Origin of the sequence: Coprococcus sp. ART55/1, from assembly GCF_000210595.1 — a bacterium.
In the GTDB taxonomy this organism is placed as follows: Bacteria; Bacillota; Clostridia; order Lachnospirales; family Lachnospiraceae; genus Coprococcus; species Coprococcus aceti.
Window position 1 is genome coordinate 1,150,097 of the sequence record NC_021018.1, and the last position, 45,336, is coordinate 1,195,432.

A 45,336-nucleotide genomic window follows, 5' to 3' on the forward strand; every position below is an offset into this window, starting at 1 on the left:
TCGCATCGTGCCTGCCTTTCAGCATGCAGTTCACATGCCGGGCATCATAAATATCCAATTCGTCTGGAATTTTATTTGTGTAAAAGATTATGTTACATGATGGGACACTGTCATTGATTTTGCGGGCGAGCTTCACACCGTTTTTGCCGCCAGGAAATGACAGTTCTGATATAAAGATATCACAGTCGAACTTCTGATCATCGAGATCTAACATTACCAAATCAAGGTTATATGAAATAATCGTCACATCATCATAACCAATACACTTGTTTTGCAGATAATCACGTACTTTTGAGACATGGTCTGCCTTGTTTTTCAGATTTCTTTCTGTATTTCTGGAATTTTCCTTAAGATTTCTAAGCTGCGAATTTAATAGAAATACTGTCCTTGCTGTCTCGGCAGGGTTTACGTCACACACACCTATCTTCATATTTGAATTTCTCTCCCCTCGATTTATGCGGATCTCCGCCTCATTACCCTCTGACTGTAGCGAAATATGGGAGGTTATTCAATTATTACCATACTTTAAAAAGTCTAAAGTAATATATAATTCAGCCATTGAAAAAAGCACTCCTGTCATCGCGTTGTCTATATTACATTTTTCAATGTCCAGTGTTCATCGTGTTGGTCTTTTTCATTTCATTCCGTCACCGAATGTATTTTTTGTCCAATTTCTACACAAAAATCCAACTTATTTTGTTGAATAGCGACGATTTATAGTATATATTCATATGTAGCCGGTTACAAAGCTTATATTTTCAAATAATACGAGGGGGAGGATACACATATGAACTACCGCACCAGACCAGCTGAGCATATCTGCTCACTTGAAGATCTGTTTATAAACTATCTCGGGCTTGATATACCCATAGTTCCGCAGACTTCTTCTTATTCCAATAAGCACACTTTCAGCCAGTTATTTTTTACACAGAATACGAATCAATGCGATGACATTGACAAAATTCTGTCTTTTTCTGTGTTCAAGGACTCCTCACTTGAAAAATTGAAAGCGGCAGCGTTATCGCCAAGGCAGCCTATGTATTACCTCATCCATCCAAATGAGAGTTACCCGACAGGCCTTAAGCTGGGAGTGTTCTTTTCCAACCTGGCAAACAAGAACTACAGCGGAAATGAGCAGCCTCCTGCGATCAGAGAAATACTGAAGTCAATAGATTATGACAAGCTGTGTTCTCACTTAGCTGTCCTTATAGAAAATAAATGTAATGAGAAGCAGGAATTTATCACGGAACTCCAATCATATCTGAGTAACGTGATGGCCTGTGACAGTGAACTAACCAGTTACTGCTCTCTGTTCAGATGCGCATCACCTTCAGAATATCTTACGACCTTCCTTTTATATGCATTGTTTGACGATGTCAACTTTCCGGCATATGCCTCCGAGGTCGCTCTGTCCAGAAAAAATACGCAGTCAGGTAAGACGGCTCCTGCAATTGACCTGAACAACCCACATTTTCAGAAGCTAATGAATGATACACGGCGTACTGACAGACTTCAGGCATTTGCAACATATACACTCATAGTGCTTTACTCTGTACAGATGCTGGGGGCTGTATTTTCGACAGTGCTGATGGACAGCTATGACGAAACCAGTTTCAAATGGAACATGTTTATCATATCCATGCTGTGTGCTTCCATCATACTCACATCTCTCAGGTTCATTCCATTCTCACTGCACAGAAAATACTCTGAGCTCAGCCTCATACTAGAGCATTCTGTCCTGGACGAGAAGAACAATACCTACAGCATCACCTGGAAACATTTTCAGAACTGTTCAAAGTCCTTCAATGCCATACAGAGAAACAGACGAATCATCATAACTCTGTTCTGTATACTGGGAGGCTGCTATGTCGTACTGTCATTTGTGGTGAACTCCTTTCCACTGCTGGTGGCTCTCGTCAGCCTTTCATTTGGTGCAGTGCTGATGATCGACAGCATACTATACGACCACATAGCCTATAAAAAATATGATATGTATTTTATGGATGAATCTACTAAACGCATTCCTTCATCCGCGTACGGGGCAGCCCGCATGTGCGCATGGGATTACGACCCCAAAATGGATTCCTTCAGACATACCATGTATAACAGACTAACCAATTACAGTGAAGACTGCATAAGATATATTTATGATCAGGTGTCTGATACGGCAAGATACAGTTGGGCTACCCTGACAGCTTTCATCATAACGCTGTCGTCCATCGGCGTTGTAGCCGAGATTCTCCAGCTTGTCAGACCTGATCTGGAATATTTTCGCATGCCGACTGCGACAATGCTCTATTCCGTCTCGATGATACTCATTCTCATAAGCGGAATACTCAACATTCTTATATTGCTGAGAGCAAGAGCCCACTTTCAGAAAATGGCAGAATTTTCATTCTATGCAGGCAATCCTGATGCGGAAAACTCTGACTCCACCCAATTGTTCAGACATCATCTATACGCTGGTAGCATATCTGAGCTTGCAATTGCCCGCGGAATATACAATTACAATTTCAGCATGTATGAACAAGGCATCTGCACATCGGATATACAGCCGCCTGATGACAGATATCATCCGACCTTCATAGTAAATCAGAAGCAGCACCTGATCACGGATGTTGCGCTGTGCATATTTGTCGCCTACTTCAGTCTGGCTGTATGGCACACAAACAGCCTGCCCAACCTTATATATCTCCCGGCACTGGTTGTTATCTATATACTGTGGGCATTTGCAATATATCCTTTTCTGAAATACAAAAAGATAAAAACCAGTATCCGCAAGCTGTAAAAAAGAGGGCATATCACATCTGATATGTCCTCTTTTGTTCGTAACTATTCTGTTTTACGTGCAGTGAACTGCCTGATAAGCACTGCAGCTAACACAAGCGGTATTCCGATAAAAAGCAGCTTTGTAATTCTCATTCCAAGTGCACCCACGATCAGGCTTATTGCAAATATGCCGAGCTGGTCTCCTATGCCATACGCAAGTGTTGATGCAGCCGATGCCCTTCCTCTGACCTCTGGCTTCACGCTTTCCATCACCATGAGATTGATGAGTTCTTCTGCCGAGAAATAAAATCCATGCATACATCCCCACAGCACGCCGAGCAGCAATGCCGAGTGAGTGTGTCCGGCTCCAAATGTGAATGCCATACCGAACACGAAGCTGCAGGCAATCCCAAGCCTCACGATCTTTGTGCGCTGCACCATGTCGGCAAGAACTCCTGTGACAACATTTATAATAAGTGATATGACCGGCTGGACAAGCAGCACTGTATTTACATCCTGTTCTCCCATCCCCGAAAATGCACACAATGGTTCATTGTAGTATGTTATTCCCGCGGTCGCCAGTCCCACTGCGCTTATTCCTATGAGCAGCCCCTTCGTATCCGGCTGTTTCCACAGAGTTCCTAGTGTTCTGATAAAATGTATATGCTTATCATTCTCCTTGTCTGAGCTGCCATGTTTTTCTGCTTCCAACGCCCGGTTCTCATCACCGAAAGTTTCTTTTACAGCGGACACTTTGCAGATTGCTTCCCCATCTTCCATTGCATTCTGTATATCATCCGCACCGTTCTCTGGGAATCTGTACGCCGTAACCAGTGTAAGGCACAGCATCCCGCCGATTATTCCCACCCAAAACAGTATTTGCCAGTTTCCTCCATCGCTGCTCACACACCGCGAGCGGAGCAGAGGTATGCACATAGCCGCTGCCATGGACACGCCTCCGCATATTCCCCTCACTGTTGCCCGGTATCTCCTGTCTATTACATCCACGATATATATCATATGTATATCGAGCGAATATCCAAGTATCAGCACGCCATTGCCAAGCAGATATACAGGAAGATTTTCTGCAAATATACATATGACACTTCCTGCCACAAGGAGCGATACGTTTATAATAAGCATCCTCTTCCTGCCTATTATATCCGTATACGATCTGACAAACGGAGTGAGCATCCCAATGAGATAAAATGGCAGCATCATCCTGCTCATATACGCTATGGCGGAGTCTCCGTCCATTCCTTTCGGAATCATTAAGAATGTTCTTGCCGACAGAGACTGTGTTCTTCCAAATATCTCTGTGCAGTAGGAATCTATGAACTGGATCAGGATTATAAGCGCAGATACTGTGACAACCGAAACTGCCAACCTTTTCTTTTTATATCTCTCCATGCCACTATTCATCCAATGCTATTTTCTCCTGTATATCTTTATTTAAATCTTTCAAAGCGTTTCTGTCGCCATAAGTCAGAATATGATATTTCTTCTCACCAGTCTTCTTTCTCAGCACATGCGATACTGAATATATGTCATCTGATTTAGTATCGCTTATTCCTTCAACTCTAAACGAATACGGAACTTTACATTTTCCCTGTATTTCCCCTAGTGAATTTTTATCATCTCCCAGGCACACTGTAAACTTTAGATTTGCAACTCCTAATTTATAAGAAAACGTCTTTGTCTCTATACCCATGGCCACACTGGAATCTTTAATGGTAATATCACCCAATCCAATAAGAATACTAGTTTTCTTATCTGCAAGGTCGTATGGATGATCTTCATTAAAAAATATTTCTCCCGGTCGTAGACCTCTCTCAGTCAATGCATGATTATAAAAATCATCCGCCTTTAGGCATGATGCCACTCCTGTTAAATGCATAAATGAAGATTTCTTAAACATAACCTCAAAATAATCATTATTGAATACAAACATAAATGTATTTCCAACAAATACCTCTTTATATTTTAATGCCGCTCTATGTATTCTCCGTATTATCTGTGACTTCCCCAATATTTTCCTCCTTATAGTACATAAAAAGGGAAGCTCATCGCTTCCCTTTTTTGAATAACCACTGGCCGTTCGCCTTGATATCACTCAAAGCATCTGCGTATGACCTAATCCTCATACTGGATATGATATTGTACTTTAAGTACCTTCGTATCACCCGAATCATTATATTGATATCATCGCAATAATATAGCCACGGATTCTTTGTTGCTCCGTGTGCAACCCAGTGCTTTCTTATTTATTATACTATACTAAACATATACATATGTCAATGTATATCTCTTACTTACTAACCTTCCTAAAGTTCTTCTTACCACGTCTCACAACAACGCCCTCTCCGTCGAACTTCTCCTGTAGAATTGTAGTCTGGACATCTGTGATCTTCTCGCCGTCCACAGCGACACCGCCCTGCTCTACGGCACGTCTGCCCTCGTTACGTGATGTAACAAGACCTGACTTAACGAGAACTGACACGATATCGATGGCGCCGTCCTTGAAGTCATCTGCTGCAAGTGTTACTGATGGCATGTCTGCTGCAACACCCTTGGAGAACAGTGCCCTTGCGCTCTCCTGTGCCTTAGCAGCCTCCTCCTCGCCGTGTACAAGCTTTGTGAGCTCGTATGCAAGGATCTCCTTTGCCTGGTTGAGCTGGCTGCCCTCCCAGCTGTCCATCTTATCTATCTCCTCAAGTGGAAGGAATGTGAGCATACGGATGCACTTCAGAACATCTGCATCTGCCACATTTCTCCAGTACTGGTAGAACTCAAATGGTGATGTCTTGTTAGGATCGAGCCATACAGCACCCTTCTGGGTCTTACCCATCTTCTTGCCCTCTGAGTTGAGGAGAAGTGTGATTGTCATGGCGTATGCATCCTTGCCAAGCTTTCTTCTGATGAGCTCTGTACCGCCAAGCATATTGCTCCACTGGTCATCGCCGCCGAACTGCATGTTGCAGCCGTACTTCTGGTACAGTACGTAAAAGTCGTAACTCTGCATGATCATGTAGTTGAACTCAAGGAAGCTGAGTCCCTTCTCCATACGCTGCTTGTAGCACTCTGCACGAAGCATGTTGTTGACTGAGAAGCATGCTCCAACATCGCGGAGAACATCTACATAGTTCAGGTCGAGAAGCCAGTCTGCGTTGTTGACGAGAAGCGCCTTGTCCTCTGAGAAGTCTATGAACTTGCTCATCTGCTTCTTGAAGCAGTCAACGTTGTGCTGGATAGTCTCCTTTGTCATCATCTGTCTCATATCTGTACGGCCTGATGGATCACCGATCATGGCTGTACCTCCACCTATCAGCGCGATAGGCTTGTTGCCTGCCATCTGAAGTCTCTTCATCAGACAGAGCGCCATGAAGTGGCCTACATGCAGGCTGTCAGCAGTCGGATCAAAGCCAATATAGAATACTGCCTTACCATTATTTACTAAATCTCTAATTTCATCTTCATCTGTTGTCTGCGCTATAAGCCCTCTGGCTACAAGCTCGTCATAAATCTGCATGTCCCTCTAGACCTCCTGTATTTATTTATTCAATGTGCGGTTCACTAGCACCACACAGGCAAATATTATAACATTTTGCTATGCACTGTGGCAAGTATATACACACAATTCCCTGTATTATTTTCTTATAAATCGTCCTTCACACGTCATTTTCTGCCGCCATCTGCAAATTGACATATATATCTCCGGCACAGACCTCCTGCCATGGCTATAAGCAGAAATATATATGGTGTTGTGAGCGACTGGTTAAGATTGACAAATGCCTGAACAGCATACCCGGTTATCCCGAGCAGAACAGCTATCATACTGCCCTCATCCTCAGCATATCCAAGCAGGCACTCCAAGCCAGTCCCTGTCTTTGAACCTCTTACAGTTCTTGAATCTCTCGAAGCTGCCTTCTCCTTTGATCTTTTTTCTGCGGATTGACTGCTCATGCTTTCATTCTCATTCATCACAGCTCCTGATACCGCAGTTCTCACAAGAGCACCACCTGTGGTAACCAGCAGTCCTACGTAACTCACTGCACCGAATATTCCTGTGGTTATCAGATACTGCAGATACTCATTGTGAGCATTATCATATATAACACCCACCGCATTCATCATATCGTCGTAGTATCTATCAGTCATGATCGACTTCACCGATTCATTTCCATAACCGAACAGCTTCTGTGGAACACTGAAATCACTATACGCCTCCATGAGTCTCCTCCACACAAAACCCCTGTAGTTTCCCCAGGAATCTTCAAATGAAAATATACACATGTGGTTGTGCGCCGCATATATAACAACAGCCACGATGCCTGCAAGTGATACGCCAACCGATACAGCAAGAGCTGCCTTTCCGCGGAACTTCACAGTCCACTTTGAAGCCAGCCTTATGGCCGCCCATACAACGAGAACGACCACGGAAACTATCCACACCATCCGGCTGTCACTCACAAAGCAGCTCAGTCCGTCAAGTTCTGAATATCCGTTATCCGTTCTTCCCAGCATAATGCTGATCGCCAGGACTCCGCACGCCATAACCAGGCATACATCTGCAAATTCTCTTATTCTTCCGCGGTATGACGCCCATATCCATGCCACAATCATAGCACCACCCACGCCTGCATATGCAAGGTTTGCATTGGATATGATCACCGCTCCTGTTCCTGTGAGCACAGCGATGACTGCTGTTATCCGTATCACTATGCTCTCTTTTCCCTCCGAGCTGATATACGCCCCGGCTGCCATCGGAACCAGCACGCACAGGAAGCTTGCAAATATGTCGATATTGCCAAATGTGGATATGTATACATTTCTTATGCTCTGCATCAGCCCTTCCCTGAGTCCAAGGAAATCATATCCCATGAACTGGCATATGCCGACAATTCCCACAAATGAGCCCGCAAGCATGAATATGACCACCACATACCGCCTTATCCTGCAATATCTCGCCATACACACATACAGGAAAAAGGCCAGCAGCACGAACTGAAGTCCGCACCTTCTGCCCTCCTCGCCTGTATATGCTGCTACCTTATTCCCTGACATAAAGAATGCCAGAACATTTGCCAGAACAAATCCTGCCATGAATATATCCATGGCCATGATATTATGCATATCCATAAAATGTCTCAGGCGTCCGATAAACCTGCTGCCATGTGCCGCCCCTGCTGAAGCATCTACATTCCCGCCTGAGCTCTGCGACCCATGCCCTGTGCTGACATTCCGTCCCAGCACATCCACCAGCACCGCCAGCACCATGAGCACCGCATATATGCACAGCGCAATATAGAACGCCCTGTACTTGGTTACTGTTATATCAAAATATTTGTCATGCATTATCAGGGGATATGCAGCCCCCATATATATAAGAAATAATGTGGTTATTCCGTTCTGAAGTTCCCACCTGCCGTCTCCTGCAATGTTGTCTTTTCTGCCCATACGGCTATACTCCTTTTATAAAAGCGGTGACAATAATCTGAGTATCGCACCAAGTATATTCACCCTGCTTATGTTATTTCTGCACCACGGAATATCTATCTCCTCCGACTCGGCAAATGTATCCATCATATCCTTCTTCACATCTTCTATGGCCTTGCAGTCATACAGGAGAGTTCCGCACTCAAAGTGGTGATAGAAGCTCCTGTTATCCAGATTGATGGATCCCACAGATGCAAGCTTGCCATCCATGAGCAAAGTCTTTGAATGTATAAATCCAGGCGTGTACTGATATATCTTCACACCCGCCAGAAGCAGCTCCTTGTAGCTAAACTGGGTCATCTTGTATATATATTTCTTGTCCGGGATGGCCGGCGTAACAATACGCACATCCACGCCCCTCTTGGCTGCCAGCTTCAGTGCCATCATGAGCTCGTTACACACGATAAGATATGGGGTAAATATATAAATGTACTCCTGTGCATCATTTATCATCTGCATGTACAGATTCTCACCCACATTCTCTCCGCTCAGAGGACTGGACTTGTACGGCTGAACATATCCGTCACTTACGCCACTATAGTCGATTTCCGCCGGTCTATAGTTGTTGTAGCTTCCCTCTGAATATCTGAAGCTGTTCCACATCTGAAGGAACATAACAGTGAAGCTCCAGGCGCCCTCGCCCTCAAGTCTCACTCCACTGTCCTTCCATTTGCCGTACTTCTCTATCTTGTTGATATACTCGTCAGCCATGTTGTAACCGCCGGTGTGAGCTATCTTGCCATCAATAACAGTGATCTTCCTGTGATCCCTGTTATTGAAGATAGTGGCAAAGAATGGAACCACCTGATTGAACGCCATACATTTGATACCGTAGGATTCAAGTTCCTTCCAGTAATACTTCGGCACATTGAACACAGATCCGATGTCATCATACATGAACCTGACATCAAGTCCCTCCGCAGCCTTGCGCTTCAATATCTCAAGTATGGTATCCCACATATAACCCTTGTCCACGATGAAATATTCCATGAATATATACTTCTCCGCACTCTCCAGGTCTCTGATGAGATCATCCATCACATCATCGCCTATGGCATAATACTTTACACTGGTATGCTTGTACAGAGGCGCCTCAGCCACATTCTCCATATAATTACATATCCTGTATGTAGGCTCCGACTTTAAATTCTCCGCTGGGACCCAGTTGTCCCCCTTGACGTTCTCATATACCTCCTGCTGGAGAACCCGCAGAAAATTCTTTCTGAGTTTTTTAGGTATCAGCACATGTCCATAGAGCACATACATGAGACCTCCCAGCACCGGGAATATGAGTATCGGCACCATCCATGCCATCTTTACCATAGGGTTAGTATCCTTTGTTATAAGATACATTACAACTATTACGCTGAGCAGCTTGAGAGCACCCGATATATAGATATATCTGTCCTGAAGAAAAACAACCCCCAGTATCATGATCGCCAACTGGACGACCACAAGAAAGCACGTTATTACCATTCTGCTTAGCAATCTGTTCAGTATCTTCTTCATATATTTCCTGCCTTTACTGAATTGATGTCACCTTATAATCCTGATCCTCTACTGTCTTCTTGAGCACGCTGTCATCAACGTCTGCCTTGAGAGTGACAACCGCTGTTCCTGTCTCATGGCTGACTACAGCCTCCTGCACCTGGTCAAGGGCCTCAAGACTCTTCTTGACTCTGGCTTCACAATGTCCACACATCATACCTTCGATCTTCATTGTCTTTGTCATAACTTTGTCCTCCTTGATTCTATATCTTTTATTTTTATCATAAATGTCTGTCAAATTCAACCTCAACGCATTTGTAACAACACAAAAACTTGACAGGCTCATGGCAAACGCTCCGAACATAGGATTGAGCGTCCAGCCAAATATCGGGATCCACACGCCGGCGGCAAGTGGTATTCCAATTATATTATATATAAATGCCCAGAAAAGATTCTCTTTTATGTTCTTAACTGTTGCCCTGCTGAGTCTTATGGCCGCCGGAACATCTGTGAGCTCACTCTTCATGAGAACAACATCCGCAGCATCTATGGCTATATCCGTGCCTGCACCTATGGCTATTCCTATATTTGCCCTTGTGAGTGCAGGGGCATCATTTATTCCATCACCAACCATGATCACATGCCCCTTCTGCATGAGATCTCGCACAACGCTCTCCTTGCCGTCCGGACGCACGCCCGCTATTACTCTGTCTACGCCGACCTGCTCTCCTATGGCTTTGGCGGTTCTCTCATTATCACCGGTTAACATAACTACTGAAAGTCCCATCGACTGAAGCTGGCTTATGGCCTCAGCGCTGTCCTCCTTCACAGTATCCGCCACGGCTATTATTCCAAGGACTCTGTAATCTCCGTCAGCCTCCTCGGCAAAGAACATAGGTGTCTTTCCCTGCTGTGATACCTTCTCCGCACTGTCCTTCATCGTCTCAGGTACATCTGCATATCCCTTTATATAATCCATATTTCCGCCGATGATCTTTCTGCCGTTCAAACTTCCCATCAGACCGTTGCCCGCAACAGCCTTGAAATCGGATACCTCATAATTTTTATCCTTCTGTGCATCACCTGTCTGGTAATTCTCACTGTAGTATCCAACCACAGCTCTTGCCAGAGGATGCTCTGACAGCTTCTCCAGAGCCGCAGCCTTCTGCATCAGCTCGTCACCACTGACATTCTCGGCTGCCAGTATATCCGTCACTACAGGCTCTCCCTTTGTGATCGTTCCGGTCTTGTCCATGACCACTATGCTGCTCTTTCCTGTCTCCTCAAGAGCAGTCGCAGTCTTGAACAGTATTCCGTGCTTGGCACCTATTCCATTTCCCACCATGATCGCAACAGGTGTGGCAAGTCCAAGTGCACATGGGCAGCTTATAACAAGTACCGATATTCCTCTCGCCAGCACATAACCGGCATCCTTACCCACTATTATCCACACTATCATCGTGATAAATGCTATCAGTATGACAACAGGTACAAACACTCCCGAAACCTTATCAGCAAGCTTTGCTATTGGAGCTTTGGTAGCCGCCGCATCACTTACCATATCTATTATCTTGGACAGTGCGGTATCCGCACCTACCTGTGTAGCACGGCATTTCAGATAACCCGACTGGTTGATCGTCGCCGCAGACACACGGCTTCCTGCAGTTTTGTCCACAGGTATGCTCTCACCCGAGAGAGCTGACTCGTCCACGGCGGAATCCCCCTCAAGGACTACTCCGTCCACAGGAACGCTCTCACCCGGTCTAACGGCAAATATATCCCCAACCGCAACTTCGTCTATATCCACGGTGACCTCCTCACCATCCCTGATGAGAACGGCTGTCTTCGGGGCAAGATCCATCAGACCTTTGAGTGCGTCCGTGGTTCTTCCCTTTGAATATGCTTCAAGCGTCTTGCCGACTGTTATAAGCGCCAGTATCATGGCCGCAGATTCAAAATAAAAATCATGCATGAGCGTCATGACACGCTCACCTTCACCTGCTGTCTGCGCCGCTGTCATGGCATAGAGCACGTACACGCTGTATATGAATGAGGCACCTGAGCCCATGGCCACCAGCGTATCCATATTAGGTGAACCGTGTATAGCGCCCTTAAATCCACTCACAAAGAATCTCTGATTTATCACCATCACGATTATGGTTAGCAGCATCTGCGTGAGTCCCATCGCCACATGATTGCCGTCAAAGAAGCTTGGCAGCGGCCAGTTCCACATCATATGTCCCATTGATATATACATGAGGGGAATAAGAATTATAACTGATGCCACCAGTCTCTTCTTCATTTTTCCAAATTCTTTGTCCGCCTCACTCTCACCGGAACCGCTGCTCTTCCCACCTGAATGTGAAGTATTTCCGCCAGCAGATCTTCCACCCGCCAGACTCGCACCGTATCCTGCCTTCTCAACTGCAGCCACTATAGTTCCGCTGTCGGCTGTTCCATCCACCATCATGGAGTTGGTCAGGAGATTCACCTGACACGAGGTAACTCCCTCAACATTGGATACGGCCTTCTCGACTCTTGCACTGCATGCACTGCATGTCATTCCTGTCACATTGTACTTGTCCATATATTTCACCTTCCTTTATCAAGCATCAGTCAGTTCGTAACCGCACTTGCCAATAACTGACATATCTATTTCATAAGTCTGGTAACCGTATTTACCAGATCCTCTATAGTATCATCCTTGCCATTTCTTATATCATCTGCAACACAGGTCCTGATATGTTCGGCAAGGAGCTGTCTGTTGAAGCTGTTGAGTGCCGCATTGATCGCCGACACTTGGAGCACGATGTCTGTGCAATAGGCATCATTTTCCAGCATACTCTTCACGCCTCTTATCTGCCCCTCTATCCTGTTCAGTCTGTTGAGAAGCTTCTTATACTCCTCGTCTGTCCTTGTCCTCACCTTGGCTTCCACATCGCTTATCTCTCCGCCATGATGACAGCAGCATTTCTTCTGTTCTTCCATATATCTTTCCTCCATCCTTATTGAACTCCAGCCATGCAAAATTTGCCTTCGGCAAATGGCTGGGGCTACATGTCAAGTTTTCATAGAAAACTTGACACATCCCTTGTACATCAGCCATTTCTGTTCACATTTCAAATGACGCTGCATATATGCCATCTGTTTATTATCTGCACATTACGGCTGTTAAATTCTCTTTTCATCCACGGATTATATACCCCCTAGGGGTATGTGTCAACAATAAAAAATCCTCATAGACCAATATTTATACCACTTTATCAGTCTATGAGGGTTTTTCTCCTTTAACCTATATGTCTGAGTTTTATTTACTCTGTTGTATCCTGATCGCCCATGTCGATATCAGCATCTCCGATATCAATCGCATCTGCGCTTGACTCATCACTGCTGTCTGCATCGTCAGTATCAGTTATATCAGTCTCATCAATGAGGCTGTCGTCACTTATATCAAAATCTGAATCACTGTCAATAACAGAATCAACTACAGATGAATCATATGTCTGCTGGTTCAGGACATCCTTAAGATCTATCATATCTCCTGTGGTAGCATCTAACATGATGAGCTGTATTGGATAATCCTTATCGAGGCTTCCATCCTCCATCTTGTCGCACTGTGCAAATACCCATACAGGGCTGTATGTGTACTTATCTCCATCCTTGAGCTTGTAGTATGTAAGTCTTACATCGTTGAACTCAATGGTGCTGTACTGTGTCTTGTTGTCTGTGTAATACTTATTTACAGCCTCCGGAAGCTTCTTGAGTGCATCATCCCAGCTTATAAGATCAACGTTGTCCTTCTTGTCTCCTGTTGCTCTGAAGGAATCAAGGCAATATGCTGAGATAAGTCCATTGTCATCAATACCGAGCTGGAATGTCTCATCCATGGTGTCATAATATACTGAGTCATCCCCTGTCGAAAGGGAATCAAGGCCGTATACATTAGGTGTATATGGAGCCACACCGTCCACAGAACGCTTGTATGTTACCATATAACCATTCTTCTCTGCTGCAACTGTGTTGTATGATGCATCGCTGTAATCCCACAGCAGATCAAAATTACTTGTCTCTATAACATCTGAGATTCCACATGATGCAAGGAAATCTGTTCCCTTCTGCTCAGCATCTGCCGCACTGATGGAAGCTGTGTTTGCGGAAGCCTCCTCGTCAGAATATTCACTGCTGTAGCAGTATACACTTGTTGCGCCATCCTTAGGTCTGTACTGTATAAGCTGATCCGATGGATAGTAATCCAGTGAGAATCCGCCGCCTGTGGACATGTCATCGCCACTTCCATAGAATGTTACCATGAACTCGTTGTCCCCTACAGATCCGATGAATGTGTCTCCACTGTAGTCTCCGGCTCCCTCTCTCGTATCAGACGCTGTCTTGAGTTGATCCTTAAGTGACTTCATGTAATCCTCATAATAGCTCTTATCATCATCCGATGTAGCCTGATCCATCATGGACTGAAGTGAATCTATCTCTCTCTGTATATCCTCCTTGTACGGCTTATCCCAGTTATATACATATACACCTGCGCTCACGTCAAATATATTCTCGCACACACGCTTCTTGTAGTCATTGTCTACATTGTTAAGCTCATAGTAAAGCACTGACATCTTATCTGTGTCAGGCACCTCTATCTCTGTGGCATTTATGGATACATCTGTGAGACCTGTATCTGCATTGATGCCCTCAAGCTTGCCATTGTATGACTCTGGTACGTCGAGTCTTGATGCCAGCTTACCGCCACCACCGCCGTTCTCGTCGTCTCCCATGTTGTAATCCACCTTCTTCTTGCCACATCCTGTAAGCGCAGTTCCTGCCACAAGTGATGTCACCAAAAGCAGCGCCGCCGCTTTTTTGTAACCCGCTTTTCTCATATAAAATACCAACCTTTCCTTACTTAATTGAAGTAATTATAATATATTTTCCCCGCTGACACAACACCATCTGCTATCACTCTTTTGTGATGATGACCTTGCCGTCAACAACCTGAACCTTGACCTTATTGCTGTCGATTCCGGCAGCCGCCAGCATATCAGGGCTTATCTGTACACGATTTGCCTTATCGAGTATCGAGAACTCCTCATGTGAATCATCAGATGAGAAGCCGTCTGTCGTCAGCTCGTTCATTCTGTCCTTGTAAGATTCCTTCATGATCTTCTCTGTGCTAATCTTGCCGTCCGCAATCATAACCACACGTCCCACCTTATTTGCAAGGCTTATATCATGTGTAACTATGATTATCGTTATCCCGAGCTCTTCGTTCAGCTTTCTGAACAGATCCTGTATCATGTTGGATGTCTTGCTGTCCACGGCTCCCGTTGGCTCATCCGCAAGAAGTATCTTCGGATTATTTGCCAGGGCTATGGCTATGGCAACTCTCTGCTGCTCACCACCTGACATCTGAGATGGATATGAATTTATCTTGTCCTCAAGTCCCACTCTGCAGAGCAGATCATGGGCTCTTGCATACTTGTCTTCCTTGTTACTCTTGTCGAAGTACATAGGTACCTGAACATTCTCTATGGCTGTCATATATGGCAGAAGGTTTCTGGAGTTTTTCTGCCACACAAATCCTACAGTGTGCTTTCTGTACTCCACAAGCTCCTTATCCGTCATCGCAAACAGATCCTTGCCGTCGACATACAGCTTTCCGGCCGTAGGTCTCTCAAGTCCTCCGATCATATTGAGGAGTGTGGACTTTCCTGATCCCGACTTTCCGATGACCGCCATGAGCTCGCCGTATTTGATGTTGAGCTCCAGGCCCTGAAGAGCCATGACCTCCACATCGTCAGTCTTGTATATCTTGACAAGGCTGTCACACTCTATGATATTCTCCTCAGAACCAAGGCGTTCCCCGCCGGCTTCTTTATCTGTGCCAGCCTCAGGATCTGCTTCCACGGCTTTCCCGCTGTCAGTGCCCTCGTCTTCCTGAAGATCCATGCCGTACACGAACTCCTGCGTCTCCTGGCCATCCGTGTTCTCCATGTCCTGTGTCTCCACATCCGGTGCTATAGTTTCAGGCTCCACAGCATCGTTCTTCTTTTTTCTGAATAAATGCTTATCGCTCAACTATCTCACCATCCTCTATCTCATATACTACATCACCGAGCTCCATAAGCTTCGGATCATGTGTCGTCATGACTATCGTTATTCCTTCCTTGTACACCAGCTCCTGGAACAGCTTCATGACTGCAAGTCCCGAAGCCGTATCAAGGGCTCCTGTAGGCTCATCCGCAAATATTACCTTTGGCTTATGAGCCACCGCTCTGGCTATAGCAACTCTCTGCTGCTCACCACCTGACATCTGATTTGGGAAATGCGTCATTCTGGATGACAGTCCCACCAGATCGAGCACCTCTTTTATACGGGCATCCCTGTTGCCCTCATACTCCGCAAGTCTGAGTCCGAAATCGACGTTCTCATACGCACTCATAATCGGGATCAGGGCAACCGACTGGAATACAAATCCTATATTGTATCTTCTCAGCTTCTCCTTTTCCTTCTCGTTCATCTCGCTGTACACGTGGCCGCCGACTATCACTTCTCCCTCAGTAGGCTCATCCAGCGCGCTCAGGATATTGAGCAGTGTCGTCTTACCCGATCCTGATCGACCTTTGAGTATAGTGAGCTTTCCAGCCGGGACTGTTATATCTATTCCCTTGAGTGCATAGAAATCTTCTCCGCTTCCAAGTCTGAAACAGCGTTTGATTCCATGTGCCTCTATCATAATTTCATCCATAGATTAATCCTCCCCCAGCTTTAATGCCTGTGTTATATTCATCTTCTTCAATATAGTTCTTATGACTACGAAACATACAACAAACATAAATACAACAACCGCTGTGAGCTTTATGATGTCGTAAGGATCCACAGCTATCGATATCGCTATGTTGTGTGATTCCGGCAGATAAACCACGGCAACCAGCTTGACGAAAAGCGTCGTAGCCGCAGCACCGACTCCGTATCCCGCCAGACTGGCAAGTACCGAGCTGAATATCTGCTCATTTATGAGCATCTTGTTGATCTCAAGCATGCTCATACCCATAGCTCTGTAGATACCAAACAGAAGTTCTCTCTGTTTGATGGATGTTATCCAGTATATCAGGAATCCCACCGTACAAAGTATGATCGCTATGATAAATGACAGTGAGAACAGACCATTTGTTATGAGCACCAGAGGTGACTCCTGCATCTCTGACACATCCTTATCCACACTCTCATACTGCACTATATTGACATCCTCATCACTGAGTGCCTGAAGTACATCCTTGTAGTCCACACCATCCTTGAGATGCATCCATACCTGGTATGGTGTCTGACTGAATGCACCAACAACATATGCATAGTTGGCAACTACGAGGTATCTCTCCACCTCCTGCATCTCTCCCTCGGAATCCTTCTCATACACATACTGTTGGAATCCCGGGAATGCATCCACTATGGCACATACCGTTCCGCTAGGAGATGCGATCTCCTCCTTCTCCTTGCTTGCAATAGGACTGTATCTCGCATAGTTTATGGAATCTCCAACCTTTATATTGTACTTCTTTGCAAGGTTTGATGAAATGATGACTCCATTCGACACTGTTGCAAGATCATTCAGGTAATTGTACCAGTGCTCCTTGTTGAGTCCGCTCTGCAGTCTGGCCGTCTCACCGAACTCCTTGGTGTTGATACCCATGAGTACGCTGCCCGCCAACTCCTCGCCGCCCGCTTTTATGACGGCATTATCGTCGTATATGACTCTTGTCACCTTGTCACACAGGCTGTCCTCGAGCTTTGTAAATCTCTCAAAATCCTGCTCTGTGTAATACCAGTGGGTCTTCTTGTCTTTGTCTATGTATGTTCCTCTGGTCCACTGCTCCTGTACCACAAGATCCGTTCCCAGATTGTAATCTATTCGCTGTGTCTTGTTCTTATTTATGGTTCTTGCCATGTTCGAGTTGAACATACCCATGGCTATTGTCATTACAAGGAACACCGATATGAATCCCTGCTTCTTGACCGTACGTGTGATCTGCAGGAATGATGCGTACACAGCCGGTGACCATCTCTTTCTTCCGATCCTGTATATCAGTCTTATCAGGTATTTGATGAGTCTGAGCACCAGAAGTCCCACTGCAAATATAAAGAGTGAGGAGTTCAGAAAGATGACCGGATCAGGTCTTGAACCCGCAAGTATATCGAGTGCTATCGTCGATTTCTGCTTGTTGTAATTGTACAGGAGGTATATTGAAAGTGTCACAAGGATGACGTCCACAAAGAACTTCTCCCAGAATGGCCTGTAATTTACCTTTCCTGTTCTGCTCTTCTGCTCTACTATGGAGTTCTTGGCGTATTTGAACACCGGAAGTGTCACAAATAATATAGCTATAACAGCGGCAGCCAGACTGTATACTATCATCCACGGATCTACTCCATAGAAATGTGTATCCTTAAATCCAAACTGCAGGAACGAATCCGTGCTTGCTGCAAGCTTACACAGAAGATATCCTATAGGGATTCCTATCACTATGGCTATCACCGACAGTATTGCCGACTGTCCAAGGTATATTCCGAGAACCTGCTTCGTGCTGGTACCACGGCTCTTGAGCATGGCGATCTCTCCATCCTCCATCTCAAGTATCTGACTTGATACCATGTAAATGAATGCCAGAAGCAGAACCAGTATTGGGAGCTCCAGAACCCATATGATTATACCGATGGTTCTTGCATCGCCTTTATAATCTATGAGCACACTGCTGAAATTCTGCTCAAAATATTTATCTGACTTCTCAAATGACTGGAGATAATACAGCGTGTCCATGGCATTCTTGTGTGTTATCTGTGAGTAGTCAAGCATGACGTGATCCACGTAGTATATTGTGAGGAAGCCGTACTTGCCTATCATGTCGTTGAAGTCATCCTTCTTCACATATACCTCGCTGTCGAGATCTGCAAGCTGGTCATACCAGAAGCTGTCTGAGTAATCCTTCTCCTCAAATACACCTACGATCTGATACTTCATAGGATTGCCCTGTGAGTCAACGGCATCGCTGAGTCCGGTATCTATGCTGAATACCTCTCCAACGACAAGGCCGTATTCGTCAAGGTTTCTCTGTGAGATGATACAAGGATACACACCATCCTCTGTCTTGGCATCCTCGAGTGACGTTCCATATGTTATGTTCACATGATCCTCTATCTGTGGCATATATGTCATGTTGAAGCTGGTCCTGTGATTCAGGTTGCTCTGGGTGTACCCCGCCTGAAGTGACAGGCTGGTCTGCTTCTGCAGAGCATCTATCTCCATGTAGTAGTTCCACATGTCCTCATATTTGCCGATCCTGCCAAGCACTGCATCGGCATCGGCATAATCGTCTACCGCGCATGAGCCTGATCTGCCGATAGTTGCCGGATACTTGTTCTGCTCTACCATCGCCGCGTCAAACTTGGACGACATGAGCATATCCAGCGCTCCGTTTTTGAACATTGGGTTGCACGATGCAACAGCCACCAGCAATATGATTCCAAGCAGGAGACATGCATTTAACCACTTCTTGTTCAATAATTTATGTGATAAAAATTTAAACATTATATCTCCTCTCTGCTACTCTGCTGCCGCCGCATCTCCGCCAGATGAATCCGATCCGCCATCCGACTGGCTGTCTGCGCCTGACTTTGAATTATCGGAACCATCTGATGAACTCGATGAGCCACCGGTGGATGTTGCTCCTGATTCCTTAGCTATGACATCGCCCTCTGAAAGACCTGACAGTATAACCGTCTTGGTCTTGTCTGCCTCGCCGAGAGTGACATACTGCTTTATGATCTCATCATCCTTGATGAGCCATACATAGTCATACTCATTTGAATTGTTCTTGCTCGTCTCATGATAGATCATGTTGTTAGGTATCATGACCACGTTCTCATAGGACTTTGTCGGGTAGCTGACCTGATATGACTTCGGCTTCTTGTAAAAGCTTGCATCATCAACCTTTATATAATACTTCAGTTCATCACTGCCTGAACACTTGGTTACGTGAACCCCACCCTCTGAATCAGTACTTATATATGACTTGGAGCTGTCTCCGGTGCTTCCGACACACACTCCGCTTATCTTCTTACCGCTGTTGTTCTTATTTGATATTGAAACCTTCTGGTTTACAGCAAGTTTTCCCTCTGATATGGATATCGCCAGGATCACATTGTCGTTGCTTCCGACTGTGAGTACATTTGCACCTTCCTTGACAGCCACATCAGTCTTCGCGCCAACCGAGAGGACTGTTCCCGCCTGGTCAGCGTAGACAGTTATCTTTCCGCTTCCATCATTGTTCTTGTTGAGCTTTTCTCTCTGTGCGTTTAAGCTCTTGATGGTTGCATTGTGTGTATATATCCTAAGATCCTTGTTGTATGTAACAACATTTCTCTGGCACACGAGCTGCTCCGCCATGTAGAGAGTGTTCTCTGCATCCGTCGGCGTTGCCACCTTACCCTTCTGGTATCTCGTGATCTCATTTGTAAGCTCATTTATCTGATCATCAAAATCCTTGAGATCCGAACTATAAGTCTGGTTCTCCTCGCTGATCTGGTTATCTATATCCTTGACCGCCGCTGTTCCGCCGCCACTGTCAATGACAAACAGCACATCCCCCTTCTTAACCTTCTGGCCCTTCTTGACGTTGAGTGACGTGAAACGTCCATCGCATGGTGCAGTGTAGCTGACACTGTTGAGGTCCTCCACCGAGAACGAATCGCTCTTCACCGTTGCTGTCTTCGTATATGAATCGAGTGCCACCGTGTATTCTGTGTAATCACTAGGCATGACCGCATCTGAAGCGTAGTAGACAAGATCTCCTTCCTTGAGTCCGCTGACTACCTCTGTGTAGTTATTGTCGCTGGCACCGGTCTCTATATCCCTGCGCTCCTTCTCACTGGAATCTGTCTTGACATATACAAATTTCTGGTTGTTCTCCTCGTATATGGAATCATTTCCCACTGTGAGTACGTCCTTTGCATCGGATGTACTGAAATACAGTGACACCGTGTTGCCCACGCTGAGGATCTTATCTGCATCCTTCACACCCTTGAGCTTAAATCTTGTGTATGGAAGACTTGACTTGCTCTGTGCCACAGCTATCTCCTGATTGGTGTAGTTGTATGGCACTATGTCATACTGCTTTCCATTTATCACAGTGTACATGTTCTTATACATGCTGTATGTATTCTTCTTGAAGCTCTCACCGGTTATCTCTATATATGGATCACTGTAATCTGAAACCACGACCACGTTCTCACCGCCGCCGACAGTATTCTCACTGCCGCTTATCTTCTTGGCGTATGTTACCGTGCCCGGACGGTCTGCCTTGAGCGTTCCGCTCTGCTTGACCTTGTCCTCATCCTCGTCCTGCTGTGTGAGCTTTTTCTGCTCATACTCATATAAAAGATTATCGTACCTGTTGTTCTCCTCATTTATGGCTTTTTCTGTTCTGGCCTCTGCAGCGCCCTTTGAATCACCGATCTCTTCGCACGCCTTTATCTTCCAGTCCAACTCAGCCTGATTCTGCTCATATATCTTCTGCTTGATCTCATGTGAATACTTCTTCACATCCTGGGAATCAGCTCCAGAGCTGTCGTCCCCATCCATCGATGTTGAAGAATCATCCACTATTGAGCCTGAATCTGTATCACTGCCATCGTCTCCCGATGCTGTGGATGCATTGCTGTCGGTCTCTGCAAGAACCGTGTCCTTCTTGACCTCATCGCCCACATTCACATACACCTTTGACAGAGTCACAGATGTGTCATAGTAATAACAATAGTCAGTTGGGACTATCGTTCCGGTCTTGATGACCTTTTTGCCTATATCTCCATATGTGACCGGTCTGTATGCCTCGTTTGTACTTACAGGTTCAACGAGCTCAGGAACCTTCTCGCTGTTCTCCTTGCCACAGCCCGCCATTCCTCCTGCCATGACAAATGACATTACCAGGCATGCTATTCTGGCGGTCATATTCTTTTTTGTCCGTGTGCTGCCTTTATGCATAATATTCTGTCTCATCAATTTATCACCACCTGCTCTCCGGCCTTCAGTCCTGATTTGATAACTGTATAATCATCCACCGTATCTCCAACGGTAACTTCTACCGCATTCCTGTATCCGTCCTCATTTACAGTGTACACATACTTCTTCTCACCCGAGCCGTCAAACACAGCCTTTTTATTCACATATACAACGTTCTTTACAACCGGCTTATCTATGACCATCTTGAGGGTATCCGCTTCGGTCACTCCGGTCATATCACTGACAGGCTGAAATGTAAGTTTCTGCATCTCCTCTCCGGTGGCAGAGCTTGTATACTTCTCACACTTCGTGAGCTTCAGTGTAAATGTTGCCTCCTGAAAATCAGCATCGTAGGTCTGCCCCTCCTTGAATTCGTATGAATCCGCAGTCTCTGATACATAATCAGACGAACCCGAATCCACCGTTATGAGCGTATCACCCGCTGTGACATATCCATACTGCAGATCTGAGTTGACATAAGTAACTGTTCCGTTCTTGTCTGCAATGACCTGATACTCCTTCATTCTCTCGTTCTGCTCTTTGATGTATGTATCCGCCAGATCCATATCCTCCTTCGCCGCGGATATGTCACTGGAGTAATCCTGGCTGCTGTCTATGCTCGCCAGCCTGTTGTAATGGTCTATAAGAAGCTGATCCCGCTCCTTCTGATCCGTATACTGATCTATGGTCTTCTGGATATCCTTGGCCTCAAACTGAATCATCACATCGCCTTTGGCCACCTTATCGCCCTCTTTTACCTTGACCTCCTGAACCTTGTAGTCAGACTGCTGTATCGAGTAATCATTGCTGCTGTAACCATCAGGCTTGAGCTCCAATGTCAATGAGGACTGGATATCTCCGCTCTTAACCTGATCCGTATTGAATTCCACCTTGCTATACGGCTCTATATTTATTCTGGAACTTCCTGTCTGTCCACCGGTACTGCCTCCGCAACCAACCAGCGACACGGACATCAGACCGGCAATCGCTGCCGCCAGAACCTTCTTATTGAATATCGCTTTTGACACGCTCTATTCCTCCTGTTTTTATGAATATATTTGATTCTACCCCCTGTCAGCCCATATATCAAGGAAATCTCCCGGGAGTTAATATTAGTTAAAAAAAAGAGAAAGCTTATGTTTTAAGCTTTCTCTAGAAATAAAAAATGCGGGAGATGGGACTTGAACCCACACGCCGTTTCCAGCACTAGATCCTTAGTCTAGCCTGTCTGCCAATTCCAGCACTCCTGCATATTCTATATGTAATTGATAACCACCCATTCTCTCACATCCGAAATTCCATAGGACTTTCAAAATAAAAATGCGGGAGATGGGACTTGAACCCACACGCCGTTTCCAGCACTAGATCCTTAGTCTAGCCTGTCTGCCAATTCCAGCACTCCCGCATATTTATGTGATGTCGACTTCTGTGCTCGTCACCAACGAATAAGATAATACCATCTATCGAATACAAAGTCAACAACTTTTTTCAGATTTTTATCATATTAGTGAGCTTTCTGTCCACATCCTTCATAAGGTACTCCTTGAACGCTGTGTAATACTCATGTGTGAACTGTGTATACAGGAACTTATTCCAAAGATTACTGCAGTATGTACTGTCAAAATCATAATATGAATCAGTATATACCAGACCATTGCTGAACCTGGTCACATCCAGATACGGTTCCTTTCCTGCATAGTTAAGTCTCATAACGAGGTTCTTCTGCTCACTACAGCAAGCAAAAGTCTCAAGAAACATCTTCATCTGATCCTTTGTTATTCTCTCTACGAACATATGTGCCTCCTACTCTGTGTCTTTACTCTCATTGGTCATCCCCCTAACCTCTATAATTATAGCATACGCCTCCGAATTATAAAACCTTTTCGCGCAACAAAAGAACCGGATGTGTAAGTTTATACCACATCCGGTTCTTTTTACTTATATATAGAAGATTCTATATTCTATATTATGATAACTGTGCCTTTGCAACCTCAACAAGCTTTGCAAATCCCTCAGCATCGCTGATAGCCATCTCTGAGAGCATCTTTCTGTTGATGTCAACACCTGCCAGCTTAAGACCATGCATAAGCTTGCTGTATGAGATGTCATTCATTCTTGCTGCTGCGTTGATACGAGCGATCCAGAGCTGTCTGAACTGTCTCTTTCTCTGCTTTCTGCCAGCGTATGAAGATGTAAGTGCTCTCATAACTGACTGCTTTGCTACTCTATACTGCTTGCTTCTTGCTCCTCTGTAGCCCTTTGCAAGCTTTAATACCTTATTGTGCTTCTGCTTTGCGTTCATTCCGCCTTTAACTCTTGCCATTGGTTTTCTTCCTCCTGATCTATTAGATATAAGGTAATATCTTCTTCATTACCTTCTCGTTTGTTGCGTCTGTCATTGTAGCCTTTCTAAGATTTCTCTTTCTCTTAGTGGTCTTCTTTGTTAAGATATGACTCTTATAAGCTTTAGATCTCTTTAAACCGCCGTTAGCTGTTTTCTTGAAACGCTTAGCTGCTGCTCTTTTTGTCTTTAATTTAGCCATTTTACTTACTTCCTCCTTGAATTATATGTCTATAATAATTTAACGCTTTTGTGTTAAAAACATTATCATGCTTCTTCCTTCAAACTTAGCAGGCTTATCGATAACTGCTATCTCTGCAAGCTTCTCAGCAAAGTTGTCAAGAATAACCTTTGACTGCTCTACATGCGCAAGCTCTCTTCCCCTGAATCGCAGTGTAACCTTAACCTTATCGCCATGCTCAAGGAACTTTCTTGCCTGATTGATCTTGGTATTAAGGTCATTCGCATCGATGTTCGGTGAAAGTCTGACTTCCTTGACTTCCATGGTCTTCTGCTTCTTCTTGGCCTCTTTCTCTTTTCTGGCCTGCTCATAACGATACTTACCATAGTCAACTATCTTGCACACCGGTGGCTGTGCCTTAGGTGCTATCTTCACAAGATCAAGTCCTGCATCCTGAGCCATCTTGTATGCATCCCTGGATGACATTATTCCAACAAGCTGACCATCTTCTCCGATGAGTCGTACCTCTCTGTCTCTAATCTGTTCGTTGATCATTAAATCGCTAATGACTCTCTACCTCCACACTTTTAAAATTCAATTCTCTGACATAAGAAAAGTGGATAGAACCATCTATCCACTTTCTTAATACAAAGCATATTCAAACTCAGGAAAACCCTGTAAATCTTCTAAGCTAAATATTAACCCGAGTCATGTCAGACCATGCTGAGGTGAGAGTGGATACTCTGCTTCTATGTTCACTGTTTCACACAGCAATGGTAGAATACCACATCGCCAGCCGTGTGTCAACTGTTATTTTTCTTTTGTCGATATGCCTCTGTGCTGCCTTTATATCACTCATTATCGCCGTGGGATTCAACCGGGATGAACACCCTGTCATTGTCCTCTTCCTTCACCGGCTTCTGACTCTCCTGCGCAAGCTTCACAAAATACATCTGTGAATCAAGCTTTGCCTTGCCCCTGAGATCCTGCTTCGCATATGAGCCGTCAGGCTGCATGATGTGAGCCTTGAGTGTATCCTCAAGCTGTATCTTAAGGATATTCTTTATCTTCTTCTTAAGCTCCGGATCCTCTACAGGGAACGTTATCTCAACTCGCTTGTCCAGATTTCTAGGCATCCAGTCCGCACTTCCCATGTATATATCCTCAAATCCGTCATTATAGAAATAGAATATTCTCGAGTGCTCAAGATAATTTCCAACTATGGATCTTACTGATATATTATCTGAAAGTCCCGGAACTCCTGCCTTGATACAGCATATTCCCCTGACGATGAGTTCGATCTTTACGCCTGCCTTTGAGGCATCGTAGAGCGCATTCATGATCACCGGATCACAGAGACTGTTCATCTTGGCAACTATCCTTGCCTTTTTGCCCTGTCTCGCATTCTCTGCCTCACGGCCTATCAGCATGAGGAATTTGTCCTTCAGCCAGATCGGGGCAACTGCAAGCTTGTTCCACTTCTTCGGCTCTGAATATCCTGACAGCATGTTGAACACCGCCGTCGCGTCCTCTCCTATGGCATCGCTGCAGGTGAGAAGTCCCATGTCAGTGTAAAGCTTTGCGGTCTGATCATTGTAATTTCCTGTTCCCAGATGCACATATCTTCTGATTCCGTCCTCCTCGCGTCTGACAACCAGTGCGATCTTAGAATGTGTCTTAAGACCCACAAGGCCATAGATAACATGACAGCCCGCCTGCTCCAGCTTCTTGGCCCACGCTATATTGTTCTCCTCGTCAAATCTTGCCTTGAGCTCGACGAGAACAGTTACCTGCTTGCCATTTTCGGCAGCCTGTGCAAGTGCCGCGATGATAGGTGAATTGCCGCTGACACGGTAAAGTGTCTGCTTGATCGCCAGGACATCAGGATCATTTGCCGCCTGTTTTATGAACTCAATGACCGGAGTGAACTCATAATATGGATGGAACAGAAGGATGTCTCCCTTCTTTATCCTGTCAAATATATGGCTGTAATCGCCCATTCCAGGTACAGGCTGCGGTTTGTACTTAGGATACTTCAGATGGTCAAAACCATCTATGCCGTTCACCTTCATGAGGAATGTGAGATCCAGAGGTCCGTTGATCTTGTATACGACCTCGTCATCGACTCCGAGATGCTTCTTGAGCTCCTTAAGGAGCTTCTTGTCCATGGCCTCGTCCACCTCAAGTCTTATGACCTCGCCCCACTGTCTCTGCTTGAGCTGCTTCTCGATCTCCTTCAGCAGATCTGCGGTCTCCTCCTCATCTATGGAGAAGTCTGCATTTCTCATGATACGGTATGGATATGCACACACTATGTCGTAGTTCAGGAACAGCTTGTCAAGGTTCTTCTCGATAACCTCCTCCAGAAGAATTATCTCGGTAACGCCCTTCTCCTCAGAAGGAAGTCTCACGATCCTTGGAAGTACAGATGGAACCTGGACGGTCGCTATATCCGTCACGTCCTTTTTCTTATCGTATATGAGTGCACCTATATTCAGTGATTTATTGCGCACCAGCGGGAATGGTCTGGACGAGTCCACCGCCATAGGTGTGAGTACCGGGTATACATCCTTCTCAAAGTATTTGTCCACGTACTTTGCCTGCTTTGGAGTGAGATCCTCATGGTGTCTCACAAGCTTCAATCCGTTCTGGGCAAGCTGAGGGATGAGGGATCTGTTCAGTGTCTGATACTGGTTCTTCATGAACTCTTTGGTGCTGGCATGGAGTGCGTCAAGCTGCTCCCGCGCCGTCATTCCGGCTATATCCTTCTTGGTGTATCCGGCATGCACCATATCCGTGAGTGATGCTATTCTTACCATGAAGAACTCATCCAGATTGGATGCCGTTATACTCAGGAACTTTATTCTCTCAAACAGAGGAATGGTCCTGTCCTTCGCCTCGGACAGACATCTCTTGTCAAATTCAAGCCAACTGAGCTCTCTGTTATAAAATATCGGATTCTTATCTGCCATCCTTTACAACCCCCTTTTCTGTTTTAACACAGGCTTCACTCCAAAGACCTTTCTGAACAGTTCAGTCTTGGTCTTGAACACCCCTGCCTCAAGCGTAATATCATTCAGTGTATCTACCGTCATCGTGAGCACGTAGTCCTTGAAGCTGAACTTCATATCACTTATCTTCTGCCTGTGGCTCTTGTCAAGGACATCCGCAAGTCTCAGTATGGATGCCAGCTTGGCGACCTTCATATAATCCGCAGTCATCAGCGATACCTGTGCCTTTGTCTGTGAAGGGAGATAATACTCGTTGAACTTCACGATATTTGCAATCTCCTCCCTCTCCTTGTGGGACAGTCCAAGTATCTCCGTGGACATGATTATGTGATAGGACATCATGGTGCCCTCGTTCATATTTACAAATTTGCCACAACTGTGGAGCATGGCTGCGATCTGGAGCTGCAGTCTCTCTCTCCTTCCGAGTCCGTGGACGCTCTTGAAGGAATCAAATATATCCAGTGCGTTCTGCGTCACATTCTGTGTGTGCTTCCTGTTGACCTTATATTTCTTGGCTATGCTGTTTGCCGATGCAATGATATCCTCGTCGAAATTCTTATTCAGCAGAAGCGTTCCGTTCTTATCCATATAATCGGCAACTATTCCGTCACAGAACGTAACATCCGGCGTGATGATATCCTCCGCCCTTGAGTTGTCGAGGAATGACTGGTAAATGATCGCCATCGGAAGCATCAGTGTCGCCCTCTCGTATGGCACACCGTATTTTTCTGAAAGGACCTCCGGGGTGGTCTCAACTACCTTGTGATAAAGCACGCGGAACTGATCTCTTGTGATCTTGTCTGTGATATTCAGCTCCGGTCCGACCTTCTTCAGATTTGCGATTCCGTCTCCTATGGCTATTATGCTCTTGATGTCCTTATCGTTTATAAAGAGGTTCCTGAACTCCTCTATGAAGTTCGATACAAACTCCTCCATGATATTCTCCAGAGCCACCGTGTCTGCGCCGTATTTTGCCAGATAATCCCTTATTCTCACGGCTCCTATAGGAAGGTTCTGTGTCTGGATCAGATTCTGCTTGTCAAATATAGATATCTGAAGACTTCCCGCTCCTATGTCCAGAAGCGCCCTGTTCTTCGTGTCGGCATCCTCAAACTTTGACTTTGCCGCATACGCCTTGTAGTTCATGAATCTCTGCTCCGAGTTGCTGAGCACTGAGACGTCGATGCCTGTGTGCTGCTTTATCCTCTCAAGGACCATGACTGAATTCTCCGCCTCACGCACAGCGGACGATGCATACGCCTTGTATTCACGCACATCGTATTCCCTCATCTTCCTGCGGAATTTGTTGAGGATCTCACATACCTTCATTATGGAATCCTCGGTTATCCTGCCACTGTTGTAGGTATCACTTCCGAGCTCAACTGTGCTGTTGACGTAATCGATCTCCCTCGCCCCTTTTTTGGGAGTTATCTCATACACCTTCATTGACAGCTCGTTAGAACCTACATCGATGGCTGCAAATACCTTACTTGCCATATCTACCCCACCTTTCATGTTACTTATCAGTATGTTCCAATTATCTTGAAATCCATAGAATCCTTATTTATATGGTCCAGCGCATCTATCGTCGCCGGATCCATGAGACTTCCCTCAAGAGTTATGAAGAATGAATATTCCCATTTTCTTCCCCTGAGAGGCCTCGACTCAATGCTTGTCATATTGAGCCCGTTATGTTTTATATGTCCAAGTATACTGTAAAGGGTTCCACTCTCATGTGGCAGTGCAAAGCATACGGATATATTTCCCGCACTCTTCACATACTCCTTTTTCTTTGACAGTATGATAAATCTCGTTGTGTTGTTCTCATTGTTGACTATATCGTCCTTGAGTATCTCAAGTCCGTATATATCTGCGGCAAGAGCGCTCGCTATGGCAGCCTGGGTAATATCACCTTCATCCCTGACCTTCACCGCACCCACTGCAGTGTTCGCAACCGGGCACTGTGCGTATCCGGCTCTGTTTAGGAATTCACTGCACTGCAGAAGCCCTTGCGGATGGGAATATACAGTCTGTATATCAGAAAGCTTTGAGCCCGGAACTCCCATGAGCATATGTGCCACCTTGACCTCGTCTCCGCCCACGATGGTCAGGCCGCTGCTGCCAACCATATCATATATACCACTCACAAATCCGGCAGAGGAATTCTCTATAGGCAGGACTCCATAATCAGCCTTGCCGCTCTTCACCGTCTCTATGACATCCTCAAATTTTGCAACATTTACATTCTTTATATCATTGCCAAAATAGTCATGCATAGCCTGATGACTGTAAGCCCCCGGAACCCCCTGGTATACAACCACCGTGTCTTTATCGACCTTCAGATGATCCACGGGCACAAACCCGCTCACCACATCAGAGCTTATATGTGCCAGCGCAATATCTCTGCCCTCAACACACGCTCTGTCGATAAGCTCATTCTTTCTGGTGATAAGCTGCTGTATCTGCTCCTCCAGACTGTTTATCTCTTCCAATGTATTCATTCTATCTATCCTTCCACTTGAAGTGTCAATTTTGTCACTGTTTGTCCAGCCCGGCACGAAGCTCGGATATTGTCTTGCCAAGCAGCGGGTGCCTCTTGTATCCCGCTATCGCGGACAACGGTTCAAGTACAAACTCTCTCTTGTGCATCTCCACGTGTGGTATGTGAAGATCCTCACTGTCATACACGACATCATCATAAAGCAGGATATCGATATCCAGAGTTCTCGGTCCCCAGTGGATCAGCCTCTCTCTTCCCGCCGCTTTCTCTATTCCATTCACCAGTCTCAGCAGTTCCTCAGGAGTCCTGAGCGTCTCTATCTCCAGACAGCCGTTCAGGAAATCGTCCTGCTCAACGCCGCCATACGGCTCGGTCTCTATAAAATCTGATACTCTTGTCACCTTGGTGTATTTATCCTTGTTCAGCTCATCTATGGCCATGTCCAGATATGATTCCCTGTCGCCGATATTTGACCCAAGTCCAAGATATGCTGTGTGCTTTTTTCTGCTTATGGACACGGACACTGTATCTACATGTACCATGACCGGAGCCCACGGCTTCTTTACCGTCACATTTACCCCTCTCACATCATCGTAAGTGAGAAGTATCATGTCTGCTATCTCCTCAGCCACAGTCTCTATCAATTTATAATTTCTGTTCTTCATGACCTTCTGTATGCCATCGCACACGCTGCCATAGTTCACAGATTTTCTTATATCATCACTTCTGCCGGCCTCCTGGGTCGACACCTGCATGGATACGTCCACCACGAACTTCTGTCCAAGGACATTCTCCTCCCTGTACACTCCGTGATGTGCAAATACCTCAAGTCCTTTTATATTGATACTGTCCATACCGCACCTCCGCTATATTTTATCTGGCACTCAGCATCGCATGCGTCATCTTGAGTGCTCTGTAGTTGCTCTTCACATCGTGTACTCTGAAGAAATCGCAGCCCTTCACAAGCCCAAGCACTGATGTGGCAACTGTTCCCTCCTCGCGCTCGGTCACCGGAAGATCAAGTGTAAGTCCTATCATCGACTTTCTCGACGTTCCGAGGAGTATCGGGAGATCCCATTTGTGGAGCAGCTCCAGATTGTTCATGAGGAGCAGATTCTGATGCAGATCCTTTGCAAATCCTATTCCCGGATCCACCATGATCTTGTCCCTGTCTATGCCTGCTGCCAGAGCCATGTTAACCGACTCATCCAGATCTGATACAACATCAGCCAGATAGTCTGTGTAATCTGTGTTCTCCCTGTTATGCATAAGACAGCACGCCTTGTCGTACTTCGCTATGACAGCCGCCATCTTCTCATCATACTTCAGTCCCCATATATCGTTTATGAGATCTGCACCTGCATGTATACCCGCCTCAGCCACCGCAGACTTGTATGTGTCGAGTGATACTGCCACGTCGAAATCTCTCTTTATCGCCTCTATGATCGGTGCGGTCCTCTCTATCTCCTCCTCATCCGATATCTTTGTATATCCAGGTCTTGTGGACTCACCGCCAACATCTATTATCACAGCACCCTCAGCTATCATCTTCTCTGTGGTAAACAGAGCTGTGTCCATGGTGTTATGCTGTCCTCCATCCGAAAATGAATCCGGGGTCACATTCAGTATCCCCATCACATAAGGTTCTTTTCCACTCTCAAATGTCTTGTTTCCTATTATCATCCTTTTATCCTCCAGATATAAAATATCCGCACATGACGTGCGATCCCTTGGTACTTCCCTTAATATTTTATCCCTGTATTGCGTGCACTCTCCAGCCAGTAACACTGGTCTGATGCCTTGCAGTCAAAACAGTTTCGAGACAGCTTATCCGCATTATACAACACATATGCCAGTCCTTCCCGCTCAGCACCGTCTGTATTGTGTGAGCCTATGGCATCACATATCTGCTCATTCTCCTGCGTGGAAAATCCGCACTGCTCCAGTATCCTGCCCGCATACTCAACACTCAGCTCATGATGCTTCCTGCCGGTGTCATCAGGATCTGCCCGTCCCACATCGTGAAGAAGTGCCGCGGCATATATGATCTCCCTGTCTATCGCATATCCCTGTTCGATATTCATTATATACGCTATCCTGGCAACATCCAGGCAGTGCTCAAGTCCATGCCGGCAGAATATCCTGTCGGTCTCCTTGTTCCGCACAGTCTCCATGAGACGTCTGTATTCATCGTTGTATATGATCCTGTCCACTCTGTCCATCTCTGTCTGCATCAGCTTTCTATATATCCTCCATGTTCCGCACGGTCTATGATCGGCCCAATAAATGACAGCGAGCCAAATACAATCACCACCGGATCCTGCCTGTCATCAGCCAGCGTCATCGTCAGCCTCACGGCATCGTCCACATCTTCCTGCTCATAGACTTCATCTATATATGTCCCTGCCAGCCTTTTCAGCTCATGCCTTGAAAGTGCTCTCGGGTTATCCGGCTCAACTGCTATGAACGCAGAAGCCCCCGGCATCATGATCCTGAGCATCTGCTCATAGTCTTTGTCCTTGAACACCCCACATATATATATGAGGTCTCTTCCGGCAAAATACTCATCTATGTTCTGTCTAAGTGCTCTCCAGCCTCCCGGATTGTGTGCGCCATCCACATACAAGAGAGGTTTGTCCATAAGCTTCTGGAATCTTCCCTTCCAGAACGTCGCTTTAAGTCCTCTCCTTATATCATCCTCAGTCAGCTCATATCCAAGCCTCATGAGAACATGTGCGGTCGCAGCCGCTGTGGCACTGTTATATATCTGATATATGCCCGGAACCTGAAGTTCGTATCTCTGTCCGTCATATATATATTCACTTCCACCTACTGACTCTCTGCATATCTCTATATCCTTCTCCCTGATAAGTACCGCCAAGTTCGATATATTATTCTGCTCACATGCCATATCCCACATATCCTCAAGCTCTGAGGCAAGCGGGTACGCCACACATGGGCAGTTCTTTTTCAATATTCCAAGCTTCTGTCTGTATATATCCCTCAGGGTATTCCCGAGGAAATGCATGTGATCCATGCTTATACTTGCTATTATCGTACAGACCGGGTGGCTACACACATTTGTGGCATCCTCCAGGCCTCCCATTCCGGTCTCAAGCAACAGGAAATCGACCTTTTTGTCGCTGAAATAACAGAACGCCACCGCTGTCTCCGTCTCAAACGATGTGGGCCTTCCCCAGCCGTCCGACACCATGTCATCCGCTGCATCTTTCACCGTCTCTAGATATACGGCAAAATCCTCCTCAGACATATATTCCTTATCTATCTGAAATCTCTCAAGATATGTAAATATCGTCGGAGATATATATCTTCCCACACTGTATCCTGCACTCTCAAGTATCTCGTCCAGAAATGCGCATATCGAACCTTTGCCATTTGTTCCTGCTATATGTATAACCGGGACTGCGTCCTGCGGATCGCCCAGCCTTCTCAGCAGCTCCTTTATACTGTCAAGCCCCAGAACGCTTCCCATGGTGTCCGTATATTCTATATAACTTCTTGCCTCTTCATAAGTCATGGCATATATCCGTCCCTTCTCATCTGTGCCTGATAAGTGGTGCATTCTCATCTATAGGCAGCAGCTCATACCCATCATCCCGGAGTCTTTCAATGAGCATCGGCAGTGATTCCACCGTGGTGTGCCTCGACTCAAGATCATGCATCAATATAACCACATCGTCGTGCTGCAGTGCATCCTTCATGATATTGTCGACAAGCTGCTCCGGCGTGTAGCTGCCACACACGGCATCATTGTTCAGCGCATTCCAATCATAATATATAAGCCCCTCGGCATTCACATAATCTATCAGGGTGTTCATATCCACTCTGGATACCGTATTTGAACTGCCGCCCGGGAATCTGTAATATACACAATTTACACCTGTTACATCATACAATAAATTTCGCAATTCCTCAATATCTTCGGAGAAATCAGCAAGGCTTCCATATATTTTATCGTAATCATGGGTGTACGAATGAAGCCCCAGTGTATGTCCCCTATCCACTATATCCCGGTAGGCATCATAATAGCTCTTGTCGCGCCCCACGACAAAAAATGTTGCCTTCACATCGTATTTATCAAGGATATCCAGTATCTCCACTGTGTTCCCGGATGGCCCATCGTCAAATGTGAGATACGCCCTCTTCGTTATCTCCGGCTCCGCATCAGACTCCGTTTCGTCCTTCTCCGGCTGCATCTCCCCGGTATCATTTGCCCCATCCACCTCCGATGGTGTGCTCTCATCCGCCCCCAGGACATTTGCCTGCTGCCTGACCGGCCCTCCGGCAGTATAAAAGCCCCACCTCGACTGGCTGATTATGTAATAACAACAGAAAATTATGGCAAGAAATATGGCAACCGCCAGCATAATATACTGCCATTTGTCAGTCACCTCCTGCACATTGTCAATTTTTTTCAAATGATCCTCGCCGCCTATAGCATTTTTTCTATTATATTATTTTTTATTTTTAATTATGTGTCTATTTTTTATGCCATGAATATTTCTCAGATATACGGAGAATATAAATAGCAAATATTAAAAAAAGGAGAACATGTACAATGAAAAAATACTTTTTACTTGTGACGTGTATGACACTCACCATGATCCTCTTCTGTGGTTGTGGCAATTCAAACGGTGCTTCAAGCACTGGCTCATCTTCAGCAGCCAGCACCCAGACAACATCTGAGGCTCAGAATAGTAACAGCTCTGAGGGAAACAGCACCGACTCATCTGACAAAGGCATTGTAGGCGGAGCAGCCGACGCTGTAAAGGATGTAGCTGACGGCGTGGCCGACGGTGTAAAGGATGTAGCTGACGGCGTAGGAAACACCGTGTCAGGCATCTTCGCTTCATTCGATGATGCCCAGGACTGGTTCATGGATCAGCTTCCCGCAGGTGACGGAAGATTCGAGGTTGCCAACAGTGACAAGGATCTCACAGAATTTTCCGTTGGAAAAACAGGCTACCACATCGAGCTCCACGACAACAATAAAGAGGGCGACACCAAGGTCGGTGATTTCTATATCGACTCCAGCGATGGCAAGGTGTACAGATCCGATGAGCACGGGAAGACATTTGCAGAGTATGATTTCTCTGATTATAAATAGATGAAATATCCCGCATGAAAAAACAAGCGGCACGGAGGTATCTAAAAACCTCCATGCCGCTTTATTCTATATTCTTATTCTGCCACATCCGCTGCATCATCAGCTTCAGTAACAGTCACTTGTTCGTCTTCACCCTTCTTGTCTGAGCTCAGCATCTCTCCTGTGAGCGGATTGATCTTGACTCCCATCTCCGACGCAATGAGATTGTACATGTCAAACTCTCTGTCTCTGGCAGCCTTCTTTCTGGCCTTTACGCCCCTGGATCTGACCAGCTCCACTATTCCGAATCCGATCATCAGTATGCCGAAGAATATGAAGCCCGCCATATTTTTTGAAAAAAATGCATGAGCCACACTTATTGAGCCTATTCCGATCATCACGATACCCATAACGAAATTGAACATATATGCTTTACCGCCTTTCACCAATCATCTGTTTACAAACGCATCTATGCCCGCCTTCTCGAGCATTCTGTCGTATTGCTCATACATATACTGGACACTGTTCTCAAGAAGATGATAGTGCATTATGTATGGAACAAGCAGCACCATGAATGCAAGTGCAAGTATCAGCAGCGATATATTGTCCGTCACTACAAATGTTATACATGTTGCAACCGTCAATACGGCAAACAATACCAGCACTATGAGGTGGATAAGTCTCTCATGCATGAAAAATCCTACCTGCGTGAGATGTCTCTCTGCCTCCCGTGCAAAGTCCACATCATTCCTCTTTAAAAGCTCATCAATATATGTTATATACCGGCGTATCCTCTTTGCCATCTGCCGCATCTTCCTTTCCTGATCCCTGCCGAACCGTCAGGCTAGTTCATCACCTTGTTCATAAAGTGCTCCCACTGTGCGATCACCTTATCATAGTAAAAACTCAGAACATAGGATTCCTCATCCACATCTATTATCATCTGATAGCATTTTCTGTCAGCATTCTCCGAAGACTTGAGCATCTCCTTTGGCTGGCCCGAATAAAATACAACCTTGCCCTCAAAGCTCTTCAGCACATCCTCATAGTCCGCCCTGTCCACAGGCTTATCCGGTACTGACTCCTGGAGGACATCGTTCGCATCGTAATACTTATGACCCTCGAGCAGAAGTGCCTCGATCTCAGGCTCAGTGAATCTGACCTGCATATCACTGGCATATCTGTCAGTATAGAGCTCATTTGCAGAGTTGTCCTCTCTGACTACCGCGCCATCAAATTCAAATTCCAGGATTCCCTGCTTCTCCGAATATATACATCTGATCAGAGTCGCATCCCTGAAAGAGAGCGTCTCGATCTCATCTACACTCTTGTACTTCATATCTGTATCTCCAACTAGTCCATTGCCTTCTTGATGGCCGCAAGAAGCTCATCGTATGTCTCAAATGCCTCAAGATCAGGATTATCCGCCTTGATCTGATCTGTGCTCTTGAACAGGAAGCCTGCCTTGCTCGCATAGATCATTCCCAGATCGTTGTGGCTGTCACCGCTTGCTATAGTGTCGTAGCCGATTGACTGCAGAGCCTTGACTGTTGTGAGCTTCGACTGTGGGCATCTCATCTTGAAGCCTGTGATCTCACCGTCATCTGCAACGATCAGCTCATTACAGAATATTGTAGGATAACCGAGCTTCTTCATGAGAGGGCCTGCAAACTGTGAAAATGTATCGCTTATGATTATCACCTGTCCTATGGATCTCAGCTCATCCAGAAACTCCTTTGCTCCAGGGATAGGATCTATCTTTGCTATAGTCTCCTGTATCTCCTTGAGTCCAAGTCCGTGCTCCTTAAGTATACCAAGTCTCCAGTTCATGAGCTTATCGTAGTCAGGCTCATCCCTTGTTGTTCTCTTAAGCTCAGGTATTCCGCTTGCCTCCGCAAATGCGATCCAAATCTCAGGCACCAGTACTCCCTCTAAATCAAGACATGTTATATACATATTATATTATCCTCCGTTCTTATAAATAGTGTGAATTAATGCATGTCATACTCCTCCCGTTTCTGACCACACAGATGCATTATAGCACAGTATCACGCAGACTAACAATCACTACTTTCAGGCATTTGCCCGGACTTCTTCCATCTGTCCAGAGCATATCCATAATCCCGGATTATCATGTCGAGCTGCACCCTTTCCGTCACTCTCATGTGGCTTCCCTTCAGGTATACTCCGTCCATGAAACCGGTCCGTATCGTCATTCCGCACTCACCTCTCATCGCAGCCGGTCTCTTCACCACACTTGCCCCCGCCGCCTTCTGAAGCTCTTCGTACCTTTCATAATTCTTCTGCCATGCCCTCATATAGGTCTCAACTTTCCTTCCCGGAATATTGACCCTCACTCCACCATAGCGTCCATCCGGCCCCGGGAAGAAATACTCTATCCTGAAGTCATTCTCACTTATTATTAGCGTACCGCCGCTCGCCAGCTCTTCTCTGCACGTTCTTCCCATAACTTATCCTCACACATTCCTGAGACTTTCAAATGTATTGTAAATGTTCAGCAGGCCATATCCCCACTCGGGATTCGGATACTGCCTGATCTCCAAAAGCCCGCCCGAACTTCCCGGTCTCACCGCTCCCCTTATCAGGTAGCCCCTTATCTGGTTGCCGTTTATATTCCTTATCATCTTTCTCCCATACGACCACTCAAGCATGATGGCACTGCAGCCCGCAGTGTACGAAGCCGCCACTGAGGTGCCGCTTCTTATAACCGTCTCCCCGCTGGCTCCTTCTCCCCTTATATTCACTCCGGGAGCGAGAAGATCCGGTTTCACCCTGCCGTCCGCCGTATAGCCTCTGCTGTTGTCTATATACAGATTACCATTTGAGTGATCATATGCGCAAGTGCATATCGCAGTCTCCGCCACCGCCGGGCTGGTTATGGTCACTCCCGGATCACTTGACACAAATCTCGTCCCCGGGGATACAAAGCTGCTTATGGGCAGCCACGCGTTAAAGCTGAGCTCCGTGGTTCCAACACCGTACACCCTTATCCGCCATATACCATTTGCCGGGGTTATAAATCTGAGCATGATGAGCTCCTGCCCAGCAGAATCCTCTACGAGAAAATAGTCGACATATATCATCCCACCTCCAAATATCGGACGGATGATCGAGCTCCTGTCATACCTCGGCGATATCCTCTCTATAAATTCCCCGCCGGGAATCTCTATGGCCACCGAGTAGGTATTGGTGGACTTACCCCATATCTCAAGTGTAAAGCTGTTGTGATCTGCCACATCGATCTCAACGACATCATATGCCCCTGTGACGATCCCGGAATAATGATGTCCTGCTCTCCCCTCGTTGCCACCGGCAGCAGATACCGCAAACCCCTGAAGATCTCCTATGTTGTTTATATATTTGTCCAGCGCTCCCGCCCCCGTATGGCTTCCACTGTTGGTTCCAAGCGTCACGAGTATGCTCATAGGTATGCGCAGCTTTTTCTGCTGCTCAAGCAGATATGCTATCGCTGTCATTATGTCAACCTCACTGTACGCATTTGCATCCGATGGAATACCATAAAAACTGCGGAGATTCTCCTTTGCCTGCTTTAACTTCACCACCACCAGGTCTGCCGACGGAGCCACGCTCACAGCCGTTCCCGCGCAGAAGCTTCCATGCCCGGTGGTATCCGTCAATATCCTTTGTCTCTCATCCACAGCAGCCTGTATCTCCTCCGTGCTATACTCCCTGCCGTAGCCGTATGATGCGTTGTCAGCCTCCTCCACAGTCTGATCCCACGCCGCAAGTATCTTTGTCTTACCCCCATCCCGCACAAATGAACTGCCAAATATATCGATCCCCGTATCAACGATGCCAAGCAGTATCCCCTTTCCGGTGAGTCCGAGTATATTTTCCTGCTGGATATTGATAACCCCTATAGCCTCAAGAGCTCCCACGTCGTCCATCAGGCCGTACACTTTGGGGAAAAGATTGTACTCAAGCCTTGAAAAACTCTCCATATACCCGGCCGGAAACGGCTGATATGCCACCGCATATCTGTCGTCTATTATGTTGAGCCCGTATGGCTGATACAGATCCATCAGAGCTTCCCTGTCTCCGTTGTATTCTATTATATATTCCACATAATCCTCTGAGTAAGCAGCATCTGATATCACCGCACATCCCTCCAGGGGCATCTATATAGTATATGCAGCAAATTCCGAATCTTTACACAAAAATACCGCAGCACGGAAATTTCTCCGGCTGTGGTATGTCTCCATCTGTACATTATATGTACCGGCTATATTCTATTTTATTGTTTTGTATCAATATACTTCTGAACCTGCTGCTTCAGGATATTGAACTGGCATGGACCTGTCTCGAGAACGACTGTATTGAACTCCTTCAGGTCAAACTTTGATCCAAGCTGTTCCTCAGCATAATCCCTGATCTCCTGCATCTCATAGAAGCCTGTTGAATAACTCTGGTATACGGCAGGATCACCTATCATGGTAGTATACAGATCGTCGGCAGCATCGCCGTTGAATCCCTTTTCATTCAGGTAATCTTTTGCTTCCTGCAGTGACCAGCCCTCATAGTTGATTCCTATATCGATCCTTCCACTTATGAGATAATTGATCTCATCGTTTAACCTGTACAGTTTTGCAACGGTGTCCGAATCAGATGCCCCATCAAATGTGTAATAGTTTATGGCATCATAGCACGCATACATTGCCCAGCCCTCCTTGTATCCAAGGAAGCTTAATATGGTACGTACCGGTTCAGGATCTGTTGACATGTAGTATGCATTCTGCAGCATGTGTCCCGGATATCCCTCATGGGCAAGTGTGGTCCACATACCATCCGTATGTTTGCCATTTACCCTGATAAGGTTGTTGTCCTGGTCATCGATCGCAGGTGACATATAGTATGCCAGCGTATTCTCCTGAATATCCTCAAGGCTCTTATCAAGCTTCTTCGCCTGATACTTTATCTCTCCAAAGTCTGGGTAGTTCTTGGTGGCTGTATTCATGAGTATATCTATTATTTCTGAAGGCTCCTTTGAGTCACTGTCTCCAAAGAGGTCATCGTAGTGCTCCACAAAATATTCATATGAATCGTACTGTGTCATGGCTATGGAATACAGATCTGTCATGAGATCTGACAGGTTGTCATCCAGCATCTGTGCCACTTCCTCAGGTGTCTTATCAGTTCCCGCAGCGTCCTTCAAAAGGTAAGCGTAATACTCTTTACCACCTTCATAGCCACACACACCACCCTGATTCTTACCGGTTCCCTTGAGCGATGACAGCACATCTATAACATCCTCATATGCAGGTATAAGACTTTCCGCAACGGCCTTCTTATTCTGTTCCTCAAAGTCCGCTATCTCGTCCGCAGTCAGGAAGTCCAGCGCCTCGATGTTATCGTTGAACACCTGTATCATGAAGTGATTGTCCTTGTCCTTGATGAAGTCTTCGCACTGCTCGATGACCTTATCGCACACGGCATCACTCATAAAATATCCCTTCTCGGACTTTGTCTTCTCAAACTCTAGATTGTCATCAAAATAATCCCTTACCATTCCAAGCACCTGAAGATATCTCTCCACATCACCCTTGTCGTCAAAACGGTAGTCTGTGAAATATGTGGATATATTCGACTGCAGTCCCTTCATAGGTGAGAACGGCTCGCTGAGGTATATGTTCAGATAACCCTCTGACTCCGTCTCCAGATACTGATTAAGTATATCGTATGTGAGCTGCTGGCTCTCCGTGAGATCGTCCCTGTCAAATGACTTGAGCTTGTCAAAGGACTCATCAAACTCAGCCTTACGTTTTTTGATTCCCTCATCGCTCATATCCGAATCGCCCAGAGATACCTCCGGCTCAGGAATACCAAGGGCATCCCCATCCTTTATCTCATAGTTGTACGAGAGTGTGTCCGATGTCACACTGTCCACATACTCATCGTGCAGATATTCCTCGAACTCCTTCTGCACCTTTGTGTAGTCGTCCGCATTATCCTTTATTGTTCCTGTGATAGTCTTCTCATCAAACATATGAGAAGTACATGCAGTCATCGACATGGCCATGGCTCCGACAACAGCAGCCACGACAAATCTTCTCATATTCTTTTTGAATCTGGTCATACATCTACTCCTTACTTATTATATTGTCCCTTCACATAACCTATCTACACATTGTATGCCATAAACCATACTATTGTCCATTTATTTTATGTTAAGGTTACAATATACCGAGTCCGTCCAGAACAACCTTTACTCCTATGAGTATAAGTATGATACCTCCGGCAAGCTCAGCCTTTGACTTGTACTTTGTTCCGAATATACTTCCGATCTTCACTCCGACCGCTGAACATATGAATGTGATACATCCTATGAATAATACCGCAAGTATGATATACAGAGTGGACAGCTTGAGGAATGCAAATGACACTCCAACCGCCAGTGCGTCTATGCTGGTTGCAACCGCCAGAAGGAACATGACCTTAAAGCTCATATCTGCATCTACTTCCTCTTCCTCGCCAAACGACTCCTTGATCATGCTTCCGCCGATGAACAGGAGGAGCACAAATGCGATCCAGTGTGACCATTTGCTTACCAGATCTGCAAAAAAGCTTCCGAGGACATATCCTACCGTCGGCATAAGTGCCTGAAATCCTCCAAACCACGCACCTGCGATAAGCATGTGCTTCACCTTGATGTTGCGCAGGGACAACCCCTTACAGATAGACACGGCAAATGCATCCATTGAAAGACCAACTGCCAACAGGAATAACTCTGCAATACTCATAATTTTTCTCCTTGATATAGATTTGACGGATGCAGTCACAGACACATATAAAAAGAGACCTCCCGGGCAGCTAAAAGCTGTCCAGAAAGTCTCATCATCTACAGTAATACCAGATTCACGCCATCATCGACCGATGGCTGCCAATCATTATGTTGATATCACAACGCAAGCTCTGCGCTGACTACTCCCTTAATGAACGGTGATATTCTAGCATATTGATAAAATATTATCAAGTAGCATTTCCCTGTTATCGCATTATTGTCATTACAGATCTGTTCAGTCCTGCTTATCGATCTGAGTTGCGCTTGCCTCCTCAAGTGCCGGTGTTCCGCGCAGTTCTATGATAGGGCTTCCCTTGCCCTTTATATAATCACCTGTGATTGTCACCCTTCCTATGGTGTCATCCCTTGGGATCTGGTACATGATATCCAGCATGAATTTCTCTATGATGGCACGTAGAGCTCTGGCTCCCGTCTTCCTCTTGATCGCCTCCTCGGCTATCGCCTCGTATGCCGAATCGTCAAATCTAAGATCCACCTCATCCAGTGCAAGGAGCTTCTTATACTGCTTTAATATCGCATTCTTAGGCTCCTTGAGTATGCTCACGTACATATTCTTATCCAACGCATCAAGTGTGAAGAGTACCGGAAGTCTTCCAAGGAACTCAGGTATCATGCCAAACTCACGGAGATCCTCGGTTGTAACCTGTCTCAGCAGATTCGGATCATCATCATATTTGTCCTTGAGTTCAGCCTTGAAGCCCATGGACGCCTGCCTGCTTATTCTCTGCTTTATAATCTCCTCTATATCAGGGAATGCTCCACCACATATAAACAGTATGTTTCTTGTATTGATGGTCGTCATGGGAACCATAGCATTCTTGCTGCCCGATCCCACAGGTACCTCAACATCCGCGCCCTCGAGGAGCTTCAGCAGTCCCTGCTGTACGGATTCACCGCTCACATCCCTGCTGTTGCTGTTCTGCTTCTTGGCGATCTTGTCTATCTCATCTATGAACACGATTCCTCTCTCTGCCTTCTCCACATCATTGTCGGCGGCGGCGAGAAGCTTTGACAGAACGCTCTCTACATCATCGCCTATATAACCGGCCTCTGTAAGAGTTGTCGCATCAGTTATTGCGAGAGGCACCTTGAGAAGTCTTGCTATGGTCTTGACTATATATGTCTTACCACAGCCTGTAGGTCCCACCATCAGCATGTTGGATTTCTCTATCTCTATATCATCCATGGAATCTGTGAGAACCCTCTTATAATGATTGTATACAGCCACGGATATAACCTTCTTGGCATATTCCTGTCCCACAACATACTCGTCCAGCATAGCCTTGATCTTATGAGGAGCCGGAATTGTCTTAAGCGTGAGTTCTTCCTCCTGCTTCTTTTCCTTTGGCGCCTTCTTCTTGACTTTCTGTGACTTTGGCACGTCATTCTGTGCCTTGAACTTGGACATATCTATATTGCCAAATGGCATATTTGTCAGATCTATGAACTGCATATTGCCAAGCCCCGGCATGTTGCCAAACCCGGAATTGTTGAAGCTGTCAAATGATCTCTGCATGCAGTCTGCACATATATTTATATCTCCAGGCATATGTATCAGCTTGCCGGCCACGCTCTCCGGTCTCCTGCACAGGTAGCAGTATTTCTCGTAGTCGTCATCGTTGTCCTTATCATCCGATGCATGTCCATCGGTATCCACCGTATCCGGTGTCTTCTTATCTATATCATCATAATTCTCTGCCATATCTCATTTTCCTTTCCTGATTATACATATAGTCTCAGTCAGAAATATAATAACACACATATACCACATTTACCAACACCTGCAAATATGAAATTACTGTAAATTAACCGCTGGCACGCAGCGCCGCCCCGCTTCTGTCCTTAATATTATTAAGTCATTTGTCTGTTTTTTGTATTATTTTACCGCTGGCATCTTTCGAATCGTTTTAAAATTTCGGCATTTGCGAAGTGCTATGGAATTGGATTTTTCGCTATGCTATAATCATAAAAAATAAATCCAACGGGTAAAAGGAGGACTGTAATTATGAAGAAACTTGAAATCGTAGTTCGTTCAGAAAAGCTTGATGATGTAAAGTCAATACTTGATGAGTGTGAATCAACAGGTGCCATGGTATCAAACATCATGGGTTACGGTAATCAGAAGGGATATAAGACAACTTACAGAGGAAGCGAATATGTTGTAAACCTTATTCCAAAGGTAAAGATCGAGACCATCGCAGCAGACGATGTTGCGGACAAGATCATTTTCAAGGTTTGCGAGAGAATATCCACCGGTAAGATCGGTGATGGTAAGATCTTCGTATATGATGTGGCAGATGTCGTTCGTATCCGTACAGGCGAGCGTGGAGAGACAGCGCTCTAATAAGCACAGGTATCCAGTATCATTCCTTTTTCTAAATTGGCAGGCAGTGGCATTTGTCCACTGCCTGTTTTTTATCGTTCAGCTCTGTCTCCCAGTATCTTCAGCAGACTCCCCGGGGTCATCCCTGTATACCACTTAAACTCTCTCTGGAAATGCGCCTGGTCAGAATATCCCATGTCATCCATATAATCCGTGACATGTCCGCCCGGATGCTCCAGCATTTTTCTCACAGTCTCCCTGATCCTCACGATGCGGGCAAACCTCTTGGGGCTGACCCCCAGCTCCTCCACAAATCTCCTATGCACATGTCTAACGGTGCATCCCATCTGCTCAGCAAGCTCTGATATGCTTATCTTCCCTTTTGCCGCATATATGACATCCGCCTGTTTCACGATGTCCGAATCAGCCATGCCATTCCTCTGCCACAACGATCCGCATTTCTCTATATGCTCCGTGATCTCCTCTGTCGCACTCTCTATCGGATCTTCTGCACCATTTCCTGTAAATGCATGATCAGCCGTCAGCAGTTTTTCAAGCAGACGCATATCTTGGGTATCCAGAGTCTCCCTGCCAAATCCAAGATCCTGCTCCACAGATATGAAGCTGCAGCTCTCCTCAATGCAAACAGCCGCCTCCAGTTCACCCGGATACACCCTTTTGATGTGTCCATCCATACATATCACACATATCCCAGCATTCTCCTGTGGCACTATTCTCAGCCCACCCAAGCTGTAACCAGCTCTCACATACACAGACTTCTCATTCTTTTCTATTAAATTAGTATGTACTTCACTGCAAAAATTAACATTCAATAAAATCTGACTATCCATACGCCATCTCCGCATAACTTTATTTATCTTTACCGTATCTTTGCTTTATTATATTAAGCCCGCGCAAAATATAATAAGGTTTATCGTTCCACGTCCGATTTTTTCAATATTTTACCATATCTCAATACTATACTCAACCCAAGTTAGTAATTGAGGTGTGGCACTGAGATACTTATTATCAGTCATATCTCAGTGACGTACGATCAGATATAATGTGCACAAAGATGTGTTTTGTCAGGAGCATACCTGGCGGGACGCATCTTTTTTTATTATCTGATCACTTCCACAACTACAATGTATTAAAAGGAGGAATGATTATGGAAGACGTAAGCACAATTGTATTTGGAGTATGGTTCCTTGTCGGAGCCGCACT

General features: G+C 45.7%; 39 protein-coding genes and 2 tRNA genes. 3 read left to right on the forward strand and 38 right to left on the reverse strand.

The window, feature by feature from the left end; translation table 11 throughout:
• Nucleotides 1-430, reverse strand: a 430-nt coding sequence (locus tag CCU_RS05470; RefSeq protein ID WP_208896021.1) for a hypothetical protein, incomplete at its 3' end; no start/stop codon positions are given.
• A 357-nt stretch (nucleotides 431-787) separates the two neighbouring features.
• On the opposite strand from CCU_RS05470, the gene CCU_RS05475 reads away from it, so the two are divergent.
• Entirely contained in the window at nucleotides 788-2,788 is a 2,001-nt protein-coding gene (locus CCU_RS05475) for a hypothetical protein (protein ID WP_015533870.1), read from the forward strand.
• Nucleotides 2,789-2,832: 44 nt separating this feature from the next.
• On the opposite strand, the gene CCU_RS05480 is transcribed toward CCU_RS05475, so the two are convergent.
• The 27 genes from CCU_RS05480 to CCU_RS05610 all read right to left on the reverse strand — a co-directional run bounded on the left by CCU_RS05480 (nucleotide 2,833) and on the right by CCU_RS05610 (nucleotide 34,280).
• Nucleotides 2,833-4,179: an MFS transporter gene (locus tag CCU_RS05480; protein ID WP_208896022.1), complete on the reverse strand. Its 1,347-nt coding sequence runs from the start codon at nucleotides 4,177-4,179 to the stop codon at nucleotides 2,833-2,835.
• Between the two features lie 4 nt (nucleotides 4,180-4,183).
• Nucleotides 4,184-4,798, reverse strand: a complete 615-nt coding sequence (locus CCU_RS05485; RefSeq protein WP_243440862.1) for a PBECR4 domain-containing protein — start codon at nucleotides 4,796-4,798, stop codon at nucleotides 4,184-4,186.
• A 279-nt stretch (nucleotides 4,799-5,077) separates the two neighbouring features.
• Nucleotides 5,078-6,298 carry a tyrosine--tRNA ligase gene (gene tyrS / locus CCU_RS05490; RefSeq protein WP_015533872.1) on the reverse strand — a complete coding sequence of 407 codons (1,221 nt, stop codon included), beginning with the start codon at nucleotides 6,296-6,298 and terminating at the stop codon, nucleotides 5,078-5,080.
• A 146-nt stretch (nucleotides 6,299-6,444) separates the two neighbouring features.
• A complete protein-coding gene (locus CCU_RS05495) occupies nucleotides 6,445-8,226 on the reverse strand; it encodes an O-antigen ligase family protein (RefSeq protein WP_015533873.1) in 1,782 nt (593 codons plus the stop codon).
• A 15-nt stretch (nucleotides 8,227-8,241) separates the two neighbouring features.
• On the reverse strand, nucleotides 8,242-9,774 hold the full coding sequence (gene cls / locus CCU_RS05500; RefSeq protein ID WP_015533874.1) for a cardiolipin synthase: 1,533 nt from the start codon (nucleotides 9,772-9,774) through the stop codon (nucleotides 8,242-8,244).
• A 13-nt stretch (nucleotides 9,775-9,787) separates the two neighbouring features.
• A complete protein-coding gene (locus CCU_RS05505) occupies nucleotides 9,788-12,340 on the reverse strand; it encodes a heavy metal translocating P-type ATPase (protein WP_015533875.1) in 2,553 nt (850 codons plus the stop codon).
• Nucleotides 12,341-12,405: 65 nt separating this feature from the next.
• On the reverse strand, nucleotides 12,406-12,741 hold the full coding sequence (locus tag CCU_RS05510; RefSeq protein ID WP_243440863.1) for a metal-sensing transcriptional repressor: 336 nt from the start codon (nucleotides 12,739-12,741) through the stop codon (nucleotides 12,406-12,408).
• A 323-nt stretch (nucleotides 12,742-13,064) separates the two neighbouring features.
• Entirely contained in the window at nucleotides 13,065-14,639 is a 1,575-nt protein-coding gene (locus CCU_RS05515; protein WP_015533877.1) for a hypothetical protein, read from the reverse strand.
• 76 nt (nucleotides 14,640-14,715) lie between these two features.
• On the reverse strand, nucleotides 14,716-15,834 hold the full coding sequence (locus tag CCU_RS05520; RefSeq protein WP_308936782.1) for an ABC transporter ATP-binding protein: 1,119 nt from the start codon (nucleotides 15,832-15,834) through the stop codon (nucleotides 14,716-14,718).
• Entirely contained in the window at nucleotides 15,824-16,504 is a 681-nt protein-coding gene (locus CCU_RS05525) for an ABC transporter ATP-binding protein (protein ID WP_015533878.1), read from the reverse strand. Before CCU_RS05525 ends, CCU_RS05520 begins: the two co-directional genes overlap by 11 nt.
• A 3-nt stretch (nucleotides 16,505-16,507) precedes the next feature.
• Nucleotides 16,508-19,339, reverse strand: a complete 2,832-nt coding sequence (locus tag CCU_RS05530) for an ABC transporter permease (RefSeq protein WP_015533879.1) — start codon at nucleotides 19,337-19,339, stop codon at nucleotides 16,508-16,510.
• Between the two features lie 15 nt (nucleotides 19,340-19,354).
• Nucleotides 19,355-21,805, reverse strand: coding sequence for a biotin/lipoyl-binding protein (locus CCU_RS05535; protein ID WP_015533880.1), 2,451 nt, complete (start codon nucleotides 21,803-21,805; stop codon nucleotides 19,355-19,357).
• Nucleotides 21,805-22,836 carry an efflux RND transporter periplasmic adaptor subunit gene (locus CCU_RS05540; protein ID WP_022216253.1) on the reverse strand — a complete coding sequence of 344 codons (1,032 nt, stop codon included), beginning with the start codon at nucleotides 22,834-22,836 and terminating at the stop codon, nucleotides 21,805-21,807. Before CCU_RS05540 ends, CCU_RS05535 begins: the two co-directional genes overlap by 1 nt.
• Nucleotides 22,837-22,974: 138 nt before the next feature.
• Nucleotides 22,975-23,058: transfer RNA gene (locus CCU_RS05545), tRNA-Leu, on the reverse strand.
• Nucleotides 23,059-23,129: 71 nt separating this feature from the next.
• Nucleotides 23,130-23,213: transfer RNA gene (locus CCU_RS05550), tRNA-Leu, on the reverse strand.
• Between the two features lie 83 nt (nucleotides 23,214-23,296).
• Nucleotides 23,297-23,602, reverse strand: coding sequence for a hypothetical protein (locus tag CCU_RS05555; RefSeq protein WP_015533881.1), 306 nt, complete (start codon nucleotides 23,600-23,602; stop codon nucleotides 23,297-23,299).
• A 172-nt stretch (nucleotides 23,603-23,774) separates the two neighbouring features.
• Complete coding sequence (rplT, locus tag CCU_RS05560; RefSeq protein ID WP_004849136.1) at nucleotides 23,775-24,131, reverse strand: 50S ribosomal protein L20; 357 nt, start codon at nucleotides 24,129-24,131, stop codon at nucleotides 23,775-23,777.
• Nucleotides 24,132-24,153: 22 nt separating this feature from the next.
• On the reverse strand, nucleotides 24,154-24,351 hold the full coding sequence (gene rpmI, locus CCU_RS05565) for a 50S ribosomal protein L35 (RefSeq protein WP_004849138.1): 198 nt from the start codon (nucleotides 24,349-24,351) through the stop codon (nucleotides 24,154-24,156).
• 39 nt (nucleotides 24,352-24,390) lie between these two features.
• A complete protein-coding gene (gene infC, locus CCU_RS05570; RefSeq protein WP_015533882.1) occupies nucleotides 24,391-24,885 on the reverse strand; it encodes a translation initiation factor IF-3 in 495 nt (164 codons plus the stop codon).
• Nucleotides 24,886-25,181: 296 nt separating this feature from the next.
• Complete coding sequence (locus CCU_RS05575; protein WP_015533883.1) at nucleotides 25,182-27,302, reverse strand: RNA degradosome polyphosphate kinase; 2,121 nt, start codon at nucleotides 27,300-27,302, stop codon at nucleotides 25,182-25,184.
• Nucleotides 27,303-27,305: 3 nt separating this feature from the next.
• Entirely contained in the window at nucleotides 27,306-28,838 is a 1,533-nt protein-coding gene (locus CCU_RS05580; RefSeq protein ID WP_015533884.1) for a Ppx/GppA phosphatase family protein, read from the reverse strand.
• A 26-nt stretch (nucleotides 28,839-28,864) separates the two neighbouring features.
• On the reverse strand, nucleotides 28,865-29,842 hold the full coding sequence (locus CCU_RS05585) for a prephenate dehydratase (RefSeq protein WP_015533885.1): 978 nt from the start codon (nucleotides 29,840-29,842) through the stop codon (nucleotides 28,865-28,867).
• A gap of 34 nt (nucleotides 29,843-29,876) precedes the next feature.
• Nucleotides 29,877-30,695 (reverse strand): 2-amino-4-hydroxy-6-hydroxymethyldihydropteridine diphosphokinase, encoded by an 819-nt coding sequence (gene folK / locus CCU_RS05590; RefSeq protein ID WP_015533886.1) that lies wholly within the window; start codon nucleotides 30,693-30,695, stop codon nucleotides 29,877-29,879.
• 19 nt (nucleotides 30,696-30,714) lie between these two features.
• Nucleotides 30,715-31,524: a dihydropteroate synthase gene (folP, locus tag CCU_RS05595; RefSeq protein ID WP_015533887.1), complete on the reverse strand. Its 810-nt coding sequence runs from the start codon at nucleotides 31,522-31,524 to the stop codon at nucleotides 30,715-30,717.
• A 59-nt stretch (nucleotides 31,525-31,583) separates the two neighbouring features.
• Nucleotides 31,584-32,075 (reverse strand): HD domain-containing protein, encoded by a 492-nt coding sequence (locus CCU_RS05600; RefSeq protein ID WP_015533888.1) that lies wholly within the window; start codon nucleotides 32,073-32,075, stop codon nucleotides 31,584-31,586.
• On the reverse strand, nucleotides 32,075-33,379 hold the full coding sequence (locus tag CCU_RS05605) for a bifunctional folylpolyglutamate synthase/dihydrofolate synthase (protein WP_208896023.1): 1,305 nt from the start codon (nucleotides 33,377-33,379) through the stop codon (nucleotides 32,075-32,077). Before CCU_RS05605 ends, CCU_RS05600 begins: the two co-directional genes overlap by 1 nt.
• Before the next feature lie 19 nt (nucleotides 33,380-33,398).
• Nucleotides 33,399-34,280: a polysaccharide deacetylase family protein gene (locus CCU_RS05610; RefSeq protein ID WP_243440864.1), complete on the reverse strand. Its 882-nt coding sequence runs from the start codon at nucleotides 34,278-34,280 to the stop codon at nucleotides 33,399-33,401.
• Nucleotides 34,281-34,420: 140 nt separating this feature from the next.
• Here CCU_RS05610 and CCU_RS05615 point away from each other — a divergent pair, with 140 nt between their 5' ends.
• Nucleotides 34,421-34,969, forward strand: a complete 549-nt coding sequence (locus CCU_RS05615) for a hypothetical protein (protein WP_015533890.1) — start codon at nucleotides 34,421-34,423, stop codon at nucleotides 34,967-34,969.
• Between the two features lie 74 nt (nucleotides 34,970-35,043).
• Here CCU_RS05615 and CCU_RS05620 read toward each other — a convergent pair whose 3' ends face one another.
• The 9 genes from CCU_RS05620 to clpX form a co-directional block, all read right to left on the reverse strand.
• On the reverse strand, nucleotides 35,044-35,373 hold the full coding sequence (locus CCU_RS05620) for a hypothetical protein (protein ID WP_015533891.1): 330 nt from the start codon (nucleotides 35,371-35,373) through the stop codon (nucleotides 35,044-35,046).
• A gap of 24 nt (nucleotides 35,374-35,397) precedes the next feature.
• A complete protein-coding gene (locus tag CCU_RS05625; protein WP_015533892.1) occupies nucleotides 35,398-35,751 on the reverse strand; it encodes a hypothetical protein in 354 nt (117 codons plus the stop codon).
• Nucleotides 35,752-35,792: 41 nt separating this feature from the next.
• Nucleotides 35,793-36,287, reverse strand: coding sequence for a hypothetical protein (locus tag CCU_RS05630; RefSeq protein ID WP_015533893.1), 495 nt, complete (start codon nucleotides 36,285-36,287; stop codon nucleotides 35,793-35,795).
• 14 nt (nucleotides 36,288-36,301) lie between these two features.
• A complete protein-coding gene (gene thrH, locus CCU_RS05635; protein ID WP_015533894.1) occupies nucleotides 36,302-36,904 on the reverse strand; it encodes a bifunctional phosphoserine phosphatase/homoserine phosphotransferase ThrH in 603 nt (200 codons plus the stop codon).
• A 101-nt stretch (nucleotides 36,905-37,005) separates the two neighbouring features.
• Nucleotides 37,006-37,416 carry a hypothetical protein gene (locus CCU_RS05640; RefSeq protein ID WP_015533895.1) on the reverse strand — a complete coding sequence of 137 codons (411 nt, stop codon included), beginning with the start codon at nucleotides 37,414-37,416 and terminating at the stop codon, nucleotides 37,006-37,008.
• 9 nt (nucleotides 37,417-37,425) lie between these two features.
• Nucleotides 37,426-39,087 carry a S8 family peptidase gene (locus CCU_RS05645; RefSeq protein ID WP_208896024.1) on the reverse strand — a complete coding sequence of 554 codons (1,662 nt, stop codon included), beginning with the start codon at nucleotides 39,085-39,087 and terminating at the stop codon, nucleotides 37,426-37,428.
• Between the two features lie 137 nt (nucleotides 39,088-39,224).
• Nucleotides 39,225-41,063: a DUF885 domain-containing protein gene (locus tag CCU_RS05650; protein WP_015533896.1), complete on the reverse strand. Its 1,839-nt coding sequence runs from the start codon at nucleotides 41,061-41,063 to the stop codon at nucleotides 39,225-39,227.
• A gap of 97 nt (nucleotides 41,064-41,160) precedes the next feature.
• Nucleotides 41,161-41,727, reverse strand: a complete 567-nt coding sequence (locus CCU_RS05655) for a manganese efflux pump MntP (protein WP_015533897.1) — start codon at nucleotides 41,725-41,727, stop codon at nucleotides 41,161-41,163.
• A gap of 276 nt (nucleotides 41,728-42,003) precedes the next feature.
• Nucleotides 42,004-43,491 carry an ATP-dependent Clp protease ATP-binding subunit ClpX gene (clpX, locus tag CCU_RS05660; RefSeq protein ID WP_015533898.1) on the reverse strand — a complete coding sequence of 496 codons (1,488 nt, stop codon included), beginning with the start codon at nucleotides 43,489-43,491 and terminating at the stop codon, nucleotides 42,004-42,006.
• A 303-nt stretch (nucleotides 43,492-43,794) separates the two neighbouring features.
• Here clpX and CCU_RS05665 point away from each other — a divergent pair, with 303 nt between their 5' ends.
• Nucleotides 43,795-44,133, forward strand: a complete 339-nt coding sequence (locus tag CCU_RS05665) for a P-II family nitrogen regulator (protein ID WP_015533899.1) — start codon at nucleotides 43,795-43,797, stop codon at nucleotides 44,131-44,133.
• 71 nt (nucleotides 44,134-44,204) lie between these two features.
• Here the strand turns inward: CCU_RS05665 and CCU_RS05670 are convergent, their stop codons facing one another.
• Entirely contained in the window at nucleotides 44,205-44,963 is a 759-nt protein-coding gene (locus CCU_RS05670; protein ID WP_055223321.1) for a helix-turn-helix transcriptional regulator, read from the reverse strand.
• Nucleotides 44,964-45,336 lie beyond the last annotated feature (373 nt).

What these genes read in the sequence shown, in the direction of transcription:
- CCU_RS05475 (WP_015533870.1), top strand. Translation starts at nt 788, where the DNA reads ATGAACTACCGCACCAGACCAGCTGAGCATATCTGCTCACTTGAAGAT.
- CCU_RS05480 (WP_208896022.1), bottom strand. Translation starts at nt 4,179, where the DNA reads ATGGAGAGATATAAAAAGAAAAGGTTGGCAGTTTCGGTTGTCACAGTA.
- tyrS (WP_015533872.1), bottom strand. Translation starts at nt 6,298, where the DNA reads ATGCAGATTTATGACGAGCTTGTAGCCAGAGGGCTTATAGCGCAGACA.
- CCU_RS05495 (WP_015533873.1), bottom strand. Translation starts at nt 8,226, where the DNA reads ATGGGCAGAAAAGACAACATTGCAGGAGACGGCAGGTGGGAACTTCAG.
- cls (WP_015533874.1), bottom strand. Translation starts at nt 9,774, where the DNA reads ATGAAGAAGATACTGAACAGATTGCTAAGCAGAATGGTAATAACGTGC.
- CCU_RS05505 (WP_015533875.1), bottom strand. Translation starts at nt 12,340, where the DNA reads ATGGACAAGTACAATGTGACAGGAATGACATGCAGTGCATGCAGTGCA.
- CCU_RS05510 (WP_243440863.1), bottom strand. Translation starts at nt 12,741, where the DNA reads ATGGAAGAACAGAAGAAATGCTGCTGTCATCATGGCGGAGAGATAAGC.
- CCU_RS05515 (WP_015533877.1), bottom strand. Translation starts at nt 14,639, where the DNA reads ATGAGAAAAGCGGGTTACAAAAAAGCGGCGGCGCTGCTTTTGGTGACA.
- CCU_RS05525 (WP_015533878.1), bottom strand. Translation starts at nt 16,504, where the DNA reads ATGGATGAAATTATGATAGAGGCACATGGAATCAAACGCTGTTTCAGA.
- CCU_RS05530 (WP_015533879.1), bottom strand. Translation starts at nt 19,339, where the DNA reads ATGTTTAAATTTTTATCACATAAATTATTGAACAAGAAGTGGTTAAAT.
- CCU_RS05535 (WP_015533880.1), bottom strand. Translation starts at nt 21,805, where the DNA reads ATGAGACAGAATATTATGCATAAAGGCAGCACACGGACAAAAAAGAAT.
- CCU_RS05555 (WP_015533881.1), bottom strand. Translation starts at nt 23,602, where the DNA reads ATGTTCGTAGAGAGAATAACAAAGGATCAGATGAAGATGTTTCTTGAG.
- rplT (WP_004849136.1), bottom strand. Translation starts at nt 24,131, where the DNA reads ATGGCAAGAGTTAAAGGCGGAATGAACGCAAAGCAGAAGCACAATAAG.
- rpmI (WP_004849138.1), bottom strand. Translation starts at nt 24,351, where the DNA reads ATGGCTAAATTAAAGACAAAAAGAGCAGCAGCTAAGCGTTTCAAGAAA.
- infC (WP_015533882.1), bottom strand. Translation starts at nt 24,885, where the DNA reads ATGATCAACGAACAGATTAGAGACAGAGAGGTACGACTCATCGGAGAA.
- CCU_RS05575 (WP_015533883.1), bottom strand. Translation starts at nt 27,302, where the DNA reads ATGGCAGATAAGAATCCGATATTTTATAACAGAGAGCTCAGTTGGCTT.
- CCU_RS05580 (WP_015533884.1), bottom strand. Translation starts at nt 28,838, where the DNA reads ATGGCAAGTAAGGTATTTGCAGCCATCGATGTAGGTTCTAACGAGCTG.
- CCU_RS05585 (WP_015533885.1), bottom strand. Translation starts at nt 29,842, where the DNA reads ATGAATACATTGGAAGAGATAAACAGTCTGGAGGAGCAGATACAGCAG.
- folK (WP_015533886.1), bottom strand. Translation starts at nt 30,695, where the DNA reads ATGGACAGTATCAATATAAAAGGACTTGAGGTATTTGCACATCACGGA.
- folP (WP_015533887.1), bottom strand. Translation starts at nt 31,524, where the DNA reads ATGATAATAGGAAACAAGACATTTGAGAGTGGAAAAGAACCTTATGTG.
- CCU_RS05600 (WP_015533888.1), bottom strand. Translation starts at nt 32,075, where the DNA reads ATGCAGACAGAGATGGACAGAGTGGACAGGATCATATACAACGATGAA.
- CCU_RS05605 (WP_208896023.1), bottom strand. Translation starts at nt 33,379, where the DNA reads ATGACTTATGAAGAGGCAAGAAGTTATATAGAATATACGGACACCATG.
- CCU_RS05615 (WP_015533890.1), top strand. Translation starts at nt 34,421, where the DNA reads ATGAAAAAATACTTTTTACTTGTGACGTGTATGACACTCACCATGATC.
- CCU_RS05620 (WP_015533891.1), bottom strand. Translation starts at nt 35,373, where the DNA reads ATGTTCAATTTCGTTATGGGTATCGTGATGATCGGAATAGGCTCAATA.
- CCU_RS05625 (WP_015533892.1), bottom strand. Translation starts at nt 35,751, where the DNA reads ATGGCAAAGAGGATACGCCGGTATATAACATATATTGATGAGCTTTTA.
- CCU_RS05630 (WP_015533893.1), bottom strand. Translation starts at nt 36,287, where the DNA reads ATGAAGTACAAGAGTGTAGATGAGATCGAGACGCTCTCTTTCAGGGAT.
- thrH (WP_015533894.1), bottom strand. Translation starts at nt 36,904, where the DNA reads ATGTATATAACATGTCTTGATTTAGAGGGAGTACTGGTGCCTGAGATT.
- CCU_RS05640 (WP_015533895.1), bottom strand. Translation starts at nt 37,416, where the DNA reads ATGGGAAGAACGTGCAGAGAAGAGCTGGCGAGCGGCGGTACGCTAATA.
- CCU_RS05650 (WP_015533896.1), bottom strand. Translation starts at nt 41,063, where the DNA reads ATGACCAGATTCAAAAAGAATATGAGAAGATTTGTCGTGGCTGCTGTT.
- CCU_RS05655 (WP_015533897.1), bottom strand. Translation starts at nt 41,727, where the DNA reads ATGAGTATTGCAGAGTTATTCCTGTTGGCAGTTGGTCTTTCAATGGAT.
- clpX (WP_015533898.1), bottom strand. Translation starts at nt 43,491, where the DNA reads ATGGCAGAGAATTATGATGATATAGATAAGAAGACACCGGATACGGTG.
- CCU_RS05665 (WP_015533899.1), top strand. Translation starts at nt 43,795, where the DNA reads ATGAAGAAACTTGAAATCGTAGTTCGTTCAGAAAAGCTTGATGATGTA.
- CCU_RS05670 (WP_055223321.1), bottom strand. Translation starts at nt 44,963, where the DNA reads ATGGATAGTCAGATTTTATTGAATGTTAATTTTTGCAGTGAAGTACAT.